The following is a 41,312-nucleotide window of genomic DNA, read 5'->3' on the forward strand; positions in this document are numbered from 1 at the left end:
AACTCGCCGAGAGCTTCATCAGCATGGTTCATATTGCTACCGCAAGATACTGGCTCAAATTCGTCCACGCCGCCTAGTGGTCCGATTCCAACATTTGCATCCCTCGGTTCAAGCGCTGAGCAAATGTTGGTATCCAAAAGACCACTAGGAAGTATATGTATCTGGTGGATTTTTCGAATTTGACGTTTGAAACAGCATCTATGTCAGCCGGGATTCAAACGTCAAATTCAATCCACTAGAGCATGTCTCCCGAAAGTGGGAACCGGTTTCGGGAGAAAGACATGCGTAAAAACAAACAGATAGAGCATTTCCAATGATTCAATCAAAACAGGAAATGCTCTAGAAAGCACGGCTTACCGGCCTTGCAGCAAATCGAAACAGTTTTCATCGGAATTGTGGATGTCTCAAAGCTCCCCCCAACTTCAACCACCGCATGCAGCCAAACATCCGGTCAATGACACCCGCCACGGGATCACACGCACCGACGACTACGCCTGGTTGCGTGCGGACAATTGGCAGGAAGTATTCAAGGACCCGTCGGTTCTGTCCCCTGAAATTCGCACGCATCTGGAAGCAGAGAATGCATATCAGGCAGCGCTGATGAAGGACACGGAAGCGCTACAGAAAAGCCTGTTCGCAGAAATGCGCGGGCGCATCAAGGAAGACGACTCCTCCGTTCCCGCCAAGGATGGGCCTTTCGCCTATGGCGTGTCCTATCGCACCGGCGGCGAGCAGCCCTATTTCATTCGCACGCCACGCGATGGCGGCGCGGAAACTATCCTTCTCGACGGTGACGTCGAAGGCAAGGACAAGGCCTATTTCCGCCTTGCATCAGCCGATCATGCGCCGGATCACCAGCTTTTGATCTGGGGTTACGATGACAAGGGTTCGGAATTCTACAAGCTGAAAGTCCGTGACCTGTCGTCCATGAAAGACCTTGAAGACATCGTCACCGACACGAATGGCGGCGGTGCGTGGGATGCGGAGAGCAAGGGCTTTTTCTATACGCGCCTCGATGAGAACCATCGACCGTCCAAGGTCTTCTATCACAAGGTGGGCACGGACCAGTCTGAGGACCATCTGATCTATGAAGAGAAAGATCCCGGCTTTTTCCTCGGTGTCGGCGGCTCCGCGCTGGACGACTATATCTTCATCGACATTCATGACCATGAAACGTCGGAATGCTGGCTCCTTCCCGCCAGCGATCCGGCGGCAAAGCCGCAGCTCGTCATGGAGCGCAAGACCGGTACGGAATATGACATCGCACCGGGTGGCGACGTGTTCTACATTCTGACCAATGCGGATGGCGCCAAGGATTTCAAGATATGCCAGGCGCCTGCTGCCACACCGCAGCCGGAAAACTGGGTCGAGGTCGTGGCAGAGAAGCCGGGGCGGCTGATCCTGTCACACTCCGCCTACAAGCATCATCTTGTCTGGATGGAACGCGATAATGGCCTGCCGCGCATCGTGATCCGCGATCGCGAAACCGGCGAGGAACATGCCATCGCCTTCGACGAGGAGGCCTATTCGCTCGGCCTTCACGGCAGCGCCGAATATGATACGGATGTGATCCGCTTCTCCTATTCATCCATGACGACGCCGGAACAGCTCTTCGACTACAATATGCGGACGCGCGAGCGGAAGCTTTTGAAGACGCAGGAAGTTCCTTCCGGTCATAATGCGCATGACTATGTCACGCGCCGGGTGTTCGCCAAGGCGTCGGACGGTGAACTGGTGCCGGTGTCCCTGCTCTATCACAAGGATACAAAGCTCGACGGCTCCGCGCCCTGCCTGCTTTATGGCTACGGCTCCTATGGCATCACCATTCCGGCAAGCTTCAGCACGTCGCGGCTCTCGCTCGTGGATCGCGGTTTCGTCTACGCCATCGCGCATATCCGCGGCGGCAAGGACAAGGGGTTCGCGTGGTATGAAAACGGCAAGCGCGACAAGAAGGTGAATACGTTCACCGATTTCATCTCTGCCGCAAGGCACCTCGTTGCCGAAGGCTTCACCAGTCATGACCGCATCGTTGCGCATGGCGGTTCGGCAGGCGGCATGCTGATGGGCGCGATTGCCAATATGGCCCCCGACGCATTTGGCGGCATCATTGCCGAAGTGCCATTCGTTGATGTGCTGAACACGATGCTGGACGACACCCTTCCGCTGACCCCGCCGGAATGGCCCGAATGGGGCAATCCGATCACATCGGAAACGGATTACCAGATCATTGCCGGCTATTCGCCCTACGACAATGTCAGCCGTCAGGCCTATCCGGCCATTCTGGCCGTGGCAGGTCTTACCGATCCGCGCGTCACGTACTGGGAGCCTGCGAAGTGGGTCGCCAGACTGCGTGAGCTCAAGACCGACAACCATCCCGTCCTATTCCGTATCAATATGGACGCGGGCCATGCCGGGGCGTCGGGTCGCTTCTCGCGACTGGAGGAAGTCGCCTATACCTATGCCTTCGCGCTCAAGGTGACAGGCAAGGCGGGCGACACGCTCTGAGCCTCGAAAACAAGCATCGCATCCGGATTTTAGGATGCGATGCTTCCTTCATTTTTCGCATGTCTTGATCCCGAAACCGGTTCCCACCTTCGGGAGACATGCTATGGAAAAAGCACTATTTCGCTTATGATCTTATAGTATTGTTCAATAGCTATTCTTTTTAGGGAGAGACCGATGTTGCGTCAGTTCATTGCTGTTTGCCTCACTTCCGCATCGCTTGCGGTTTCCGGCCTTGTCGCGCTGCCGATGTTGGCTGAAGCGCAGGTACGCAAGGATGTCAGCGAATATGCGGGCCAGCGTTGCAGCGTGCCGAAAAGAGGCAGCGGCATCATCGTCGGCCAGTTCAGCGGCGTGGACGACTCGCCCTTCATCGCAGGCGGCGACGGACTGGTTCCGATAGACCGTGTCCGGTGCTTCAGCAGCATGTCTGAATGCAAGGGCTGGCTCTATACGATGCAGAGCAAATATACCAATGCTGGCGCCGCTACTCTGGTGCGTTGCACCAAGCGCTGAAGCTGAACATAAAAACTGCGGTTTTCACGAAGCCTCACGAATGGCATCCTCCCAACACTTGATGCATCGCCTTCGGGCGTCATCTTCGGTTTGGGAGGATCGGAAATGCAGCAGGCCAGTTATGTACATGGTGCGAGCGACAAGCTTCTCATCGGCAATACGATCGGTCGGCATCTCGACCAGATCGCGGAAAAATATCCCGGCCGTCCTGCCGTCATCGTCCGGCACCAGAATATTCGGCTGACCTATTCCGAACTGAGACAACTGACCGACCGGCTTGCCGAAGGCTTCCTCGCCATCGGGCTTCGCCCCGGCGAACGTCTCGGCATATGGTCACCGAACAATCTCGAATGGATTCTCACCCAGTTTGCGAGCGCAAAGGCGGGTCTGATCCTCGTCAACATCAACCCGGCCTATCGGGCGCATGAACTGGAATATGTGCTGGGGAAAGTCGAATGCGCAGCACTCATCCTCGCGCCGTCACTGAAAACCAGCAACTATATCGATATCCTGCGCAGCATCGTACCTGAACTCGATGAGGCCCGCCCCGGCCATTTGATGTCCGAGCGGCTTCCCACCCTGCGCTGCGTGATCCGGCTGGGTGCGGAACAGACGCCGGGCATGCTGAATTTCGACGATGTCGCCCAATCCGGCGATGAAGTCACCGGGCAAGAACTGGCGCAACTTGCCGAAGAACTGCAATTTGACGATCCCATTAATATCCAGTTCACCAGCGGCACGACCGGTAGCCCGAAGGGCGCAACGCTCTCGCATCACAATATCCTCAATAACGGGTTTTTCGTCGGCGAGGCGATGCAGCTTTCCGAACAGGACCGGCTCTGCATCCCGGTGCCGTTCTATCATTGCTTCGGCATGGTGCTCGGCAATCTTGCCTGCGTGACCCATGGTTCCTGCATGGTGATCCCGAACGAGAGTTTCGATCCGCTCCTGACGCTCCAGACCGTTGAAGAGGAGCAATGCACCGGCCTTCATGGCGTGCCGACAATGTTCATTGCGATGCTGGATCAGCCGGAATTCAGCCGTTTCAACCTCACCAGCCTGCGCACCGGCATCATGGCCGGATCGCCCTGCCCCATTGAAGTGATGCGGCGTGTGGTGAGCGAGATGCACCAGAGCGAAATCACCATCGCCTATGGCATGACGGAAACTAGCCCGGTCAGCTTTCAGAGTTCGACGACCGATCCACTGGAACGGCGCGTTTCCACCGTCGGGCGCATCCATCCGCATCTGGAGGTGAAGATCGTCGATGCGGATGGCAAGGTGGTGCCGCGTGGCGAAAAGGGCGAATTGCTGACGCGGGGCTACAGCGTCATGCGCGGCTACTGGAACGATGCGGAAAGTTCAGCTGGCGCCATAGACGATGCGAGCTGGATGCACACGGGAGACCTCGCGACGATAGACGAAGAAGGCTATTGCAACATCGTCGGGCGCATCAAGGATCTCATCATTCGCGGCGGCGAGAACATCTACCCGCGCGAGATTGAAGAGTTCCTCTTCACCCATCCCGCGATCAGCGACGTCCAGATATTCGGCATTCCCGATAGAAAGTTCGGTGAAATCATCTGCGCCTGGGTCAAGCTGCACAAGGATGGCCAGCTTTCCGAAGAGGAACTGGCCGAATATTGCCGACAGCGCATCGCGCATTACAAGGTTCCGGCCCATATCCGATTCGTGGATCAGTTTCCGATGACCGTAACCGGCAAGATCCAGAAATTCGTCATGCGGCAGATCATGATCGAGGAACTGGAATTGCAGGAAATTCGAACAGCGTAATTATCTCGTCACCTCACGAGGCATATTCTCCAAGAGCATTTGCTGTTTTGATTGAATCATTGCAAATGCTCTATCTGTTTGTTTTTACGCATGTCTTTATCCCGAAACCGGTTCCCACTTTCGGGAGACATGCTCTAGAGCGGGATGTTTGTAAGTTTTATCGTCGTCTTGCTCTAAGTTTTTGTTTGAGCATGATTTTATCCGAAAGCCGGTTCCCACTTTTCGGATACATGCTCTAATATTTTCGCTCATGGCGGCTTGCAAAGCGAAGGCGAGAATGCATATTACGTAAACGTAAGATTTTTGGGAGAGTTTCCATGGAAGAACTGATCGCACGCATCACCTCCAAAGTTGGCATCGATGCGGCAACGGCAGAAAAGGCAGTCGGCATGATCCTCGCCTTTCTGCAGAAGGAAGGTCCGGCGGCGGAAGTCCAGAAGCTTCTGGCAGCATTCCCCGGCGCTGAAGAAGCAATCGCGCAGGTCAAGGGCGGCGGCTTCCTGTCTGGCCTGATGGGCGGCGTGATGGGTCTCGGCTCGCAGCTCATGGGCGCTGGCCTCGGCATGGGTGAAATTTCCGGCGTTGCCAAGGAAACCATCCGCTTCGCCAAGGAAAAGGCCGGTGACGAACCAGTCGATGCCGTCATCGGCGCAATTCCGGGCCTCGGCCAGTTCGTCTGATTAAAGTTTACATGCTCGAAAAGGCCCCGGTTTCCGGGGCCTTTTTATTTGGACAGCCTGGAGCCTCTCCTGCTTTGATTGAACCATTGGAAATGCTCTCTCTTTGTCTTCACGCATGTCTTTATCCCGAAACCGGATGCAGCCGCGTGAATGATGGACTGATTTCCTCCGCAGGAGGCTCGCACTTTTGCTGAAAAACCTTCAGTATAAAACAATAGTATTTAAGTCATGTTTTTCACGATAACGTGAATCCAATGTAATAATCCCTATAAATTCAGAATGATACTTGCCGCATTGGGGATTTACTCGATGCGATGATTGCAATGTCCAGGATTGTATCGGATATTTGAACCAAGGGAGAATTTTTGTTCATTTTTTAAATATGGAGAATCGTATGCGTTTGTTTTTCCTGACTGTCAGCTCTGCAGCGGTATTGGTTGCCGGTGTCGCACAGGCCGACGTCATCGCCGATCGTCAGGCAATCATGAAGGACCTTGGACGTTCGGTTGGGTCGATTGCTCCCATGGTCAAGGGCGAGAAGCCGTTCGACGCAGCCACAGCTCTTGCTGCACTCGAAAAAATCGATGCCGACGCCAGGAAGCTGGACGTGGACACGCTTTTCCCTGCTGGTTCTGATCAGGGTGACACCGAAGCTTCTCCGAAAATCTGGGAAAACAAGGACGACTTCGTCAAGCACGTCGAAAAATTCCAGACCGATGCCGCAGCAGCACTGGCAGCCAAGCCGCAGGATCTGGATGCGCTGAAGCCAGCCTTCCAGCAGGTCGCCGCCAATTGTGGTTCCTGCCATCAGGCCTTTCGCGTCAAGAAGAACTGATCTTCACTGTTGACACAGAGCACACCGGACGGAAACATTCGGTGTGCTGGATGTGAGTGGCGCGGTGCCAATGCCCCGCGCTCTAACGACCCTGTTGAATGACAGCCATAAGAGCGGTCCGCAATCGCCGGAACCGCCAGACGGGAACGGATGGAATGGTCCGAAAACTGGCATATGTCGCAGGCGTCGTGGTCGTCCTTGGAGCTGCGGCTTTCTGGATTCTGACCACACCGCAGAAGGTGGACGCGACCGTGCTGGACGCGATGAAGCCCGGCGACCCCGTCAAGGGCGAACAGGTTTTCTGGGCGGGCGGCTGCGCTTCCTGCCATGCCGCACCCGGTGCCTCGGGTGATGCGCGCAAGGTACTGGCGGGCGGCCATGAGCTGGTTTCAGATTTCGGGACTTTCATTGCGCCCAATATTTCCTCGTCCGAGCAGGGAATTGGAACCTGGACTATTCAGGATTTTGCCAATGCGATGCTGAAAGGCGTCGGAAAGCAGGATGAGCATCTTTATCCGTCCTTCCCCTACACCTCTTATACAAGGATGCAGCCGCAGGATGTGGCCGACCTCTTTGCCTTTATGAAAACGCTGCCGCCTTCCGACAATGTCGCGGCCCCGCATAAGCTATCCTTCCCTTTCAATATCCGACGAGGGCTCGGCCTCTGGAAGCAGCTTTACCTGACTGACCGGCCAGCGGTGGAAATCGCAAATGCTTCCGATCACGTGAAGCGCGGCCAGTATCTGACGGAAGCGCTTGGCCATTGCGGCGAATGCCACACGCCGCGCAACACGATTGGCGGGCTGGATACCGGCAAATGGCTGGCCGGAGCACTGTCACCGGAAACCGGCAGCGACGGAAAGCGAGGCATTGTTCCGAACATCACGCCGGACGAAGCGGGCATCGGCGGCTGGAGCGAGAAAGACATCTCCTACGCGTTGCAAAGCGGCTTTACCCCGGATTTCGATTCGCTTGGCGGCTCGATGACCGACGTGGTTGCGAATATGGCTCATATTGCCGAAGCGGATCGCAATGCCATTGCCGCCTATCTGAAAGCCATTCCGGCGCACCCGAACGGCTATCCGGCGCGTTGAGGGCCGCGATCCGGCATAATCTTACCGATCCTCGTTTCACTCCGGCCGGATTTTGCTCTATATCGTAGGTTATACCAATTCTCATCGAGTTTGAGTGATCGAGACTTGGTTAAGCCCGTGCGGCAATTGAGCATTTTCAGGGCGTGATGCCTTAGCATCTTGGCGCCCTGCTATTATAGTTGAACAGAGGGAGCAAGCTGCCTGATGACTGCCGAAGACGCTATTTTTCTTGGCGCGAGCCGCAAGCCTGACGACTCCTACCAGCAGCCGGAATATCTAGCGCTGAAATACGGCAACCGGCACGGCCTCGTCACCGGCGCGACCGGCACGGGTAAAACGGTCACGCTGCAGGTTCTGGCCGAAAGCTTTTCGGCGGCTGGCGTTCCCGTTTTCTGCGCCGACATCAAGGGCGACCTTTCCGGCATTGGCGCCATCGGCGTTCAAAATGACGGCCTCATCAAGCGTGCGGCGGAAGTGAAGCTCGAACCGTACGAAATGCGCGCCGCGCCTGTGATCTTCTGGGATATTTTCGGGGAACAGGGCCATCCCGTCCGCGCTACCATTTCAGAGATGGGGCCGCTGCTCCTGTCGCGCCTGATGAGCCTGACCGATGCGCAGGAAGGCGTGCTGAACATTGCCTTCCGCCTGGCGGATGAAGAAGGCTTGCTGCTTCTGGACCTGAAGGATTTGCAGGCCATTCTCGCTGAAATGGCGGAGCGCTCGGCAGAGCTTTCCGGTAAGTACGGCAATGTGAACAAGGCTTCGGTGGGCGCGATCCAGCGTTCGCTTCTGGTCCTCGATCAGCAGGGCGGCTCGAAATTCTTCGGGGAACCAGCGCTCAAGATTTCGGACCTTATGCGCACCACGACCGACGGGCGTGGCGTGGTGAGCGTGCTCGCCGCCGACAAGCTGATGATGAGCCCGCGGCTCTATTCCACCTTCCTGCTCTGGCTGATGTCGGAACTGTTCGAGGAACTGCCGGAAGTCGGCGATCCCGACAAGCCGCGGCTCGTCTTCTTCTTCGATGAAGCCCACCTCCTCTTCGATGAAGCACCGAAGGCATTGATCGACCGCGTCGAGCAGGTGGTGCGCCTGATTCGCTCCAAGGGCGTCGGCGTTTATTTCGTGACACAGAACCCGCTCGACGTGCCGGAAACGGTTCTGGCACAGCTTGGCAATCGCGTGCAGCACGCACTTCGAGCCTATACGCCGCGCGAAACCAATGCCGTGAAGACTGCAGCCGATACGTTCCGTCCAAACCCGGATTTCAACACGTTCCAGGCGATCACCAATCTCGCCACCGGTGAAGCGCTGGTTTCCACGCTTCAGGCAAAAGGCGTGCCTTCCATCGTGCAGCGCACGCTGATGCGTCCACCTTCATCGCGCATCGGACCGCTGACACCGGAAGAACGCGCCAGGATCATCGCGGCAAGCCCGGTTGCCGGGCAATATGATCAGGTTGTGGACCGTGATTCCGCTTTTGAAATGCTGGCCCGCAAGGCGCAGAATGCAGCAGCAGCCCAGCAAAAGACCAAGGAAGAGGAAGAAGGCGGTGGTGGCATTCTTGGCGATCTCGTCGGCACCGCACTCGGCACTGGCCGTCGCTCCGGCCGCCAGACGGTTGCGGAAGCCGCGATGAAATCCGTCGTCCGCTCGGTCGGCAATTCGCTTGGCCGCGCACTGGTGCGCGGCATTCTCGGCGGCTTCAAACGATAGAAAGCGCTGGAGCATTTCCTGTTTTGGCTGAACCAGTGGAAATGCTCTAACCGTTTGTTTTCAAGCATGTCTCCCGAAATCGGTACCCGCGTTCGGGAAACATGCTTGAGAATCACGCCTTCGCCGGTTTGGCGAGAGCGAAGGCTACGAGGGCATTGGCGTGACCGTGTCCCATCTCGAATTCCGACTTCAGCCAGTTGACGATTTCCATATGTTTGTCGCCCTTTCGCTGCTCAATCAGCGAAAGCCAATGCTGGACAGGCTGTCCGTACTTTTTCTCGATGGACGGGAAATAGGACGCAGGCCCCTTCACGGCTTCCTTGGCAGTTTTTTCCTCGGACATGACTTCCCTCCCCTTGTTCCGACGATTTGTCCGCGCGGAAAGTGACTTATTTTCAAAGCGGCGGCAAGTTGGCGCGACACAATAGAAAAAGCCCCGGACAGTTGGCTGTCCGGGGCTTTGCAATCTGCCGTTTCGGCACTCGCTATTACATCACCAGAATTGGTGACTTCGCCGGAACGCGATCATAGAGATCGATGATGTCCTGGTTCAGGAAGCGTACGCAGCCCGAAGAGACCGCCTTGCCGATGGACCACCATTCCGGATTACCGTGCAGGCGGTACAGCGTGTCTTTGCCGTCCTGGAAAATATAGAGTGCGCGGGCGCCGAGCGGGTTCTTGAGGCCCGGAGCCATGCCGCCGTTCTTGGCGCTGTACTGCACCAGTTCCGGCTGGCGGGCGACCATTTCATCCGGCGGGGTCCAGCGCGGCCACTGGCGCTTGTACTGGATCACAGCACGGCCAGACCATGCGAAGCCTTCGCGACCGATGCCGACGCCGTAGCGCATCGCCTGTCCATTTTCGAGGACGAGATAGCAGAAGCGGTTAGCCGTATCGATGACGATCGTACCGGGCAGTTCGCCGGTTGGGTCCTGCACAACCTGACGCAGGAAGCGCTTGTCCATCTTCTGGATCGGAATTGCCGGAAGCTGGAAGCCGCCATCCTCGACGGCGGCATACATCTGCGCCCAACCGCCATAGGAAGAGTCGACATTGGCCTGCGGGGTGCGGTTGATCGGGTTGCCCGACTGATCCACATCAATGATTGGAACATTCTGCCCCAACTGAGCGCAACCGGCCAGACCGGCGGCCGCTGTTGCTGTCATTGCCGTCAGAAAGGAACGGCGGGTAAGGGTCGTTTGCATATGAAAACCAGTTTGGTGACGGGAGGAGTTACAGATACACATTCAGGGTTAACGAATTGCGACCCGGCCAATTGTGGCAGATGCGCGGTGAGCTGTCGAAACGGCCTCAAACGGCTGTTTCCGGTGTTCGGTTGCACGGAAAACGCCCGAGAAATGTGGCGTACGCCCGTTCGCAATGCGGCCTAAACGTGGCGAAAGCCCACCAGCGCGGCTCGTGTTGCAGCCGCGACACAATTTTGGGTGCAGGAGCCTGCTTTCCATAAACCGGGAAAGTTCAAATTTTAGTGATTACTCAATCAAGCAATTGGAGACTTGGCAGAATCAATGCCGGAGCGAACTGCTTATATTCGTCGGGCTGGTTGCTCCGATTGATCCAGACCCCGCGCATACCGAACCGTACCGCACCTGCCACATCCCAGCGGTTCGAGGACTGGAACGAGATTGCGGAAGGATAAAGCCGCCACTGTAGGGTGACGAGTTCATAGACGGCAGGGGCCGTCTTGTATTTCCTGACTTCATCGACCGAAATCACATCATCAAGCAGGACGTCAAGCGCTGCCGAACGGACGGCGGATTCCAGCATCGCGGGTGAGCCGTTGGAAAGAATTGCAAGCCGTGCGCCCTTTTCCTTCAGGCTTTTGAGGGCCGCTGGCACTTCCGGATAGCAATCGAGCTTCCAATAGGCGTCGAGCAGGTCATTGCGCAGCGCCGGATCGACAGAAGGGTAGCGTGCGAATGCGAAATCGAGCGAATCCTCGGTCAGCTTCCAGAAATCGCTATAGGCACCCATCAGGCTCAGCACCCAGGAATATTCGAGCTGCTTTGCGCGCCACAGTTCGGAAAATGCCCGTCCGTCCGGCCCGGCTTTGTCTGCATGTCGCCGCACCGCCGAATGGACATCGAATAATGTGCCATAAGCGTCGAAGACATAAGAACTGTGGGACACCGTTTCCTCCTGTGAGGGTCCGCCACGCATCGCGAAGCATAAAATCTAGAATTGCGCCATCCTACTGTGATTTCAATAATAATTCATTGTCTTGAAGCTGAATTGCACATTCGCGCCATTGCCGCCCGCACCGATGCGGCCTATGTAGATTCCGCACGCAAGTTTTGAGGCAGCATCTGCTCGGCCCGCCGCAAGCTGCCCACGTAAGTTGCCATGTAAGCAGAAAGAAAAGAGGAGAGTTTCCAATGGCTTTCGAACTGCCCGCCCTGCCGTATGACTATGACGCCCTTGCGCCTTTCATGTCGCGCGAGACGCTTGAACTTCATCACGACAAGCACCATCAGGCCTATGTCACCAATGGCAACAAGCTGCTTGAAGGCTCCGGCCTCGAAGGCAAGAGCCTTGAAGAGATCGTCAAGGAAAGCTATGGCAAGAACCAGGGCCTCTTCAACAATGCCGGCCAGCACTACAACCACATCCTGTTCTGGAAGTGGATGAAGAAGAACGGCGGCGGCAAGAAGCTGCCGGGCAAGCTTGAAAAGGCAATCGAGTCCGATCTTGGCGGCTACGACAAGTTCCGTGCGGATTTCATCGCTGCCGGTGTCGGCCAGTTCGGTTCGGGCTGGGCCTGGCTGTCGGTCAAGGACGGCAAGCTTGAAATCTCCAAGACCCCGAACGGCGAAAACCCGCTGGTTCACGGCGCAACGCCGATACTCGGCGTCGATGTGTGGGAACATTCCTACTATGTCGATTATCGCAATCTGCGTCCGAAATACCTCGAAGCCTTTGTCGACAGCCTCATCAATTGGGAATTCGTCGAAGAGCTGTACGAAAAGGCCTGATGCCTTTCGTGCAGGAATAAAGAGAAACCCCGGTTTTGCCGGGGTTTTTTGTTGCTATTCTTTTATAACCTGCACACCCACATGTTGCGCGCGCCCTGCTCCCCATCCAGCAATAGCAGCGCCCAACCCCAACACGGCGAAAAAGAGACCACAGGCGGTAAAGCTGCCCGTTGCGCTGTGGATCAGACCCACAATCAGCGGGCCGATTGCGGCAAGCGTATAGCCCACGCACTGCGCCATGCCGGACAGATGCGCCGCCGTGTGTGAGTCCGGTGCCCGCAGCACAATCACCATCATGGCGGCGGCGATGAGACCGCCCTGCCCGATGCCCTGAATGACCGCCAGTCCCCAATAGGTCCATAGTGGCAGATAGAGAAACCCGATCAGCGGCAAGGCCGCACAGGCGCAGAGAATGACATTGAGCAGGCTCTGGTTCTTCTGGCGGGTAGCAATGGAAGGCACTGCGAGACAGGTAATGACCTGCGCCAATATCGAAAAGGAAACCAGACCGCCTGCCGCTGCCGGACTGAGGCCCTGTTCGCGCAGGATCGGCGCCAGCCATCCGAAAACGATGTAGGCGGTGGAGGATTGCAGGCCCATGAACAGGGTTACCTGCCAGGCCAGCTTGTCCTTCCACAAGCCGATCACCTTGAAACCAGAATGGGCGACATTGTGTTTCGCACGCATGGCCTGCGGCAGCCACAACAGCAGAACGACTGCCGCCGGAACAGCCCAGAATGCCAGAGCGAGGTTCCAGGAACCGCCGAGCATCCCCTTGATGGGAATGGTGAAACCGGCTGCGGATGCAGCGCCACCGCACAGCGCCATCGTATAAAGACCGGTCATGATGGCCGCAGTTTTTGGAAAGTCACGCTTGACGACCCCCGGAAGCAGGACATTGCCTGTCGCAATGGCGGCACCGGCCAATGCTGCGCCGATATAGAGCGAATAGAACGAACCGAAGCCGCGAATGGCGGTGCCGACAGTCAGCACGACCAGCACGAAAAGCAGGACACGTTCGGCGCCGAAACGCTGCGCCAGCCGTGGTGCAAACGGCGCAAAGACACCAAGGCAGACAACCGGCAAAGTAGTCAGAATACCGGCCGCAATGGACGACATGCCGGTGGCATCGATGATTTCCGGCAAAAGCACGGAAACGCTGGAAAATACCGGTCGCAGATTGGCGGCGATCAGCACGAGGCTCAGACCCAGCAAAATGCGCATCGCCTTGCTTGGCGGTTGCTGGACTGGCGGCGGCGGAACGCTGTCCACCTCAGCGTCGACCAGCGCTTCTGGCTGCAGCATCGCCTCGTTTTCCGCCGTATCCGACAGGGCTGTGTTCGTGTGGCTCATGATGCCAGCAACCTTTCAAGTTCTTCAATCAGGGGCGCCATGAAGCGACGAACCGTTGCACCGGCCTTGTCAGGATCACCCGAGGCGATGGCTTCAACGATCTGTCGGTGCGCTTCATGGTTTGGCTCGGGCAGTTCGCCGTCGAGCGTGGCTTCTATGGATTCGCGAATGGAGGCGGAGAAAAAGGCATAGACCTCGATCAGTGCGCTGTTGCCCGAGGCCGCAACAATGGCCTCATGAAAGGCAAAGTCTCGGGCCACGAAAGTTGCCCGGTCGAGTTCATCACGATTGCCGCGCTGTGCCAGCATTTTCTCCAGATGGACAATCCCTTTGGATGTGATGCGCAAGGCGGCGAGCCGTGCCGCCTCCGTTTCCAGAACTGCCCGGGTCTCGAAGCGGTCGCGCAGGCTGGTATGGCGGATGCGGTCGAGGCTGCGCGCCGTGTCGGCTGTGGAGCGGACATAGGTTCCCGAACCCTGCCGGGTTTCCAGCATTCCCTGTGCCACCAGCGCCCGCACAGCTTCCCGCACCGTGCCGCGACTGACATCAAGCGTTGCAGAAAGTGCTGCTTCATTTGGCAACTGGTCGCCTATCGTCCAGCGTCCGGACGTGATTTCTCCGCGCAATGCCTGCGTGGCCGAATCCGTCAATGTCTTGCGGGATATTGCCTTCATACCTTCACCAAAGTCATCTGATGACTTGATGAATTAGACCTGCTTAATGAAGCTGTCAACCGTCATGAAGAAAGCTGATTGCGGGCTGGTGAGGCGGATTTGATAATCCTGTTGTCACACTGGTATCCACTGCCGCATTCCGTTAACAATTTTCGCGCAAAGTGCCCCATAATCCAGCCGCTCGAGATTTCGGGCCAGACTTCAGGTGCCAGTATGATCACACTTTACAGCCTTTCCGGAGACCACCTCGAACAAGTGGAAGTCGAGCCCGGTACTCCGTTGCCCGAGAATGTGATCTGGATCGATCTGTTTGCTCCCGGCGTCAATGAAGACAGTATTGTCGAGGCATGGATGGGCATTTCAATCCCGACCCGCGAAGACATGACGGAGATCGAGGAATCGAGCCGCTTCTATATGGAAACCGGCGCACAATATCTCACCGTGCCTATCCTGCACGCGGTCGATCTCGACCATCGCGAGCTTGCTCCGGTCACCTTCATTCTGCACGGATCACGGCTGATAACCGTGCGCTATGCCAATCCGAAATCGTTCAGCACGTATATCCTCCGCTCGACCAAGCCGGGCAACGGGCTGATATCAGCCAAGTGCTCGGGCCTGTCGATCATGCTTGGCATCACCGAAGCCACCACGAACCGGCTTGCCGATATTCTGGAAGGCGTGGCGGGCAAAATCGATGCGGCCTCGCACTCCATCTATCGCCGCCAGCCGAAAGCCCGCCCGATGACGACGGAGGATTTCCGGCACATATTGACCCAGATCGGTGGACAGGGAACCTTCCTCTCGCGAATGCGCGAAAGTCTGGCGGGTATCAGCCGCATGCTGGTCTACCTGTCGGCCATCAACAATCCGGCAGCCGGCAAGAAGGAAACGCGTAGCTGGATCAAGTCGCTGGAGCGCGACACGCAATCCCTGACCGCCTATGTGGATTTTCTGTCCAACAAGGTTACGTTTCTGCTCGATACGATCGTCGGGCTGATTTCGGTTGAACAGAACGCCATCATCAAGATTTTCTCTGTGGCGGCGGTTGGTTTCATGCCGCCCACGCTCGTGGCTTCCATCTATGGCATGAACTTCTCCTTCATGCCGGAATTGCAATCGCCATGGGGCTATCCGATGGCGCTTGGTTTGATGGTCGCTTCTGCCCTGCTGCCGCTCTATTACTTCCGCCGCAAGGGCTGGCTGTAGCTTGTGGTGACAACACAGGCTCACCATGTTATATCATGCGTTATAACATAGGAGAAAAGCCATGAACGTAACCCTGCGCAAAATCGGTAATTCCGACGGAGTGATCATCCCGAAGGAAATGCTGGAGCAGTTGAACGTGCAAACTGGCGACACTCTGGTCCTGACCGCAGACAAGGATGGACTGAGACTGACCAGGAGCACGGAAGATCCGGAGGTCTTCGAGAAGAAAATGAAGATTGCCCGCGAGCGAATGAAAAAATATGAGACCGCTTATCGCGTGCTCGCTCAATGATTGAGTTTCATTCGCGGGCTTTCATAGAAGCGCTGCATCAGGAGCAGTTGCGTTTGCATGGCGGTGCAACCGGCATTCGCGATACCGGCTTGCTTGATTCAGCACTTGCGCGTCCGCTGCAAAAGGAAGCCTATGGCGATCCGGATATTTTCGACCTGGCGGCGGCCTATCTGTTCGGTGTGCTGAAAAACCACCCCTTCGTGGACGGCAACAAGCGAACAGGGCTGGCTGCCGCCGACTTGTTTCTTTATTTCAATGGTTTCAGTCTTGAGGCCGAACAGGAAGACATTATCCAACTCGTCCTGATGGTTTCGACGAGTGAAATTGATGAAACCGGCGCCGCAGCGTTTTTTCGTGACCATACGGTCGCGATAGAAGAAGACTAAACAACCTTCAGCGATACGATTTCCCATTCGACATTATTGATTTTCACGACATCGCCGACCGGCTTGCCGAATAACAGAATGGCAACGGGCGCCACGTGGGAAATCTTGCCGTTTGATGGGTCGGCCTCGTCCTCGCCCACGATGGTCCAGCGACGGACCTTGCCGTCGTCCAGATTTTCCAGTTCCACCGTCATGCCGAAACGCACGACATCACTGTCGGAAGCGGGAACCGAAAGCTCGGCATTTTCGCGCCGCGCTGTCCAGTAGCGCAGATCACGCGAGATACGCGCAATCGCCGAACGCTCGCCCGCCACATTGGCATCTGCCAGCTCACGCTGCAGCCGGGCGATTTCATCCTCGATCATCTTCAGGCCCGTCGGCGTGACGAGATTGCGATGCGGACTGACCGGGCGCTCGCCAAGATCGGTCGGCGCATCATCCTGTTCCTTGGTAAAAGCTCTGCTCATCAGTTGAATGTAAGCAGTTGGCACATCCCCGGCAAGCCTCCTTGCCAGATAAGCCACCCACTGTTGCGACGGTAAATGCATGATTTGCATATCTGGTTTTTATTGATTGATGAGTCAATCAACGTTAAACTGGCGGATAATTAGCCTGAGAGCGGACCACGATTATGCCCAAGATCGGGATGGAACCCTTGCGGCGGCGCGAACTGATCGACGCCGCCATTCGTACAATCGGCCAGCGCGGTTCGCTGGATGTGACCGTCGCGCAGATCGCGCATGAGGCGGGCGTTTCGCCTGCGCTCGCGCATCATTATTTCGGCGGCAAGGACAAGCTCATCCTGGCCACAATGCGCCATCTGCTGCGCGAACTGGGACAGGATCTCAACGCCGCCATCGGGCAAGCCGAAACGCCGCAGGAACGTATCGCGGCCATCATAGCGGTCAATTTTTCCGCATCGCAGTTCACGCAGGAAACCATTGCTGCCTGGCTTACCTTCTATGTGCACGCGCAGCAGTCGGAGGATACGCGTCGGCTCCTGCGTATCTATGCGCGCCGCCTGCATTCGAACCTCGTTTTCGCGCTTGAACACCTGACCACGCGCGAGCGGGCAAGCCGCATTGCCGAGGGCGCTGGTGCCATGATCGATGGCCTCTACATCCGTCATGCGCTCGGTGCGGATGCGCCCAATGCAGCCTCGGCGATTGCGCTGGTAGAGGATTACATCGCGGTTCAGCTTTTGGGCCAGTTTGCGGGGGAGAAATGAGTATGGAAGCGGATTTCATCATCATCGGCTCCGGCTCCGCCGGATCGGCCATGGCGTATCGCCTGTCGGAAGACGGTCGCTATTCGGTGATCGTCATCGAATATGGCGTGCCCGATGTTGGCCCCCTGATCCAGATGCCGGCTGCCCTCTCCTTCCCCATGAATATGGAAACCTATGACTGGGGCTTTTCCACCGAACCGGAACCGCATATCGGCGGACGCAGCCTTGTGACGCCGCGCGGCAAGGTGCTGGGCGGCTCATCTTCTATCAACGGCATGGTCTATGTGCGCGGCCATGCCCGTGACTACGACCACTGGTCGGAAAGCGGTGCGCGCGGCTGGGCCTATGCCGATGTACTGCCCTATTTCAAGCGGATGGAAAATTCGAGCGGCGGTCAGGAAGGCTGGCGCGGCACCAGCGGTCCGCTTTTTATCCAGCGCGGCAAACGCGACAATCCGCTGTTCCATGCCTTTGTCGAGGCTGGCCATGAAGCGGGCTTTGAAGTCACGGAAGACTATAATGGCGAGAAACAGGAAGGCTTCGGCCCGTTGGAGCAGACGATCCATAATGGTCGTCGCTGGTCTGCCGCCAATGCCTATCTGAAACCGGCCCTCAAGCGCCCGAATGTCAAGCTGGTCAAGGGCCTCGCGCGCAAGATCGTGCTTGAGGGCAAGCGCGCGGTTGGCGTTGAGATCGAGGCAGGCCGAAGCTTCTCGACCATCCGTGCACGGCGTGAAGTCATCATTGCCGCCTCATCGATCAATTCGCCGAAGCTCCTGATGCTCTCGGGCATCGGTCCCGCCGCACAACTGAAAGAACACGGAATTGAAGTGGTCGCCGACCGTCCCGGCGTCGGCCAGAACCTGCAGGACCATCTGGAAGTCTATATCCAGCAGGAGTGCACGCAGCCGATCACGCTCTACTCCAAACTGAACCTGTTTTCGAAAGCGAAGATCGGTGCGGAATGGCTGTTCTTCAAGACCGGCGACGGCGCAACCAACCATTTCGAATCTGCGGCTTTCGTGCGCTCGAAGGCTGGCGTGGAATATCCCGATATCCAGTATCATTTCCTGCCGGTCGCGATCCGCTATGACGGCAAGGCGGCAGCGCAGTCGCACGGCTTTCAGGCCCATGTGGGGCCGATGCGATCAAAATCGCGCGGCAGCGTGACGCTTCGTTCGGCCAATCCGCGCGAAAAGCCGGTCATCAAGTTCAACTACATGTCGCATGAGGACGACTGGGCCGATTTCCGCCATTGCGTGCGGCTGACGCGGGAAATCTTCGGACAGGCGGCGTTCGATCCTTATCGCGGCGCAGAAATCCAGCCGGGCGCACATGTTCAGAGCGACGATGAAATCGATAATTTCATCAAGGAACACGTCGAAAGCGCATTCCATCCATGCGGCACGTGCAAGATGGGTGCGGTTGACGATCCAATGGCAGTGGTCGATGCTGAATGCCGGGTGATCGGTGTCGAAGGCTTGCGCGTTGCGGATTCATCCATCTTCCCGCGCATCACCAATGGTAATCTCAACAGCCCGTCGATCATGGTCGGCGAAAAGGCATCCGATCATATTCTTGGCCGCACGCCGCTGGCGCGCTCCAATCAGGAACCATGGATCAACCCGAGGTGGCAAGTATCTGATCGTTAGGGGAGTAAGGGAATAGGGGAATAAGGCAGTATGTCAGATCGTGTTTTTTGCGCACAAACATACTCCCTTATTCCCCTATTCTCTTCATTCCGAAGTAGGAACCAACAATGAAAGCACAACCCAAAGCCTCGCATTTCATCGGCGGCGCATTCGTTGAAGACAAGACAGGCAAGCCTTTGCCGGTCATCTATCCGGCAACCGGGGAGGAAATTGCCAGGCTCTATTCGGCAACGCCGGATGTGATCGAGGCGGCTTATGCGGCAGCGCTGAAAGCCCAGGGCCAATGGGCAGCGCTGAAACCTGTCGAGCGCGGACGCATCCTGCGCCGCACGGCAGAAATCCTGCGCGAAAAGAACAAAAAGCTGTCGAAGCTCGAAACGCTCGATACCGGCAAGGCGCTTCAGGAAACTCTGGTGGCGGATGCCGCTTCGGCAGCCGATGCGCTGGAGTTTTTCGGCGGTATCATTTCCGGCTTCAACGGCGAATTCGTGGAACTGGGCGGCTCGTTTGCCTATACGCGCCGCGAAGCGCTCGGCATCTGCGTCGGCATCGGCGCGTGGAACTATCCCATCCAGATCGCCGCGTGGAAATCCGCGCCTGCGCTCGCAATGGGCAATGCCTTCATCTTCAAGCCGTCAGAAAACACGCCGCTTTCGGCTCTGGCGCTGGCCGAAGCCTACAAGGAAGCCGGATTGCCCGACGGACTGTTCAATGTCGTGCAGGGCTTCGGCGATGTGGGAGCCGCACTCGTCAACCATCGCCTGACGGCAAAGGTTTCACTGACCGGCTCCGTGCCGACCGGCAAGCGTATCATGGCGCAGGCGGGCGAACATCTGAAGCATGTCACGATGGAACTTGGCGGCAAGTCTCCGATCATCGTGTTCGACGATGCCGACCTTGAAAGCGCCATTGGCGGCGCAATGCTCGGCAATTTCTATTCCACGGGTCAGGTCTGCTCGAACGGCACCCGCGTCTTCGTCCACAAGAACCTGCGCGAACGTTTTGTCGAACGGCTGGTCGAACGTACACGCAAAATCCGCATCGGCGACCCGCTGGACGAAGCGACCCAGATGGGTCCGCTCGTCAACGCCGCCCAGCGCGAGAAGGTTCTCTCCTATATCGAAAAGGGCAAGGCGGAAGGCGCAACCCTTGCGTATGGTGGCGGCATACCGAAGCTGCAAGGCTTCGATAAGGGCTATTTCATCGAGCCGACCATCTTCACGGATGTGACAGACGACATGACCATCGCCCGCGAGGAAATCTTCGGGCCGGTGATGAGCGTGCTGGAATTTGCCCACGAGGATGAGTTGATTGCCCGCGCCAACGATAGCGAATTCGGTCTGGCGGCGGGCGTGTTTACCGCAGACATTGCACGGGGCCATCGCGTCATCGGCCAGATCAAGGCCGGGACATGCTGGATCAACGCCTATAACCTGACGCCGGTGGAAGTGCCCTTCGGCGGCTACAAGCAGTCCGGCATCGGACGCGAGAACGGCATCGCCGCTCTGGCGCATTACAGCCAGATCAAGACCGTCTATGTGGAGATGGGCAAGGTCGACAGCCCTTATTGATCGCTGAACCGGGTCCGTGGAACCGAAACCGGTCCCGCGGACTTGGGAGCGCAGTCATAACGGTAGAGCTGTGGCGATGGCACCGCGCGCGGATAGACGATGGCGCGCCGTGACGGCTGGCCCACCGGGTTTGCCAAGGGCATAGCCCAGCCCGGCCGTGCGGCTGCATTGGGAGCGCCCGTTCCCTGCATCGGCACGAGCCGGCATTCCAGCCCGAAATCGCTCTGTAGGCCTGTTGCGGAGGCAACGTGAGTGCAGCCGATCATGGCGAGCAAAAAAGTAAAAAACAGCCTCATATTGCGATAACTTTCAAACACAATAAATAGTTTCAAACCTTCTCATATTCAATGAATGCTCTATAGAAATAGCCTGCGGAAGGAACCGCGCATATTTGAGGAGATTACCTGTTAATAGCTATTGGTGGAACTATTTCTCACCTTGAAGGACGGAACCATAACTGACTTTATAGAAATGACTAAAATTATATTAGGTTGAGATTATATATTACGAAACAACGAAACTGTAATAATGAAAAGTGACATAGATGACCCTATTTACCGGAAAGAAGAATACAACTCCTACTTATTGGCTGGCAACAAATGAGCATATGCCAATGGATCAATATAGTATTTATTTCTAATGAATGATTATTCCCCACATCAATGTTCATGATCTTTGGCTTGACGATTTGCAATGAGCAACGAGACAACAATTTCAACAGACATGATAGAGGACCGGCTGCGCAATGAATTCTGGCGCGCCATCCTCAAGCCCATGTATGAAATCACGGGCGACAGCGACGATTACCAGTTTTCAGGATCAATCGTTGCGCGTTCCATAGGCTCCATTCAGATTGGAGCAACCTCCTTCAATTCACAGAGCTACACGCGTGCGCGAAAGCTAATCGCCAAGAGCGGGCTGAACCATTATGTCCTGCAACTCATCACCGGCGGCGATCTGCACGGCGATTTCAATGGTGTCGATGTCGAAGCGAAACAGGGCGATATCGTCGTTATCGATTTGAGCCAGACAGTGGAGAGCCACGCATCCAACGGTTCCCGCATCACCGTGCTGATTCCGCGTGAGGAGCTGGAGAGGATCGTCGGCTGGCGCAATCTGCATGGCCTCGTCATGGCCGCAACTGCCCCCATGACACGGGTGCTCTTCAGCTACCTCCAGAATCTCCAGTCATTGAGCGGCACGCTCGACAGGGTGGAAGCACAATCAGCGCTGGATGCGATGTTCATACTGCTCGGCGCAAGCATCAACGGCACCGAAGGCGGCGTCATCGAAAGCCTTCCAGCCAACCTGCCTGTACGCAAGCGCATCCTCGCCTATATCGACGAGAACCTTTCCGATCCAGTGCTGGGGCCATGCCTTATCACCAAGAACCTGCGCATTTCCCGCTCGAGCCTCTACCGGACATTCGAGATGGAAGGCGGAATTGCAAAGATCATCCGCGACAAGAGGCTGGACCGCGCCTATCGCATTCTTGTCGATGAGCGCGGGCGGCACGTATCCCTGAAGGAAATTGCCTATCGTTGCGGCTTTCATGATGGCACGCAATTCACCAAGGCATTCAAGGCCCGTTTCGGCATGTCGCCGAGAGACGCTCGCGATTGCGAGGCGGATCTGCTGACGCCGGTATTGGACAAGTTCGACTACACGATTCACCTTTCGGAAGAAGTCGCCAAACTGGGCATCATCAAGCCATGAGCCAACATCAGCCCGATGCAAGGCGCTTCAGAAAGTCGTCGCACCAGCGGTTGACGTCGTGGGTGTTGAGAAAGCCCATCATGCTTTCAAACCGCTCCTTGCGCTCCTCCAGAGGCATGGCCAGCGCGCGGGCCATGGCGTAAGCCATCGCTTCCGTGTCATAGGGATTGACCAGAAGCGCGCCGTCCAGTTCCTGCGCGGCGCCGGCAAAGCGGGAGAGCACCAGCACGCCGGGATTTTCGGGGTTCTGGGCGGCAACATATTCCTTGGCGACGAGGTTCATGCCGTCACGCAACGGCGTGACCAGACCGACGGCGGCGAGCCGATAGAGACCGGCCAGCACGTCGCGATTGAGGGACCGGTTGATGTAGCGTATCGGCGTCCAGTCCACCGTGGCGTTCGCTCCGTTCACCCGCCCGGCCAGTTCGGCTACCGCGCGCTGCATGTCCTTGTATTCCGGCACTTCGGAACGGGATTTCGGCGTGACCTGCAGAAAGGTAACCTTGCCGCGATTGCCGGGATCGACATTGAGAAAATGCTCGAAAGCCTCCATGCGATTGGTGATGCCCTTCGAGTAGTCGAGCCTGTCGACACCGATGATGAGGCTGCGGTCCAGCATGCTTTCGCGCATGCGTCGCACTGTCGAATGGCCGTCCGCCTTGTTGGCTATCTCTGCAAATGCGGCGGTCTCGATACCGATGCCGAAGCGCTCGGCGCGGAACCGGTGGCCGAAGGCCTCAAACAGCCCGTCATCGCTGAGCGGCTTGCCGATTTTCTCACGCCGCAGGCAGCTGATGAAGTTGTCGACATCGTTTTCGGTCTGGAAGCCGACGACATCGTAGGAAGCAAGGCCGCGCATGATGGTTTCGTGCACGGGAAGCGTGAAAACTATATCAGCGGGCGGCCAGGGAATGTGCAGGAAGAAGCCGATGCGGTTCGTGACGCCCAGATTGCGCAGTTCCGCAGCCAGCGGAATGAGGTGGTAATCGTGAATCCAGATGAGGTCATCCGGCTGGATCATCGGCAGGAGATGCTTTGCAAACAGACGATTGACCCGGAAATATCCCGCCATGTCCTTGCGCGTGTAATCGATGAGATCGAGGCGATAATGGCAGAGCGGCCAGAGCATGCGGTTGGCGAAGCCCGCATAATATTCGTCGATATCCTTCTTGTGGAGATCAAGCAGCGCATAGCGGATCGGCCCCTCGTCCCGGATCGTCAGTTCCTGCGGCTGACGCGCGGGAAGCGTCTTACCGGACCAACCGAGCCATATGCCGCCGCGTTCGTTGAGCGCCGCCTGCAACGCGACCGCCAGACCGCCCGCTGGTGCCTTGCCCTGTTCATCAGGCAGGGGAACACGATTGGAGACCACGATCAGCCGACCCATACACCAAATCCTTTCATTGCTGTTGCTGTCCATTGTCCCGGATGCGGGAGAGCCAGAGGCGAAGCTCATCCGGGCTTGCAAAGCGCGCAGCTCCCGGACGGTCGATCGCTCGTCCGATCACCACGGCCGTTCCGCCCAGTTGTTCCGCCGCCTCGAGCATCGGCAAATCAGTCAGATCGTCGCCGAATGCGATCGGCACCCTGCCCGCAAACGGCTTCTCCCGCATGAAACGGCGCAAGGCGGCGCCCTTGTCGCTGAGCGCGGGGCGCAGCTCGAAAACCATCTTGCCTGCCTGCACGGTCCAGTCCGGCCCGGCGAGCTTCCACGCCTTGTCCACGAGGTCATGGGCAAGTTCGGCTTTCTCGGGCGCGGCGCGATAATGAAGCGCAACCGCACTTCCCTTGTCCTCGGCACGAAGGCCGCTGACGCGAAGCGCTGCCTGCCGCAGAAAATTCTTGGCGGTCTGGAATTGTTCGCCCGGCTCGATCAGTTCGACAAGCCCGGATGCGTGCCGGAATTCAGCGCCATGCAGCGCGGCTATCGGCCCGGGGTAATCGGGAAAGCGTTCCTCGATGAAGCTTATGGCCCTGCCCGTGACGAGCGCCATCGCACCGGACAAATGCCGGGAAATAACCGATAGGGATTTTTGCAAGCCGGTCGAAACGACCACACCGTCGGGATCGGCGGCGATATCGAGCAAGGTTCCATCGACGTCGAAAAAAAGCGCGTGTTTCTGAAAATCGATGACCGGCATGCCGATCAGATCGGTAGCCGTATCCTGTTCATTACTGGGCATAGGAGGCAAACATTCGCGGCGGCGAATGGTTCCCGATTAAATGCCGCGCCCGGCGGTTTCCGAGTGATTGACAAGGCGCCGGGATGCTGACGCGCCGCGCCTTGAAAAAATTCAATCACCGTCCGGGCTTAATCAAAGTCCAACGAGTTCCGCTCAAGGAGCTTGTTATCAGGTGCGTCCATAGACGTCGTCGAAACGCACGATGTCGTCTTCGCCCAGATATTCGCCGCTTTGCACCTCGATAAGCACGAGCGGCAGAATGCCCGGATTTTCCAGCCGGTGACGGAAGCCACAGGGGATATAGGTCGACTGGTTCGTCGTAAGCAGAATTTCGCGATCGCCATTGGTCACCTTCGCGGTGCCGGAAACGACGATCCAGTGCTCGGAACGATGATGATGCGCCTGAAGGCTCAGGCGTCGTCCCGGTTTCACTTCGATCCGCTTGATCTTGAAGCCGTCGCCTTCCTCAAGCACCGTATAGGTGCCCCATGGGCGATGGGCCGTGCGGTGAAGCTTGGCAGCTTCATGGCCATCGGCGCGCAGCTTGTTGAAGACCTTGCGCACTTCCTGCGCCTTGTCGCGATGGGCGACCAACAGCGCATCGGGCGTGTCGACCACAAGAAGGTCGTGAACGCCGACAAGGCTGACCAACCGTGTTTCAGACAGGACAAAACTGTTGGTCGTGTCTTCGATGACCGTTTCGCCGCGCAGGCGGTTTCCTTCGTCGTCGGGCGTGATCAGATCAGCCATCGCCGCCCAGGAACCAATATCGGACCAGCCGCAGGACACCGGGATGCAGGCAATGTTGTCGGCCTTTTCCATGATCGCATAATCGATGGAAATCGCTGGCGCCGCCGCAAAATCGTCCTTGGCGATTTCGACCGTCTTCGTCTCGCCGTTGACGCCGCGCCGGGCATGTTCGAGCGAAGCCTGAACGGCAGTGAAGATTTCCGGCGCGTGGCGCTGCATCGCTGCGAGCATGGTTCCGGCGGTGAAACAGAACATGCCGGAGTTCCAGAAATAGCGGCCGCTTTCGACATAGGCCTGCGCCGTCTCGGCGTCAGGTTTTTCGACAAAGCGCAGCACGTCGATGCCTTCGGCCTCGATGTAGCCGAAGCCGGTTTCAGGATGATCGGGCACGATGCCGAAGGTGACGATGCGGCCCGTTTCAGCAAGCGGTCGCGCCTTGGAAACGGCCTCGGCGAACGCGGCCTCATCCTCGATCAGGTGATCGGCAGGCATGACGAGCAATGTGGCGTCAGGGCCGTAAGTGGCGGCGGCGTGGAGTGCGGCGACGGCAACGGCAGGCGCCGTATCGCGTCCGAGCGGCTCCAGCAGAAATGCGTTATCGACCTTGGGCGCCTTCGCATCGGCATAGGCGTCAAGCGTCAGAAACAGGAAGTCGCGATTGGTGACGGTGAGGATATGGTCCACTCCGCCCAGCTGCGCCGCGCGCTTGTAGGTCTTGCCGATCAGGGTGCTGCCGTCCGGCAACTCGATGAATGGCTTCGGGTGCGCATCGCGCGAAAGCGGCCATAGTCTTGAACCGGAACCGCCGCTGATGATGACAGGAATAAAGCTCATTGCTCAGTTGTCCTTCGTTGCGTTGCGGGCGATGGCAAGTCCCGTTTCCAGAAGCGTGTTTGCCTGGCTTTCGCCTGAGGCTTCCACATAGCACCGCAATTCCGGCGCGTTGCCGGAAGCACGATAGTGGATGGCATTGCCTGAATGGAAGAAGAGTTTCACACCGTCAATGGCCTCGGTCCGGACAATCGGCTCGTCCATCTGAAACAGTGCGCTTCGCGTCGCCTCGTTCTTGAGGAGGGACAGGAAGGCGAGGCTCTTTTCCTGCGGGACGTTCTGGAGCCTGTCGCTCAGCGCAGTGCGGAAATGAAAGCTTGCCGCAATGTCAGACAGCGGCTTGCCCGTTTCTTCGATGGAACCGAGACTTCCCAGGATTGGCAGCAGCGCATCACGGGTCGAAAGCGCGGCCAGCACATGACCGTCACGGTTTATATCCGTGCCCAGCAGCACGCCGCCATTGGCCTCAAACCCAACCACGGCCGGGGCGCCGCCGGCAACGGCCTGCGTCATGCCTTCGATGACATAGGGCGACCCCACGCGAGTTCTGATGACGCGCTCGAAATTTTCTTCCAGTGCGGAATTGGATGTCACGGGCGTCACAATCGTCTTAACGCCAAGCCAGCGTGCGGTGATTGCCCCGACCAGATCGCCCCGGACAAAGCGCCCCTTCCCGTCGGCGATCAACGGGCGGTCGGCATCCCCATCCGTGGACACAATGGCATCAAAACGGCTTTCCTTCGCCCATTGGTCGAGAAGCTCAATATCTTCGGAACGAAGGGCCTCGGTGTCGACCGGCACGAACACATCGGACCGTCCGAGCGGTACGGCTTCGGCACCGAGTTCGGTAAGGATGCGAACGATGAGATCACGCGCTACGGACGAGTGCTGGTAGACCCCGACCCGCAAACCCCGGAGGCTTTCATGCCCCAGAAATCCGACATAGCGGTTCACATAGAGGTCGATCGCATCGCTGCCATTGGGCGCATCGTGCAGATGACGAAATGCAAGATTTGCAGGCAAGGCCGCATAGGCGGCACTGATGGCGCTTTCATCATTCTTGTCGATTTCACCGTCGGCGCGATAGAATTTGAGCCCGTTGCGGTCATCTGGAATATGGCTGCCAGTGACCATAATGCTCGGCGCCTGCTGCGAGATTGCATAATTGCTGAGCGCCGGGGTCGGCAAGACGCCGCAATCAACCGGCTGAAATCCCGCATCCTCGATTGCCGCCATGCACAGCGCCGCGATGGCCGGACTGGACGGGCGAAGGTCGCGACCGACGAATACACTGTCACCCCTGTGCAGCTTTCCGGCCGCCGACAGCATTCCGACAAAAGCAAGGGAATAGGCATAGGCAGGCAGGCCATTCAGTTCGTCCGCCAGTCCCCTCAGACCGCTCGTGCCAAATTTAAGCGATGTACCGCTCATGCTTCCCGCCAGATTTTCCAGTATCGAAGAGGCGACGCCCGCAAGCGCCCGCCGGGCTTAAAAGTCTTGCCATCTTATAACGTGAATCCGAAAATCATCATCACCACAATGGTGCAATCCCATGCACCTTATTGTGGGTCATAATCCGTATAGGCGGGCAATATCAAATCCTTAACGCAGACTGCGTTAATAATTGCTGTTTTGCGCTTCTTTGGCTGAAAGCTAGAGCGGTTCCAGTTGAAACGGAATCGGGGAACCGCTCCATCTCTTTGTTTTCACGCGTTCTCCCACGCAAAACCGCTTCGCACTTTTGCTGGAAATGCTCTATACCAGCCGGGACACGACGTCCCGCAGCGACGACTGCCAATGCGGTGCCGACCAGTTGAACGCCTGTTGGAATTTGGCCGTCGACAGGCGGGAGTTGGCGGGGCGCACGGCCTTGGTCGGGTAATCGGCGGTCGCAATATCCGCAACGGTCGCTGTCGGCCCGCCAAGCCTGGCGCTTTCCCCGAATATGGCGCGTGCAAAGCCGCTCCAGTTCGTATCGCCCGTTCCGGCCAGATGATAAACACCATAAGCCGAAAACTCCGGTGCCACCGCCAGATGATCCGCCACCCGGATAATGGCATCAGCGATATCAAGCGCGCTGGTCGGATTGCCCCACTGGTCAGCAACAACCGAGAGAGCGTCGCGCGTCTCCGCGAGCTTCAGCATCGTCTTGACGAAATTCTTGCCGAAAGGACTATAGACCCACGCTGTCCGCAAAATGATGTGCTGCGGGTTGGCTTGCGCTACGAGACGCTCGCCTTCAAGCTTGGAGCTTCCGTAGACACTGCGAGGGCCCGTGGCGTCCGTTTCAACATAGGGTTTGTCAGCGTCGCCCGCGAAAACATAATCCGTGGACAGATGAATGACAGGAACGCCGCAGTTCTTCGCTCCCTGCGCAACTGCCCCGGCGCCTGCTGCATTCACCGCAAAGGCAAGTTCCTGCTCATTCTCGGCCAGATCCACCGCCGTATAAGCGGCGGCAGAGACGACGACGTCGGGCTTGATCGCTTCAATGGCACTGCGCACCGTGTCCGGCTCTGCGAGATCCAGCTCCGGGCGGCCCAGCGCGATGACCTCGAGGTCTGCCCGCTGCGATGCCTTCTCAAGAAGGCTCTGCACAACCTGCCCTTCCCTCCCGGTTACGGCGATTTTCATGCCTTGGCCTCTTTTACTGCCGTGCTGCCCAGGCGCTCACCGGCATAGGTACCGCTGCGGATCGGCTCCCACCACCATGCATTATCGAGATACCACTGAATGGTTTTTTCCAATCCCGTCTCGAAGCTTTCCTGCGGCTTCCAACCCAATTCGCGCTCGATCTTCGAGGCGTCAATCGCATAGCGACGGTCATGTCCCGGTCGATCCGTTACGGAGGTGATCAAGTCGGCATAGCTCTTGCCGTTTGCCCGAGGCCGCTTCTTGTCGAGAATGGCGCAGATGGTTTCCACCACGTTCAGGTTGGTGCGCTCTGCACGCCCGCCGATATTGTAGCTTTCGCCCAGTTTGCCCGTTGTTGCGACCAGTGCCAGAGCGCGCGCATGATCCTCGACATAGAGCCAGTCTCGTACATTCGCCCCCGCCCCATAAACCGGCAGCGGCTTTTCATCGAGCGCATTGAGAATGACGAGCGGGATCAGCTTTTCGGGGAAATGGAACGGGCCGTAATTGTTCGAGCAATTCGATAACACAACCGGCAGGCCGTAGGTTTCATGCCAAGCGCGCACCAGATGGTCGGAGGCCGCTTTTGAAGCCGAATAGGGCGACGAAGGCTTATAGGGCGTTTCCTCGGTGAAAATACCGCTGTCGAAAGGCAGATCGCCAAACACTTCGTCCGTCGAAATATGGTGGAAACGGAAGCTCGACTTGCGTGGCTCCGGCAGTTCTCGCCAATAGGCAAGTGCGGCATTCAGCAGGCGAAACGTTCCGACAATATTCGTCTCGATGAAAGCACCCGGACCATCGATTGAACGGTCGACATGGCTTTCTGCCGCCAGATGCATGACCACATCGATTTCGTTGGCGCGCAGAGCATCCAGAACGCTCGTGTCATCGCAGATATCAGCCTGGAGGAAGCTGTAATTCGGATGATTTTCAATCTGCCGGAGAGACGCCAGATTGCCTGCATAGGTCAGCTTGTCGAGATTGACGACATTGATCCTGGGATCGGAAGCCAGATGCCGGCACACCGCAGAGCCAATGAAGCCTGCTCCACCCGTAACGAGAATATTCATATCATTTCCTCAAGCAAAAACGTCTGCGTCGGCTAGCATCGGCGCTTTCTGATCCTTGTCCGAAAGCTGGACGTCTGATGCGGCTATCGGCCAGTCTATGCCTATTGCCGGATCATCAAAGCGGATCGAGCGGTCGTGCTCGGGGGAATAATAATTGGTCACCTTGTAGATGACTTCAGTATGCTCAACGAGCGTCATGAAGCCATGTGCGAAGCCCTTCGGCACAAGAATCTGGTTCCATTTTTCAGCAGAGACTTCCAGCGCAACCCACTTGCCGAATGTGGGCGAGCCTTTGCGGATATCGACTGCAACGTCCAGAATTGCACCGCGCGTGACGCGCACCAGCTTGTCCTGCGCAAATGGCGGCAACTGATAATGAAGACCACGCACGACGCCCTTGGCGCCCGAATAAGAATGATTGTCCTGAACGAAAGTCAGATTAATCCCGGCTTCCGCGAATGATTTCGCATTGTAGTTCTCGGAGAAAAAGCCCCGATCATCGCCGAATTTACGCGGGCTGATTTCAAAAACACCATCCAAACTTAAGGTACGAACTATCATCTTTCGCTACCGATTTCCTCGACCCGCCGACGCAGATAGGCAGCATATTCGGTCTGGCCAAGTTTTTCCGCCCGTTCGAGAACGGCGGCTCCGTCGATCCAGCCTTTTTCGAACCCGATTTCCTCAGGACAGGCAATCTTGATGCCTTGCCGTTTCTCGATGGTACGCACGAAAGACGACGCATCCTGAAGGCTGTCGTGCGTTCCGGTATCGAGCCAGGCATAACCCCGGCCCAACTGGTGGACTGCCAGATCGCCACGCTGAAGATAAATATTGTTGATGGCTGTAATCTCCAGTTCGCCACGCGCGGAGGGCTTGAGCGAAGCGGCAATATCGACGACATCATTGTCGTAAAAATACAGCCCCGTAACCGCCCAGGAGGATTTAGACTTGATGGGCTTTTCCTCGATGGAGATTGCTTTGCCGGTCGTCTTATCGAACTCGACCACGCCATAGCGCTGGGGATCGTCCACCCGGTACGCGAATACTGAACCGCCCTTATCTAGACGGGCAGCGCTTTCGCACAACTGGGACAAGCCATCGCCGAAATAGATATTGTCGCCGAGAATCATCGCCACATGGTCGCTACCGATAAAATGGCGACCGATGATGAAAGCTTCCGCCAAACCGTTAGGTTGCGGTTGTTCCGCGAAGGAGAAATTCATGCCGAACTCACTGCCATCTCCAAGCAGCTTGCGGAAAAGCGGCAGATCATTTGGTGTCGAGATAACCAGAACGTCCCTGATCCCCGCCAGCATCAGCACGCTCAGCGGGTAATAGATCATCGGCTTATCATAGATCGGAAGAAGTTGCTTCGAAACGGCTATCGTCAGGGGATAAAGACGCGTACCACTACCACCGGCGAGGATAATGCCTTTCATAAGATTTCCCATGCAAATACGAGGCGAGTCTCTCATGAACGCTACCACAATGCCTTCACTTGACCCAAATCAGTCGACTGATTCTTGCATTTTTCGTGTTTGTCGTTGCGGCTATCTGTTCGAATTTTGATTAGAATGTGAACCACAATATAATGGCATAAAGTTTGAGATCAGAAATTGGATTCGCAAATTACCTTATTTAAGCATTGGTATAAATTGTTATGTGGCACTTTCAGCTTATTTCGTCATATAAACAGACCGCATCCGTTCCTTTCTTCACGAACATATCTTCAATATCTTGAGTTGCCCACATACAACCGATTGCAACTGAAACAAAGTTAATATAAGGCGAGCGGTATTTATGAACTCACGAAGATATTGGAGCAGCCCATGTGTGGAATTATCGGCATTATCGGAAATAACGAAGTCGCTCCGCTTCTCGTGGATGCACTGAAGCGGCTTGAATATCGCGGCTACGATTCTGCCGGTATCGCCACCTTGCAGAACGGCAAGCTCGATCGCCGCCGTGCCGAAGGCAAGCTGGTCAATCTGGAAAAGCGACTGGCTGGAGAACCGCTTCCCGGTGTCATCGGTATTGGCCATACCCGCTGGGCGACGCATGGCAAGCCGGTGGAGCGTAACGCCCATCCGCACATTACCGAGCGCCTTGCGGTCGTTCATAACGGCATCATCGAGAATTTCGCCGAACTTCGCGCCATGCTTGAGGCGGAAGGCTACAAGTTCCAGACCGAAACCGACACCGAAGCTGTCGCGCATCTGGTGACACGGGAACTGGCAAGGGGCAAGTCCCCGGTTGAAGCCGTGCGCGACAGCCTTCCGATGTTGCATGGCGCTTTCGCACTCGCCTTCCTGTTCGAAGGGGACGAAGAACTTTTGATCGGTGCACGTCAGGGACCGCCGCTCGCCGTCGGTTATGGGGAAGGAGAAATGTTCCTCGGTTCCGACGCCATCGCACTTTCGCCCTTCACGGATACCATTGCCTATCTCGAAGATGGCGATTGGGCCGTTCTGACACGCAAGGGCGTGACGGTTTACGACGAAAACAACAGCGAAGTTGAGCGCCCGATCCAGAAGACGCAGACGGCTAACATGCTTGTCTCCAAGGGCAATCATCGTCACTTCATGCAGAAAGAGATGTTCGAGCAGCCGGAAGTGATCTCTCACACGCTTGCCAACTATCTCGACTTCACGACGGGCAAGGTGCGTCAGGAAGCAATCGGCATCGATTTCAGCAAAATTGACCGCCTGACGATTTCTGCCTGCGGCACGGCCTACTATGCGGCATCCGTCGGCAAATACTGGTTCGAGCAGATTGCGCGACTGCCGGTCGACAGCGATATCGCTTCCGAATTCCGCTATCGCGAAATGCCGCTCTCGAAGGATTCGCTGGCGATGTTCGTGTCGCAGTCAGGCGAAACGGCTGATACGCTGGCATCGCTGCGCTACTGCAAATCGCAAGGGCTGAAAATCGCCGCTGTCGTCAACGTGACGGGCTCGACCATTGCGCGTGAATCCGATGCCGTTTTCCCGACGCTTGCCGGACCGGAAATCGGGGTTGCCTCGACCAAGGCCTTTACCTGCCAGCTCTCGGCCATGGCCTCGCTTGTTATCGCGGTTGCGAAATCGCGTGGCGCAATCGATGACAAGCGCGAACAGGAACTGGTGCGCCAGCTTTCCGAAGCGCCGCGTTTCATCAATCAGGTTCTGAAGCTGGAAGACCAGATCGCCGCAGTCTGCCATGAACTGGCCAAGGTCAATCATGTGCTTTATCTCGGTCGCGGCACTTCCTTCCCGCTTGCCATGGAAGGCGCGCTGAAGCTCAAGGAAATTTCCTATATCCACGCCGAAGGCTACGCTGCCGGTGAGTTGAAGCACGGCCCGATTGCGCTGATCGATGAAACCATGCCGGTAATCGTCATCGCGCCGTCGGATCGCCTTTTTGAGAAGACCGTTTCCAACATGCAGGAAGTGGCGGCGCGCGGCGGTCGGATCATTCTTATCACCGACAAAAAAGGCGCAGAAGCTGCCAGCATTGACACGATGGCAACCATCGTTCTGCCGGACGTTCCGGAATTCATCACGCCGCTTGTCTATGCGCTGCCGATCCAGATGCTGGCCTATCACACCGCTGTTCTGATGGGCACTGATGTCGACCAGCCGCGCAATCTCGCGAAGTCGGTGACTGTCGAGTGATGCACGCAATTGACCAGCTTAGTAAGCACACACATTTCCTCTCGGTTGCGAAAAGCGAATGGACGCCGCAATGAAATCAAAAGCTAAATCGATATTTCGATATTCTGCAATCAAAGGCCGTATTAAACCAGCCGTTCAAGCAATCTTGCCCAATAATGAAACGAGTACCGAGGATACCGCATTAATTTTTGATGCAGAAAGAGATCAGCGCTATGCTCATTCGGGTATAGAGATATTTAACAATATACTCACCATATTCACTCAAGAGTGGGTCGGGATTCGCGCGGCTTCCGGTTCGCTGCCTACTCACAAGTTGGCTATCTCGAAAGATGCTGTAATTGGTCCATTCGCACTAAGGTCAATTTTGGATTTTATTACTGATCGGAAGATAAAGACCATACTCGTTCAAGGGCTTTCATTTGGCGTTGTACGTGCAGTGCGCGCAGTTAGAGCTTCGTTGCCAGAGATCCAAATACTTTGTGTATGGCACGGTGCACCTGCCGCATGGTGTTATGATGAAGAAAGATCATTGGCAAACCTTTTACTTGAGTGTGCTGATACAGGTGTATTCAATCGCATCAGCATAATGAAACGGGGCGCGCACGTCCTCCATCCGAATGCAGTTCCCTATTTGGTTCCCAATCTTCCACCAAATGTAAATATTCCAAGAATACACCTTCCTAACAGCGGATCCACCCGCGTAGCTTTATTTGGCTCTTGGAACAATACATGGAAGAACATGTATTCCAATATAACAGCAGCTTGTCTGACTCCAAAGATAACTAACATAATTTCATACAACTCCGTAGATATAAAATTACCTGGATCCGAAAAGGTTAAGGTAGCCAATTATGGTGGAAGAGAAGCCCACTTGGCTCTACTCTCAACTACCGATGTCGTTCTAAATGCAACTATATTGGATTGTCATCCAATGGTGGAACTGGAAGCCCTTGCGGTGGGCACCCCATCAATAAGGTCATATCTAGATTTGGACTTCGGCGAGAACCACCCCTACGAGAAATTATTGACGGTCAAATCGCCGAGCAATATACGAGAAATTTCGGAAACATTAACGACAACCATTGCAATACCATCGAAGGAACTTGCTGAAATCGTTTCCGAATATCGTAACCTGGTTTTCAATACCAGCATCCAGCGTTATGCAGAATTTATTGAAGGTTGATATGAGAGTCTGTTTTCCTACTTTTGAGATCGCTCCTTTCACCGGAGGTGGCATCGGTACTTGGCTGGCAACGACACTAGACCAGTACGCCGACGAAGGAGAGTACGAAGTTCTGTACTATGGGAAACAACCCATTTCAGAAGCAGAATTTTCTCTAGTCTACCCCAACGTCAAATTGCATTGCATTGACACTGAAGATGTCTCCGAAGTCCTCGATGAAAACCAACTGCGCAAAGAGGATGGTTTCGAAAGTTACCACGTTTGGATATCCTATATTCTCATGCGTAAATTGGAAGTTTTAGAACGTGAGTTTGGATCCTATGATGTTGTTGAGTTTATAGATTGGGGAGGCCCCGCATTTTTCTCACTGCAACAAAAACTCCTCGGACGTAGCTTACAAAATACTGCAGTAACCGTACGATTACATGGTTGCGATGAAATACTACGCCAATTTGAGAATCGCCCTTGGGGCTTTGAGAATTTAATTGTAGCTGATCTAGAACAACAGTCATTGTTTTTAGCAGACAAATGTGTTTCGCACCTTCTACCAAATGCCCAATTTTATAGTAACCATTACAAATTCGATAGTGCTTGGTTATCCCGGTGCATTATAGAGCTACCCCCGGTGAGGAAGGGAAAGGATGCGCAAACCACCATCAGCCCCACCAAAGAAACCCCATTGTGCTTCACATCGAAGTTCCAAGGGTTTAAAAGGCCCTATTCTTTTCTCCAAGGCGCAGCCGAGTTTCTTATCGCTACTTCGACTTATGAGGGAAATATAGTTTTTGCGGCTTTTGTGTCGGATCCGCTAGAAAGAAAAAGGATCGAAAACGCGATTCCCTCTGGAATCCGCGATAGGATTCACTTTATTTCTAACAATAATAGAGAATTGCGTGAAGATCTAGTTTCGCAAAGTATTGCAGTATTCTCAGGAGTATATGAGACATTTTGTTACGCAGCATATGAAGCTAGCATGGCAGGAGCCCTAGTCATCCTTAACGGCCACAATCCCGGCTTCGGTCCGCAGACCCCATGGATTCACGGGGTGAACTGCCTCAAGTACGATGGTACATCGGCGGGCCTTTCAGATGCTCTTCGTGTTGCGTTCAATACGTCAACAGAGCAAAAGAGAATAAACCTTCAGCCTATAGATTACCAACATGAGACACGGCCATATTGGTCCAACAACAAGATAGCCCCAGTACTAAATGCAAAAGAACGTGTCGTATCTACGCCGTTGAGTATCATCATACCCGTACATTACGAATCTGCAGAGTTATTTCAGATTATAGCTCGTCTACGCAAGTCACACAGCCCCGAAACCGAGATAGTAGTTGTCGATGGTTCCGGAACACAAAGCATCGCCGCACACGTTTGGGATAAAATTGACTCTGAGGGCGTATTAAATAGCAATCAAGCATCGGTGAAAGTAGTTCGTCGATCACAGGCAGCAAACTTCGCTGTGCTTGTCAATGACGGGGTTGATGCAGCGAGCCATCCCATCGTAGCTATTCTACCTCTTGATCAGTATCATGCCGAAGATTTTATCAAGGGTGCAGCGTTCGCTATCAATAGCAAGGACGCCGATGTTGTATTGCCTACGTTAAGAACTTTACGCCACAGCAAAGACGGGGACCATTCCGTTTCCGGCGGATGGATCTCATATGGAGGAGCTTTACGAGTAAATACTTTTGTGAACCGTTTTGGCTTTGGGTGCTTTGTTGCCCGGCGAGCAGACCTTAAACGTGTACGTTTTGACGAAAGTTTGACAAACGAATGGTCCTGGGACGTTCTTTTGCGACTTACTTACTCAGGCAAAAAAATCGTCGTGGATACTGATTATCCTATTAATGTTTTTGTGGATAAGCTGGCCCATTGGGCTCCTCAATCGGAAGATGAAAGACGAAGCACTTTGGAGGCTGTTAGAAGAAATACATGGCAGAGCGATAGACAGTATGACCTGCCGTGGACTTCCCTCGGGGATGGTGAGTTCATTTCTAGTGACTGGTTTATAAACCGCGACGCGCTCTCTTCAAATAGGCATTTGCAGGCAGCATACGAAGCATTAAGCAACGCCAGGACTGTTCGTTTTGCATTAAAGTTTGCAAATCGCATCAAGCGCGTATTAAGGCTTTCTTAATATGCACGTTTATGTAGGGGTCCTTAGATTTGACACATATGCGGGTTTAATCCACATCTGATAGTCGCCCATAAAGGACCAACCGGTTACTCAGAAGATTAAGATGAAGATAGCATTTTATACATCCGACCTATTAAGACTCAAAAGTCTAGTATGGTCCCTAACGAAACGAGAGCTGAGCTCACGCTTTCGTGGATCATTGCTGGGCAGTCTTTGGGCTGTATTACAGCCTATTGCTGTCGTCTCTATATTTTATTACGTTCTGGTCATCATCTTTAAAACAAGGTGGTCAGACTCAAATTCTTCGAATGGTGACTACATTGTAGGAATGTTTATTGGGCTTCTGATATACAATCTATTTGCAGAAACAATTTCACGATCAACCACATCTCTGACGTCGAATATAAATTACGTTAAGAAAATCGTGTTTCCTATCACCATATTGCCTGTCGTGCAATTATGCTTCGCATCAATTAACTACTTAATTGGAATGGTCGTACTGATCATTTTTGGCTATTTTTGGGGATTATTGACTTTATCTTATTGCTGGATACTGATTCCTTTCTGTGTTGCGCCCGTTCTAATGTGGGCTCTAGGATTAAGCTGGATCACCAGCGCATTAAACGTATATTTCCGCGACACGAATGTCATTGTGCCACTACTTCTCCAAGCTACAATGTTTTTGTCTCCGGTTTTTTACAATACAGATCGTTTAACTCCGGGAGCCAAAGCAGCTTTGTCCTGGAGCCCTCTTACGATTCCCATTACTGAATTGCGTAGAATACTTATGGGAGACCACAGCGCCGATTTTGCGCAATTGTTGTTTCCTACTATTACGGGAGCCGTCGTCCTTGTGTTAGGTTTCTGGCTATTTCGCAAGACAAAAGTCGGATTTGCTGACGTTCTCTAATTGCCTGAAAGTTGTACAATGATGGATGCAATAAAGATTCAAGCTCTCTCGAAGTGGTTTGACCGATACGACAATCCTCGTGAGCGTTTCTTCAAGCTATTCTCTGGCAACACACACTTGGAGCGGCGTCATCACGCACTTCAAGACGTCACACTTTCTATTCCCAAAGGCTCTTCTTTTGGGCTTGTTGGCCGGAATGGCGCAGGCAAGAGCACGCTGATGCAGTTGATTGCTGGCGTTATGCGACCATCAGAAGGCATTGTAAGCGTGCATGGACGTGTATCACCTTTGTTGGAATTGGGTACAGGTTTTAATCCTGAGTATACCGGTATTGAAAATGTTCGATTAAACGCAGCTGTATTGGGTCTAACCCCATCTCAAGTACGCTTAAAAGAAGAGAATATCATTGATTTCGCTGATATAGGTGATTTTATCAATCGACCAGTAAAGACATACTCAAGTGGAATGTTTGCGCGATTGGCTTTTTCCGTCGCGATAAACGTTGACCCAGAGATACTCCTTGTTGACGAAATCTTATCAGTTGGCGACATGGGGTTTCAGCAAAAATGTCTAAACCGACTGCGTGAAATGCGCCAAGACGGATTGACACTCGTCTTCGTAAGTCACTCAGCGGATTCTGTTAAGAGTGTTTGCGATAAGGCTATATTTCTGGATCGCGGCCAGGTCATGTATATTGGTGACGCAGATCAAACAGTGGATCGCTATCTCGCATTCATCCGTGAACAGTCGAACGAGGACCAACTTCGATCAGAAAAGGAACACCCTTGGAAGAGGCCCGTTAAGCGAATTCTTCAACTAGAAGGTGAGCGCCGTTTTGGTAGTGGACATGTTCAAATCACTCGAACAGACATTTTGAATGAATGTGGCCAAAGCACACGAGCTTTCACTTACGGGGACTTGATCACAATCGAAGTCGAGTTTCAAAGCACAATTGCGGTCTCTGACCTTTGTGTGAATTTACTCGTGCGTGATGCAACCGGGTTGGATCTTTTCGGGACATCAACTTTCGATGAAGACATCCTATTGAAACCGATGGACGTCGGAGAAAAACAAACCGTACAGTTCACTTTTCCTGCAATAACACGGGTGGGAAGCTATGGGGTCGCGCTCTCAATCACACGCGTATCTCAAAAAGACTATTCTGACAGCTTTCTCTTCGATCAAGTGGACGGCATCTGCAGCTACAGCATAGCGCAAAATATAAAACGTCCTGTCCACTACAAATTTCACGTTGCGACATCTATTACGGCAGAAGCGTCAACAGTGATGGAGAAATAGTTCATGAGCGGTATCAAACCTAACCAACAGTACTGGAAAACCAAAAGCGGCGCGGACTACAAGTTGGCGCACGCCATCCGCGAGCAGAAGGGTACAGCTAGCTATAAACTACAAGAAAAGTGGCTGACAGAAAGACTGCGTAATATAATTACCACTCTAGGTCGCCCTATTAAGCTACTTGACTTCGGATGCGGGTATGGTCGAATTGCTCATCTCTGTGCTGAAATTGGAGACATTGACTATTATGGCTTCGATTTTTCTGAAGCTATGGTTCAACCACTGCTCGAATCTCCCCCTGCAGAATATCAGGCTGACATACACAAGAGGGTATACGTTGGGTCACAACTTCCGGAAACTTTTCTGTCAGGAAACTTCGATGTCGTTATCTCTATTTCAGTGCTTATCCATAACGACGAAACAAACGCTCGTGAAATAATATCGAAACTTCTGATGACTGTATCTTCAGAAGGAGAATTAATTTTAATCGAAAACCCACTGTCATCGACTACCCACTTCGAGAACATATGGCATGCCGGCTGTTGGGTACACAACTTTCTTGAATATATCGGCCCAAACTACAACGTAGAATTGGACGAGCGGATCCACCCATCCCATTGCTTTTATATAATACGCCAGAGGAAAGAAGAAGAGTCGAAAAGTATAGATTATTGGGGTATCGACGGATTTAAAAAGTATACTTCTAGCGCCGAGCTTTTCGAGGAAGTAATTCCACAGATCGAAGCTGCGACATCCACAACAGTATTTACTGATTCAATTAACGCATTGGATATAGCTGAAATGTTTGATAAAAATGAGATTGATCATAGCCAGTTGGGAATGCATACGCCCGAAAATAACGACAGAAGAATAATTTTTGAAGCAATGAAACGAGAAATAATATTGAATTGTATAGGCGCGGCCAAGTATCAGCCTGGAAATGAGGAGCAATCAGCATTTATTGAACGAAATGTTTTTGGAGTTGAAGACGTTTTTGATGATTACTATGTTCCCTGGTTGAAAGAAGCCGCTCTGTCGGAGGGAGATGAGATAATTCAGATTGGATGCGATACCGGCGGCTCCACAGTTGCGTTGCTTCCCAACGTTAAACACGTTCATTGTTTAGGCATGAATGACATTGAACGCACTGTGGCAGAGTTCCGCTTTAAATTGCGGGGACTGACAAACTTTGATTTCATAGAAAATATCGAGGATATTGTTGCTTTACCTTCGAAAGTCAACGGAGTAGTTTTTTATTCTAGTCTCGAACATATGCCATTCTCTCAATGCGTTCAAACTTTGAAGCAAGCATGGGAGCAAGTCGAGGACGAAGGTTGGCTGTGCGTTATTGATACTCCAAATCGACTAAACGTGTCAGACAACCACACTTCACTTTTACCATTTTTCAATATGCTACCTCTTGAAGTTCGTTTGGCGTATGCTGAACGGTCTCCTCGAAGAGAATTTGCGACAGCATTTGAAAATAAAGCTACTTCATCACCCGATACTCTCATAGGTTGGGGAAGTGGGATCTCTTATCACGAATTTGAAATTGCATTGGGAGAAGACATTCACGGACAGGTTGTAGCGGATGGTTTCGAAACTAAATTGAATGAACTACTAGGGACAACGCCAGATGAAAGCATAACACAATTGATGTTGGGCATGTACGCGAATAAAGTCAATCGTTGTTTCGCGCGACGGAGTCTACATTTTGTTGTGAGAAAAAAACGGTTGGGTTAAGACTGCTTTAAAAGCAATTCACGCTAAACAATCGTATATGCTAGCCGAATAGCCTACATAATCCCAATGGCGTTACCATTCCGCCATTGGGTTGAACGTCGAAACATCTGGTACCCCCCCCCGCCAAATAACGGTAAGCGTTCGCTGCGAACCACTTGTGTCTTAGCTTGACGTCTTGAAGGTAAGCGTTCGCTGCGGACCACTTGTGTCTTAGCGTAACGTCCCGATTGCTGCCGCCTTTTGAACCAAGGCCTCGTGGCATAAGACACGTGTTTAACGACGTCGTTAGCGACGTGTCTTATGCGAGGATTGGATGCGAGTTGAGTAAGCGTACGCTAGTCCCCACCTTCCAATTACAGTTCTAATTGTCTCATTAGACTTTTGAGATGATCAGGACGGAGTTTCTCCATGGATACTACATTGGAGGTTCTGCGAGTTGGTGGCAGAAGCCGCGGGAACCGAAAGTGGCCGGATGAGGTGAAGGCGCGGATTGTAGCAGAAACGCTGCTGCCTGGCGCTACGGTGAGTTCTGTTGCACGTCGGCACGGTTTGCTTGCAAATCATGTATCGACGTGGCGGACTCTCGCAAAAAAGGGGCAGCTGGTGTTGCCTGCGCCAGAGGATCCGGGTAAGCGGTAAGGCTACCCCACATATCATTAGTCGGCGTGATGGGCGATTTTCCGTATGAATCATACGGAGAGTCCT

General features: G+C 54.6%; 37 protein-coding genes. 22 read left to right on the plus strand and 15 right to left on the minus strand.

Annotated elements, in window-relative coordinates:
- The first annotated feature begins 399 nt into the window (after positions 1-399).
- The 7 genes from KWJ32_RS24250 to KWJ32_RS24280 all read left to right on the plus strand — a co-directional run bounded on the left by KWJ32_RS24250 (position 400) and on the right by KWJ32_RS24280 (position 9,137).
- Complete coding sequence (locus KWJ32_RS24250) at positions 400-2,505, plus strand: S9 family peptidase (protein ID WP_256886414.1); 2,106 nt, start codon at positions 400-402, stop codon at positions 2,503-2,505.
- A gap of 174 nt (positions 2,506-2,679) precedes the next feature.
- Positions 2,680-3,018, plus strand: a complete 339-nt coding sequence (locus KWJ32_RS24255) for a hypothetical protein (protein WP_256886415.1) — start codon at positions 2,680-2,682, stop codon at positions 3,016-3,018.
- Positions 3,019-3,123: 105 nt separating this feature from the next.
- Positions 3,124-4,812 (plus strand): AMP-binding protein, encoded by a 1,689-nt coding sequence (locus tag KWJ32_RS24260; RefSeq protein ID WP_256886416.1) that lies wholly within the window; start codon positions 3,124-3,126, stop codon positions 4,810-4,812.
- Between the two features lie 317 nt (positions 4,813-5,129).
- Complete coding sequence (locus tag KWJ32_RS24265) at positions 5,130-5,492, plus strand: DUF2267 domain-containing protein (protein WP_010661572.1); 363 nt, start codon at positions 5,130-5,132, stop codon at positions 5,490-5,492.
- 394 nt (positions 5,493-5,886) lie between these two features.
- Positions 5,887-6,327, plus strand: coding sequence for a cytochrome c (locus tag KWJ32_RS24270; RefSeq protein ID WP_256886417.1), 441 nt, complete (start codon positions 5,887-5,889; stop codon positions 6,325-6,327).
- A 155-nt stretch (positions 6,328-6,482) separates the two neighbouring features.
- Positions 6,483-7,421, plus strand: coding sequence for a cytochrome c (locus KWJ32_RS24275; RefSeq protein WP_256886436.1), 939 nt, complete (start codon positions 6,483-6,485; stop codon positions 7,419-7,421).
- 204 nt (positions 7,422-7,625) lie between these two features.
- Positions 7,626-9,137, plus strand: a complete 1,512-nt coding sequence (locus KWJ32_RS24280) for a helicase HerA-like C-terminal domain-containing protein (protein ID WP_256886418.1) — start codon at positions 7,626-7,628, stop codon at positions 9,135-9,137.
- A 112-nt stretch (positions 9,138-9,249) separates the two neighbouring features.
- Here the strand turns inward: KWJ32_RS24280 and KWJ32_RS24285 are convergent, their stop codons facing one another.
- From KWJ32_RS24285 to KWJ32_RS24295, 3 genes are all read right to left on the minus strand, one after another.
- On the minus strand, positions 9,250-9,480 hold the full coding sequence (locus tag KWJ32_RS24285) for a DUF4287 domain-containing protein (RefSeq protein ID WP_256886419.1): 231 nt from the start codon (positions 9,478-9,480) through the stop codon (positions 9,250-9,252).
- Positions 9,481-9,625: 145 nt separating this feature from the next.
- A complete protein-coding gene (locus KWJ32_RS24290) occupies positions 9,626-10,342 on the minus strand; it encodes a L,D-transpeptidase (RefSeq protein ID WP_061347206.1) in 717 nt (238 codons plus the stop codon).
- Between the two features lie 292 nt (positions 10,343-10,634).
- Positions 10,635-11,288 carry a haloacid dehalogenase type II gene (locus KWJ32_RS24295; protein ID WP_112590704.1) on the minus strand — a complete coding sequence of 218 codons (654 nt, stop codon included), beginning with the start codon at positions 11,286-11,288 and terminating at the stop codon, positions 10,635-10,637.
- Positions 11,289-11,533: 245 nt separating this feature from the next.
- Here KWJ32_RS24295 and KWJ32_RS24300 point away from each other — a divergent pair, with 245 nt between their 5' ends.
- On the plus strand, positions 11,534-12,130 hold the full coding sequence (locus KWJ32_RS24300) for a superoxide dismutase (protein WP_012092469.1): 597 nt from the start codon (positions 11,534-11,536) through the stop codon (positions 12,128-12,130).
- Positions 12,131-12,184: 54 nt separating this feature from the next.
- On the opposite strand, the gene KWJ32_RS24305 is transcribed toward KWJ32_RS24300, so the two are convergent.
- Entirely contained in the window at positions 12,185-13,435 is a 1,251-nt protein-coding gene (locus tag KWJ32_RS24305) for a CynX/NimT family MFS transporter (protein ID WP_235920671.1), read from the minus strand.
- 44 nt (positions 13,436-13,479) lie between these two features.
- Positions 13,480-14,157, minus strand: a complete 678-nt coding sequence (locus KWJ32_RS24310; RefSeq protein WP_061347203.1) for a FadR/GntR family transcriptional regulator — start codon at positions 14,155-14,157, stop codon at positions 13,480-13,482.
- Between the two features lie 213 nt (positions 14,158-14,370).
- Between KWJ32_RS24310 and KWJ32_RS24315 the strand changes: the two genes are divergently transcribed.
- The 3 genes from KWJ32_RS24315 to KWJ32_RS24325 all read left to right on the plus strand — a co-directional run bounded on the left by KWJ32_RS24315 (position 14,371) and on the right by KWJ32_RS24325 (position 16,041).
- Complete coding sequence (locus KWJ32_RS24315; RefSeq protein WP_151662817.1) at positions 14,371-15,363, plus strand: magnesium transporter CorA family protein; 993 nt, start codon at positions 14,371-14,373, stop codon at positions 15,361-15,363.
- Positions 15,364-15,424: 61 nt separating this feature from the next.
- Positions 15,425-15,655: an AbrB/MazE/SpoVT family DNA-binding domain-containing protein gene (locus tag KWJ32_RS24320; protein ID WP_010661561.1), complete on the plus strand. Its 231-nt coding sequence runs from the start codon at positions 15,425-15,427 to the stop codon at positions 15,653-15,655.
- On the plus strand, positions 15,652-16,041 hold the full coding sequence (locus KWJ32_RS24325) for a type II toxin-antitoxin system death-on-curing family toxin (RefSeq protein WP_061347201.1): 390 nt from the start codon (positions 15,652-15,654) through the stop codon (positions 16,039-16,041). The genes KWJ32_RS24320 and KWJ32_RS24325 overlap by 4 nt, the downstream gene beginning before the upstream one ends.
- On the opposite strand, the gene KWJ32_RS24330 is transcribed toward KWJ32_RS24325, so the two are convergent.
- Positions 16,038-16,508, minus strand: coding sequence for a GreA/GreB family elongation factor (locus KWJ32_RS24330; RefSeq protein WP_151648735.1), 471 nt, complete (start codon positions 16,506-16,508; stop codon positions 16,038-16,040). The genes KWJ32_RS24325 and KWJ32_RS24330 overlap by 4 nt on opposite strands.
- Before the next feature lie 164 nt (positions 16,509-16,672).
- On the opposite strand from KWJ32_RS24330, the gene betI reads away from it, so the two are divergent.
- From betI to betB, 3 genes are all read left to right on the plus strand, one after another.
- Positions 16,673-17,269 carry a transcriptional regulator BetI gene (gene betI / locus KWJ32_RS24335; RefSeq protein WP_061347199.1) on the plus strand — a complete coding sequence of 199 codons (597 nt, stop codon included), beginning with the start codon at positions 16,673-16,675 and terminating at the stop codon, positions 17,267-17,269.
- A 2-nt stretch (positions 17,270-17,271) separates the two neighbouring features.
- A complete protein-coding gene (betA, locus tag KWJ32_RS24340; RefSeq protein WP_256886437.1) occupies positions 17,272-18,921 on the plus strand; it encodes a choline dehydrogenase in 1,650 nt (549 codons plus the stop codon).
- Positions 18,922-19,028: 107 nt separating this feature from the next.
- Positions 19,029-20,492: a betaine-aldehyde dehydrogenase gene (gene betB, locus KWJ32_RS24345; RefSeq protein ID WP_256886420.1), complete on the plus strand. Its 1,464-nt coding sequence runs from the start codon at positions 19,029-19,031 to the stop codon at positions 20,490-20,492.
- On the opposite strand, the gene KWJ32_RS24350 is transcribed toward betB, so the two are convergent.
- Complete coding sequence (locus KWJ32_RS24350; protein WP_256886421.1) at positions 20,486-20,788, minus strand: hypothetical protein; 303 nt, start codon at positions 20,786-20,788, stop codon at positions 20,486-20,488. The two genes, betB and KWJ32_RS24350, sit on opposite strands and share 7 nt — an antisense overlap.
- 397 nt (positions 20,789-21,185) lie before the next feature.
- Between KWJ32_RS24350 and KWJ32_RS24355 the strand changes: the two genes are divergently transcribed.
- Positions 21,186-22,208 carry a helix-turn-helix domain-containing protein gene (locus KWJ32_RS24355; RefSeq protein WP_256886422.1) on the plus strand — a complete coding sequence of 341 codons (1,023 nt, stop codon included), beginning with the start codon at positions 21,186-21,188 and terminating at the stop codon, positions 22,206-22,208.
- A gap of 7 nt (positions 22,209-22,215) precedes the next feature.
- On the opposite strand, the gene otsA is transcribed toward KWJ32_RS24355, so the two are convergent.
- From otsA to rfbA, 8 genes are all read right to left on the minus strand, one after another.
- Positions 22,216-23,595 (minus strand): alpha,alpha-trehalose-phosphate synthase (UDP-forming), encoded by a 1,380-nt coding sequence (otsA, locus tag KWJ32_RS24360; protein WP_025091244.1) that lies wholly within the window; start codon positions 23,593-23,595, stop codon positions 22,216-22,218.
- Between the two features lie 13 nt (positions 23,596-23,608).
- Positions 23,609-24,391, minus strand: a complete 783-nt coding sequence (otsB, locus tag KWJ32_RS24365; protein WP_256886423.1) for a trehalose-phosphatase — start codon at positions 24,389-24,391, stop codon at positions 23,609-23,611.
- 168 nt (positions 24,392-24,559) lie between these two features.
- A complete protein-coding gene (locus KWJ32_RS24370; RefSeq protein ID WP_256886424.1) occupies positions 24,560-25,975 on the minus strand; it encodes a mannose-1-phosphate guanylyltransferase/mannose-6-phosphate isomerase in 1,416 nt (471 codons plus the stop codon).
- 3 nt (positions 25,976-25,978) lie between these two features.
- Positions 25,979-27,403, minus strand: a complete 1,425-nt coding sequence (locus KWJ32_RS24375) for a phosphomannomutase (RefSeq protein WP_256886425.1) — start codon at positions 27,401-27,403, stop codon at positions 25,979-25,981.
- 324 nt (positions 27,404-27,727) lie between these two features.
- Positions 27,728-28,606 (minus strand): dTDP-4-dehydrorhamnose reductase, encoded by an 879-nt coding sequence (gene rfbD / locus KWJ32_RS24380; RefSeq protein WP_256886426.1) that lies wholly within the window; start codon positions 28,604-28,606, stop codon positions 27,728-27,730.
- On the minus strand, positions 28,603-29,679 hold the full coding sequence (gene rfbB / locus KWJ32_RS24385) for a dTDP-glucose 4,6-dehydratase (protein ID WP_256886427.1): 1,077 nt from the start codon (positions 29,677-29,679) through the stop codon (positions 28,603-28,605). Before rfbB ends, rfbD begins: the two co-directional genes overlap by 4 nt.
- 9 nt (positions 29,680-29,688) lie before the next feature.
- Positions 29,689-30,240, minus strand: coding sequence for a dTDP-4-dehydrorhamnose 3,5-epimerase (gene rfbC / locus KWJ32_RS24390; protein ID WP_256886428.1), 552 nt, complete (start codon positions 30,238-30,240; stop codon positions 29,689-29,691).
- Complete coding sequence (rfbA, locus tag KWJ32_RS24395; RefSeq protein WP_196108582.1) at positions 30,237-31,121, minus strand: glucose-1-phosphate thymidylyltransferase RfbA; 885 nt, start codon at positions 31,119-31,121, stop codon at positions 30,237-30,239. The genes rfbC and rfbA overlap by 4 nt, the downstream gene beginning before the upstream one ends.
- A 390-nt stretch (positions 31,122-31,511) precedes the next feature.
- Here rfbA and glmS point away from each other — a divergent pair, with 390 nt between their 5' ends.
- The 7 genes from glmS (at position 31,512) to KWJ32_RS24430 (ending at position 41,246) form a co-directional block, all read left to right on the plus strand.
- Positions 31,512-33,335 (plus strand): glutamine--fructose-6-phosphate transaminase (isomerizing), encoded by a 1,824-nt coding sequence (gene glmS, locus KWJ32_RS24400; RefSeq protein WP_256886429.1) that lies wholly within the window; start codon positions 31,512-31,514, stop codon positions 33,333-33,335.
- Positions 33,336-33,405: 70 nt separating this feature from the next.
- Complete coding sequence (locus KWJ32_RS24405) at positions 33,406-34,518, plus strand: hypothetical protein (RefSeq protein ID WP_256886430.1); 1,113 nt, start codon at positions 33,406-33,408, stop codon at positions 34,516-34,518.
- Positions 34,508-36,658 carry a glycosyltransferase gene (locus KWJ32_RS24410; protein WP_256886431.1) on the plus strand — a complete coding sequence of 717 codons (2,151 nt, stop codon included), beginning with the start codon at positions 34,508-34,510 and terminating at the stop codon, positions 36,656-36,658. Before KWJ32_RS24405 ends, KWJ32_RS24410 begins: the two co-directional genes overlap by 11 nt.
- A 103-nt stretch (positions 36,659-36,761) precedes the next feature.
- Positions 36,762-37,568 carry an ABC transporter permease gene (locus KWJ32_RS24415; RefSeq protein ID WP_256886432.1) on the plus strand — a complete coding sequence of 269 codons (807 nt, stop codon included), beginning with the start codon at positions 36,762-36,764 and terminating at the stop codon, positions 37,566-37,568.
- An 18-nt stretch (positions 37,569-37,586) separates the two neighbouring features.
- A complete protein-coding gene (locus KWJ32_RS24420) occupies positions 37,587-38,867 on the plus strand; it encodes an ABC transporter ATP-binding protein (protein WP_256886433.1) in 1,281 nt (426 codons plus the stop codon).
- 3 nt (positions 38,868-38,870) lie between these two features.
- Positions 38,871-40,607: a methyltransferase domain-containing protein gene (locus tag KWJ32_RS24425; protein WP_256886434.1), complete on the plus strand. Its 1,737-nt coding sequence runs from the start codon at positions 38,871-38,873 to the stop codon at positions 40,605-40,607.
- Between the two features lie 408 nt (positions 40,608-41,015).
- A complete protein-coding gene (locus tag KWJ32_RS24430; protein WP_256886435.1) occupies positions 41,016-41,246 on the plus strand; it encodes a transposase in 231 nt (76 codons plus the stop codon).
- Positions 41,247-41,312: the final 66 nt, after the last annotated feature.

Source organism: Ochrobactrum sp. BTU2, from assembly GCF_024539785.1.
In the GTDB taxonomy this organism is placed as follows: Bacteria; Pseudomonadota; Alphaproteobacteria; order Rhizobiales; family Rhizobiaceae; genus Brucella; species Brucella anthropi.

Coding starts and splice junctions, on each gene's coding strand:
- rfbA (WP_196108582.1), bottom strand. CDS start 31,121: ATGAAAGGCATTATCCTCGCCGGTGGTAGTGGTACGCGTCTTTATCCC.
- KWJ32_RS24290 (WP_061347206.1), bottom strand. CDS start 10,342: ATGCAAACGACCCTTACCCGCCGTTCCTTTCTGACGGCAATGACAGCA.
- otsA (WP_025091244.1), bottom strand. CDS start 23,595: ATGGGTCGGCTGATCGTGGTCTCCAATCGTGTTCCCCTGCCTGATGAA.
- KWJ32_RS24260 (WP_256886416.1), top strand. CDS start 3,124: ATGCAGCAGGCCAGTTATGTACATGGTGCGAGCGACAAGCTTCTCATC.
- KWJ32_RS24305 (WP_235920671.1), bottom strand. CDS start 13,435: ATGCTGCAGCCAGAAGCGCTGGTCGACGCTGAGGTGGACAGCGTTCCG.
- KWJ32_RS24330 (WP_151648735.1), bottom strand. CDS start 16,508: ATGAGCAGAGCTTTTACCAAGGAACAGGATGATGCGCCGACCGATCTT.
- KWJ32_RS24415 (WP_256886432.1), top strand. CDS start 36,762: ATGAAGATAGCATTTTATACATCCGACCTATTAAGACTCAAAAGTCTA.
- KWJ32_RS24430 (WP_256886435.1), top strand. CDS start 41,016: ATGGATACTACATTGGAGGTTCTGCGAGTTGGTGGCAGAAGCCGCGGG.
- KWJ32_RS24355 (WP_256886422.1), top strand. CDS start 21,186: ATGAGCAACGAGACAACAATTTCAACAGACATGATAGAGGACCGGCTG.
- betI (WP_061347199.1), top strand. CDS start 16,673: ATGCCCAAGATCGGGATGGAACCCTTGCGGCGGCGCGAACTGATCGAC.
- KWJ32_RS24250 (WP_256886414.1), top strand. CDS start 400: ATGTCTCAAAGCTCCCCCCAACTTCAACCACCGCATGCAGCCAAACAT.
- KWJ32_RS24425 (WP_256886434.1), top strand. CDS start 38,871: ATGAGCGGTATCAAACCTAACCAACAGTACTGGAAAACCAAAAGCGGC.
- KWJ32_RS24280 (WP_256886418.1), top strand. CDS start 7,626: ATGACTGCCGAAGACGCTATTTTTCTTGGCGCGAGCCGCAAGCCTGAC.
- KWJ32_RS24310 (WP_061347203.1), bottom strand. CDS start 14,157: ATGAAGGCAATATCCCGCAAGACATTGACGGATTCGGCCACGCAGGCA.
- KWJ32_RS24370 (WP_256886424.1), bottom strand. CDS start 25,975: ATGAGCTTTATTCCTGTCATCATCAGCGGCGGTTCCGGTTCAAGACTA.
- betB (WP_256886420.1), top strand. CDS start 19,029: ATGAAAGCACAACCCAAAGCCTCGCATTTCATCGGCGGCGCATTCGTT.
- KWJ32_RS24320 (WP_010661561.1), top strand. CDS start 15,425: ATGAACGTAACCCTGCGCAAAATCGGTAATTCCGACGGAGTGATCATC.
- glmS (WP_256886429.1), top strand. CDS start 31,512: ATGTGTGGAATTATCGGCATTATCGGAAATAACGAAGTCGCTCCGCTT.
- otsB (WP_256886423.1), bottom strand. CDS start 24,391: ATGCCCAGTAATGAACAGGATACGGCTACCGATCTGATCGGCATGCCG.
- KWJ32_RS24405 (WP_256886430.1), top strand. CDS start 33,406: ATGAAATCAAAAGCTAAATCGATATTTCGATATTCTGCAATCAAAGGC.
- KWJ32_RS24375 (WP_256886425.1), bottom strand. CDS start 27,403: ATGAGCGGTACATCGCTTAAATTTGGCACGAGCGGTCTGAGGGGACTG.
- rfbD (WP_256886426.1), bottom strand. CDS start 28,606: ATGAAAATCGCCGTAACCGGGAGGGAAGGGCAGGTTGTGCAGAGCCTT.
- rfbB (WP_256886427.1), bottom strand. CDS start 29,679: ATGAATATTCTCGTTACGGGTGGAGCAGGCTTCATTGGCTCTGCGGTG.
- KWJ32_RS24270 (WP_256886417.1), top strand. CDS start 5,887: ATGCGTTTGTTTTTCCTGACTGTCAGCTCTGCAGCGGTATTGGTTGCC.
- KWJ32_RS24325 (WP_061347201.1), top strand. CDS start 15,652: ATGATTGAGTTTCATTCGCGGGCTTTCATAGAAGCGCTGCATCAGGAG.
- betA (WP_256886437.1), top strand. CDS start 17,272: ATGGAAGCGGATTTCATCATCATCGGCTCCGGCTCCGCCGGATCGGCC.
- KWJ32_RS24300 (WP_012092469.1), top strand. CDS start 11,534: ATGGCTTTCGAACTGCCCGCCCTGCCGTATGACTATGACGCCCTTGCG.
- KWJ32_RS24420 (WP_256886433.1), top strand. CDS start 37,587: ATGATGGATGCAATAAAGATTCAAGCTCTCTCGAAGTGGTTTGACCGA.
- KWJ32_RS24350 (WP_256886421.1), bottom strand. CDS start 20,788: ATGAGGCTGTTTTTTACTTTTTTGCTCGCCATGATCGGCTGCACTCAC.
- KWJ32_RS24285 (WP_256886419.1), bottom strand. CDS start 9,480: ATGTCCGAGGAAAAAACTGCCAAGGAAGCCGTGAAGGGGCCTGCGTCC.
- KWJ32_RS24265 (WP_010661572.1), top strand. CDS start 5,130: ATGGAAGAACTGATCGCACGCATCACCTCCAAAGTTGGCATCGATGCG.
- rfbC (WP_256886428.1), bottom strand. CDS start 30,240: ATGATAGTTCGTACCTTAAGTTTGGATGGTGTTTTTGAAATCAGCCCG.
- KWJ32_RS24275 (WP_256886436.1), top strand. CDS start 6,483: ATGGTCCGAAAACTGGCATATGTCGCAGGCGTCGTGGTCGTCCTTGGA.
- KWJ32_RS24255 (WP_256886415.1), top strand. CDS start 2,680: ATGTTGCGTCAGTTCATTGCTGTTTGCCTCACTTCCGCATCGCTTGCG.
- KWJ32_RS24315 (WP_151662817.1), top strand. CDS start 14,371: ATGATCACACTTTACAGCCTTTCCGGAGACCACCTCGAACAAGTGGAA.